A 57,125-nucleotide genomic window follows, 5' to 3' on the forward strand; every position below is an offset into this window, starting at 1 on the left:
AGCATACCGAGTACCTTGCCCTGGATGGCAACGCGGTCAGCCGGTGCGAAGATGGGTGCCATCTCGCTGTTGGAGGGCTGCAGCCGGATGAGGTTACCTTCCTTGTAGTAGCGCTTCAATGTTGCGTCGGAACCGTCCACAAGTGCCACGATGATCTCGCCCTCGCGTGCAGTGTTTGTGCGCTCCACCAGAACGTAGTCGCCACTCACAATGTGTTCGTCGCGCATGCTGTCGCCGCGGACTTCAAGCGCAAACACCTCGCGATTCCCAATGATCTCCGAGAGCGAGATGCTTTCCGCACTCTCAATGGCTTCCACGGGCTGTCCGGCGGCGATGCGACCCATCAGGGGGAGACGGTCGCTGTTCCTGCGAGCACTGCGCGGCGCCAGGACATCGATGGAGCGCGATCGGTTATGCGACCGCTGCAGCATGCCCTTGTTGTGCAGATTCGTGATGTGTTTGTGCACGGTCGCCAGCGAACTGAGGCCGAGACCTGCAGCGATTTCTTCGTAGGAAGGTGAGTAGCCCTTCCGCTGGGTAAAACCCGAGAGGAAGTCGAGGACTTCCTTTTGTCGACGCGTGATCGCCATGGGGTTGATTCTAGCGAATAAAAAGCGAACTGCAAGCAGAAAACGCCGGGAATCTAGATAGATACGGAAGCGTGTCTGCTTCCCAATGTGGAACAGTTCGCATCGCAAACCCCGTTCGGCTAGTTGTTCTTGCCTCATCTTCAGGGCATGTTTACTGGACAGCGCGGCCTAGACAGTCAGGGATCGCGCAAAGAAGAAGGTCTGTTGCGGCAGGAGATACACCTTGAAAGTCATGGTTGCTGAAGACGACTTCGCCTTATCGATGTTCCTTCAAAAGGGACTTGAGCTGGAAGGCCATGCGGTGCAATGCATCGGGGATGGCGCGACAGCACTTCAATTGATCCAAGAGGAGGATGCCCCAGACCTGCTGGTACTGGATCTGGGTCTGCCACGCTTGGATGGCGTGGACGTATTACGGGCCTTGCAGGGCAAGGTGCCGAACATGTCCATCCTGATCCTGACCGGACGTTCGCACCTGTCACTAAAGATTGAATGCCTCAATCTTGGCGCGGACGATTACGTGATCAAGCCGTTCTCGCTGTACGAGCTTTTGGCGCGCTGCAGGGCGCTTGCACGACGTCGCGTAGGCGTCGGGACCGGCGTGCTGCAATTTGCAGGCTTGCGTATGGACCGCATCCTGCGCTCGGTGACGTTCGGTCTGCAGCAGGTAGACCTGACGGCGAAGGAGTTCACGCTACTGGAATACCTGCTGCAGAAGAAGGGCCGCGCCGTGTCTCGTCGCGAGCTGCTGGAAGAGGTGTGGCATATGTCCCCGGATGCCGGGACCAACGTGGTGGACGTATATGTGAACTATCTGCGACGCAAGATGGCCGTGGCGGGGTCGACGGACATGATTGAGACCGTCCGCGGTGAAGGTTATGGCATTGGCGTGAAAAAGGAGTTGGTGAGAGATGGTATAAAGCGAGCTTCCGCACCCGTTGGCTCCACCGCGTTAGCAGGCGCAGCATGAGCGCGACGGTGGAGTACGGCAGTGCTCTGGGAGATGCAATCCACTTCTTGGCGCAGCCCCTGACCGCACTCACATTTGTGATTGATCTGGCCAGGTTGCAGCAGAACCCCGAAGCGTGGAAGGATGCGCTGGACAAGGCGGCGAATGAATGTCTTCGGGCGGGAGAAGCCTTAGATGTGATTCGTCAGGCGGCAGCCGCTGCAGAAGCTGAGAGGGAAGGATGAGTACGGCCGTATCGGTCCCGATGCAACAACGCAGCGTGGTTCTGGTAACGCCGGATGCCGATCTTCGACACAGATTAACGGCGAGACTGTCCAGTCTTCGGTGGAACGTGTTGTCTGCGGCTGGTGGCGCTGAGGCGATGGTGCATCTGGGAGGCGGAACTCCAGAGGCAATGATTGTCGACCACTGGCTCCCTGACCTGGATGCGGCAGAATTCACTGCGTATGCCGCAGCCTTATGTCCAGGCACGGACATGCTGCAGATGGATGGCAGTGCCGCATCCGCAGGAAGCAGAAGCTCGCGCAGAAACGAACTTCTGCACGCCTTACGGGAGGCTCAACAGGAGAGCCACGAGACCGCGGCGTTGCCCATCGCCGCGGTCTCTCCGACACCATTCGATGGAGCTGCCTGGCTGCACGCACCCGTGTCCATTCCTTCCGCTACGCCGGTGGGTACGGTGTCTTCGCGCTGGCTGGTTGATCCATTCATTCCTCCGGTGACGGAACGGCCTGCGGCGGTTCCGATGGAGGTCCGTATGCACCTTCCGGAGATGGTCGGTAACGCTCCGCAGATGTTGGAACTCGCCCGATTGGTTCGCATGGTGGCGCCGCACATGGCGAGTGTCCTGATCCAGGGCGAGACGGGCACTGGTAAGGAACTGGTGGCGAAGGCAGTTCATCGATTGAGCCATCGTGCGAACAAGCCTTTCGTCGTACTCAACTGCGCGGCGATACCGGAACATCTACTGGAGGCGGAATTGTTCGGTCACACGCGGGGAGCCTTTACCGGCGCCGTCACGTCACGCACCGGCCGTATCGAAGCTGCGCATGGTGGCACGCTCTTTCTGGATGAGATCGGCGAGATGCCACTGCCGCTGCAGGCGAAGATGCTGCGCTTTCTGGAGAACGGAGAAATCCAGAAGGTGGGGGACAACGATACGGTACGTGTGGATGTGCGTATCGTCGCGGCGACACATCAGCCGCTGGAGCAGAACGCCGATGACAAAGTCTTCCGTCTGGACCTCTATCATCGTCTCGCTGTCTTTCCAGTGGATGTGCCAACGTTGCGTGATCGGACGGAAGACATTCCGATGCTGACGGAATACTTCCTGCGAAAGTTTGGTGAGAGTGCTCCGCGGCGCTCGATTCTGCCAAAGGCTATCGACGCGCTGATGGATTACCAATGGCCGGGCAACGTTCGCGAGCTTGCTCACATGCTGCAACGGGCCATCATCCTCTGCGGTGAAGACGAAATACGGCCAGAGCATTTCCGCATTCGCAGCGCGTTCGCTTAGTCCTAGCTAAGAAAACAGTCGAAGGCTTGGGCCGCTCTCAGGAGCGGCTCTTTGCTTGTGGCCCGACGCGTGCCTTTGTTATCGACGTACCCAGATGAAAGGTGAGCAGGAGCGCGAGCCATGTTGGAGATGCCTACAGCGAGCGCGATCGAGCGTTATCTGTCGCTGAACACGCAGCAGATGAAGCTGACCGCAGCGAACATGGCGAATCAGAACACGGACGGCTACACACGCCGCACGGTGAGCTGGGGGAGTGGTGACACTGTCAGCGTAGGAGGAGCGGTGTCCTCCACCGGTGTGACGGCAACGATTGTCGCGCAGCGTGATCGTGTGTTGCTGCGTTCCGTGCAGACAGCCACCGAAGCGGACAGCGCCAGCAGCGCACGTGTGGCGGCACTGAATAACTTGCAGGCGCTGTTTGCGATTGGCGCGACAGGTGAAGACGCGTCGGGAATTGGTGCGGCTGTCAGCGACTTCTTCAATGCAGCCACTTCGCTATCGGCAACTCCAAACGACGGTGCGGCGCGGCAGAGTATGTTGACGGCGGCGCAGACCCTTGCGTCGGTAATGAACCAAACTGCGGCCCAAATCACATCGCAGAGTTCGGCGATGAACCAGACGATTGCGGACTCTGTCACGCAGGTGAACACACTGGCCGCAACGGTGGCTGCGCTGAATAAGCAGATCAGCGGGCTCGGCACGGGCGAGGTGTCGGATGCTTTGGTCGACCAGCGTGACCTTGCCGTAACTCACCTTGCAAAGCTGATGGATGTGAACAGCATTCGCAACGGCGATGGGAGCGTGAGTCTGGCGTTATCAAACGGCATACCTCTCGTGAACGGTTCGACCGCGCTGCCGCTAACCACTGGTACGGTGAACGACAGTACGCAGATCTTTGCTTCGTCTGCGGCCGGAGGAGCGGATGTTACTGCCGCGATTCACGGTGGCAGCATCGGTGGATCGCTGCAGGTGCGAGACAGCGATATACCCGCGGTCATGGCGCAACTGGATACTCTGGCCGGCACCCTTGCTTCTGCCGTGAATGCTCAAAATATTTTAGGTACGGATGCTGTGGGGAATACCGGGGGACCGATCTTCAGCGGATCCACGGCAGCGACACTGACGGTTGTCGCGACAGACGCAAATGCGATTGCCGCGTCGCCCGATGGCAGTAACGCGGCAGCCATTGGGGCTCTGCAGGACACTGCCTTGATGGGTGGCGGAACCTTCGCCGGTGCCTTTTCGACGATGCTGAGCGGTCTTGGAACGACTGCTGCAGATGCCACGACCGGCAGGGCTGCGGATGCGGCGGTCTTGACGCAGACAACGACGCAGATGGATGCGATCTCAGGAGTCTCTCTGGATACCGAGGCGGCGAATCTGACGCAGTTCCAGCGCTCATACGAAGCTGCGGCGAAGGTGATGTCGATTGTGAATGAACTGATGGCGCAGGCGATCAACCTGGGCACACCGACCGCGGTTTCGTAACTAAGAGGTCAGACATATGTTGAGCAGCACTGCGTCGTTACAGTCCTTGATCGCCTCCTTGAATGCCATGAATGAGAGGCAGACGAAGATCACGAATGAGATGTCATCGGGCGTACGTATGACCGCATTGAGTGATGATGCGGACGCTGCGGGGCAGGCCGTCCTGATGGCCGCAACGCTCCGAGGGAACGATTCGTTTGTTGCCACGGCAACGACTGTTGGTAACCGGATGCAGGCCGCGGATACGGCGCTGAGTTCTGTCGTGAGTCAGTTGACCTCGGCCATCACCACCGCCGTCGGCGCCCTCTCCGACGTGACCTCTGCAACCGCCAGGGCAACGGATGCGCATCAGCTTGCCGCTATCCGCGACAGCATCCTGTCATTGGCGAACAGTAGCTATGCTGGCAGCTACCTCTTCAGCGGCAGTGGCACCGCTGTGCCTTTTGCAGAAGATGCGAGTGGCGCAGTGTCCTATGTGGGTGATGCGCAGACATCTTCGGTCACTCTAAGCGGCGGTGGCAAGCTGCAGAGTTCGCTTGCGGGGGCTTCGGTCTTCATGGCCGCGAGCGCGTCGGTCTTCAGCGCTTTGAATGACGCGATTGCTGCTCTGCAACCGGGCAGTACTGCGGATGCTGCGACGGTTACGGGTAATCTGAGAGCCTCGCTCGATAATGTTTCGTTGCAGCGTGCCATGCTGGACACTGCGCAGAATCGACTCTCGAGCGAGAGCAGCTATGTGACTTCGCAGAGCACCAACCTCACGGCGGACCAGAGCACGCTCCTGTCAGCCGATACGGTTGCTCTGGCCACCGAACTTTCGGCGGTGACGACACAGAGGTCGGCGCTGCTGAGCACCATCGGCATCGTGCAGAAGGGCAGCTTGTTCGATTACCTGTAAGTCACTGGTTGCCGACTTCGATACACTCGAGCCTGTGATTGGGGCAATTCAATTTCTGTGGAACAGCACGCGTGGATCACGGCTTCGGCCGTGGCGCAGTCCCTACCTGCGCTGGCGCGTAGAGACCTATAGCGGCATGCATGCGGAGACAATCGGCGCCGGCGTGATGCTGCGTTTCCTGTGGGCGGAGAAGTGGCAGTTCCTGCGCTTCCTGCGGTGGACCGACGAGATGCGTGCGGAGAGCAAGAGTACATCGCGCAATGGATAGTGCGTCCGGGATCAGTCGGCGGCATTTTCTTGCAGCAGGCGCGACGATGGCGGGAGCAGCGATGCTCTCGGGCTGCAGCCACGGTCCACAGACCAGCACGCATCCTCTGCCGGGCATCGATGTGACGGGCAAAGCATCGTTGAGGGAACACGCGGCGAACGCAAGACTGCTGTTTGGCTTCGCGGTGAACACGGCACAGCTTCGCAGCAATCGCAGCTATCGCGCCATCGTCGAGCAGCAGGCATCGATAATCGTGCCGGAGAATGCGATGAAGTGGCGCGCCCTGCGGCCGTCTATGGATCGCTATGACTTCGAGGACGCGGACAGCTTGCTGACGTTTGCCGAGAAGAATCGCATCAAGCTGCGGGGCCACAATCTCTGCTGGCACCAGTCCCTGCCGGATTGGTTCGCCGCGAGCGCGAATGCGGCCGATGCGCACCGGTTATTGGTAGACCACATCCGCACAGTAGCGGGTCGGTACGCCGGCCGGATGCACTCGTGGGACGTGGTGAACGAGGCGATCAACACGCGCGATGGCCGTGCGGATGGTCTGCGTAACTCGCCCTGGTTGCGGCTCGTTGGGACTGACTATATCGAGATTGCCTTCCGCAGTGCTCGTGAGGCCGACCCGGCGGCCCTGCTTACCTATAACGAATATGGCCTGGAGTCTGCGTCGCCGGATGGTGCTGAGAAACGAGCTGCCACGCTTCAGATGTTGCGGCGATTGAAGCAGCGCAATGTCCCCGTCGATGCCATCGGCATCCAGTCGCACCTGCACGCGCCTTCGACTCAGGGCGCTGGCCCGGAACTGTTGCGGTTTATGGCCAGTTGCCGTGAGATGGGTCTGGAGATCTTCCTGTCAGAGATGGACGTGAGTGACCGCGATCTTTCCGCAGCTATCGACACGCGGGACAGGGTAGTCGCGGAGGATTATCGCGGCTTTCTGAACACCGCGCTACAGGAGCGAAGGGTAACCGCCGTCCTTACATGGGGAGTGGACGACGCAAGCACGTCGCTCAATGCGGAACAGCCACGGAAGGACCGCCTGGCGCAGCGGCCCCTGCTGTTTGACAGCAGGTATCAGGCAAAGCCTTCGTTTGCTTCAGTGCGAGATGCCTTCGATGCCCGGTTGGGGGCGGCGCCGGCACGGGCAGCGGCTCCTTCGACGTTTCGATTGCCCCGGCTGTAGTGCGAGCTATGGGGCAATCTCGAAAGAGATCTCGCACCATCTCGATACTCGGCAATACTGGGCACAGCCTTTGCCCCATCTTCGCCGGAAGTGGTATCCTGTCTCGTAGACCAAATCGGATTTTTGGAATCAGGAGTACCGCAAGACAGTGTTGGCAACAGCGAAAAAGAACGACATCATTGAGAAGTATCGTACGCACGATACCGATACCGGCAGCCCTGAAGTACAGATTGCGATCCTCAGCGAGCGCATCGGTCAGCTCACCGACCACTTCAAGACCCACAAGAAGGACCACGGCTCGCGCCGCGGCCTGCTTATGCTTGTCTCCAAGCGCCGCAGCCTGCTGGACTACCTGAAGAAGAATGATTCCGACCGCTACCGCGATGTCATCGGTAAGCTCGGCATTCGTAAGTAGTTTTCTTTCCAGGCATATCCATTCAGGGGCGAGGGCCGCATCGAGATGCTGCGCACGCAGACTTCCGTTACGCCGGGGCAGCAATGCCCCGGCCGCACGTCCACACGGTGGAGCGTGACGGCTTGACTGTGGCGTATCGCCTTCGGCTCTTCCGCTTCCCGGGTAATACCGGCCATGGCTCATCCCTCGACTTTCTTGGCTCGCGTCTCGCTGAATCCAGCGTTGCGCGGCCCTGCGCGCGTTTGCAGGTAAACCGCCGCGCCCACGACTTCCCATACAAAACCACAAAGAGAGAACACCCGCTATGAAGCAGGAAGTTTCCGTTGAACTTGCCGGTGGCAAGCGCATTACATTTGAGACTGGCCGCATTGCAAAGCAGGCCTCCGGCGCAGCATTTACCAGCTGCGGCGATACCGTCATCCTGGCTACGGCCGTTGGCGCACCCGAGCCCAAAGAAGGCATCGACTTTTTCCCGCTGACCGTCGAGTATCGCGAAACCACTTATGCCGGTGGCCGCATCCCCGGGGGCTTCATCAAGCGTGAAGGCCGCCCCAGCGAGAAGGAAATCCTAACCTCGCGTCAGATCGATCGCCCGATCCGTCCTCTGTTCCCCGAGACCTACCGCAACGAGACACAGGTGGTCGCGTTCGTGTATTCGGCCGACAAGGAAAACGATCCGGACGCGATTGCAATCAATGCTGCATCGTGCGCCATCGCACTGTCGGACGTTCCGTTTGAAGGCCCCATCGGCGCGGTTCGTGTTGGCCTGGTCGACGGTGAATTCATTGTGAACCCGACCTATGCTGAGCGTGCTGTCAGCAAGCTGAACATCATGGTTGCCGGTACCAAGGACGGCATCGTCATGGTCGAGTCCGGCGCGAAGGAAGTCAGCGAAGACCAGGTTGTGGACGCGATTGAGTTCGGTCATGGACAGGTCAAGCTGATCTGCGCAGCGATCATGGAGCTGGTTGGCCTCGCCGGCAAGCCTAAGCGCGCGACCAAGCCGCTGGAAGTCGACACCGCTTATGCCGAGAGCATGAAGGTACAGATCGGCGACCGTCTCATCGACGCTGTCGACACCCAGAAGTACGACAAGCTGACCAGCTACACCAAGATCAAGGAACTGAAGGACGAGCTGAAGAAGTCTCTGCCGGAAGGCAGCGACGCAGCCGCTTCCAAGAAGCTCGGCAAGTACTACGACCAACTGCGTGAAGAGATCTTCCGCATCCAGGTTCTGAAGGACCGCATTCGCCCGGATCGCCGGGCTTTCGACCAGGTTCGCCAGATCGATATCGAGGTTGGCATCCTGCCCCGTCCTCACGGATCTGCGCTCTTCCAGCGCGGTGAGACCCAGGCCATTGTGACGGCGACGCTGGGTACCGGCGACGACGCACAGCGCATGGAGTCGTACCAGGGTGAAGAGAAGCGCCGCTTCATGCTGCACTACAACTTCCCGCCGTATTCCGTTGGTGAGGTTGGACGTATGACCGGCACGGGCCGTCGTGAGATCGGTCACGGTGCGCTTGCGTATCGTGCGATCGAAGCGGTTCTGCCCGCTGAGTCGCCCTACACGCTGCGCGTGGTCTCGGACATCACGGAGTCCAACGGCTCGTCGTCGATGGCGTCGGTATGCGGAGCTTCGCTGGCACTGATGCATGCTGGTATTCCGCTGAAGGCAGCCGTTGCTGGTATCGCCATGGGCCTGGTGAAGGAAGGCGACGATTACGCCATCCTGACCGACATTGCCGGCGCGGAAGATCACTACGGCGACATGGACTTCAAGGTAGCCGGAACGCGCGAAGGCATTACCGCGCTGCAGATGGACATCAAGATCATGGGCATCACGCCGCAGATCATGCGTGAGGCACTGGCCCAGGCCAAGGCTGCTCGCCTGTTCCTGCTGGATAAGATGGACGCTGTGATCAGCGGTGCGCGTGAAGAGAAGTCACGCTACGCTCCGCAGATCAAGACGCTGCAGATCCCGACCGACAAGATCCGCGACCTGATCGGACCTGGCGGCAAGGTGATCCGTTCGATCATCGAGGCGACGCAGGTGAAAATCGATGTGGACGATACCGGCAAGGTGGATGTCTCGTCGAGCGATCCGGATGGCCTGGCACGCGCACTGCAGATGATCACGGACATCACGGCTGTTCCCGAGATCGGCAAGACGTACCTGGGCAAGGTAGTCCGCCTGGCAGAGTTCGGCGCGTTCGTCGAAATCTTCCCCGGTACGGACGGCCTGCTGCACGTCTCCGAGATCGCAGAGCACCGCGTGAAGGAAGTGAAGGACGAGCTGCGTGAGGGCGATACGGTTCTGGTCAAGGTGCTTGGCATCGAGGGCAACCGCATCAAGCTGAGCCGCAAGGCAGTTCTGAAGGAGCAGCGCGCCAAGCTTGGCCTGCCTGATCCCGAACCGCAGGCGGATGATCGCGGTGGTGATCGCCCGGAGCGTGGCGGCGACCGTGATCGTGGTCCCCGTCCTCCTCGCCCTGAACGTACGGCCCCGGCGCCGTCGGAAGAGACCATCACGCTTGAGGGCGGCGATGACTTCGAAGACGACGACGAGGATGATGAAGATGGCGACGAGGAAGGCGATGAGCCCGAGACGACGACCGAGGGTGGCGAAGCTCCGGCGGGTGGCGCACCGCGTCCCGCAGGCTCCGGCAACAAGCGTCGCCGCCGTCGTGGTGGACGCCGTGGCGGACCGGGAGCTGGTGGCCAGGCAGCCGGTGGCGCACCGACTGCGTAACGCATCATCGATCAAAGTACGAAGGGCCGCTGCTATCTGCAGCGGCCCTTCTGTTTGCGATGTCGCATCACTGGGCGCCTTTGTGGGTTTCGTTGGGCATCCACATGCGGTAGAGCGTTACACTGAGCGCGAAGATGTCTGCTTCCATGTACATCGTCGTTCAGGGGGAAGACCCCGGCTTTGACACATTTGTGAATGGCCGCGCCTTGGTGCGCAATGAGGATGCACTGGAGCGGCTGGCCATCCGCCTGGGCGTGCGACCACTGATCGACTTCTTCTCTGCCGACGCGAATTCCATGTCGCTGCTGATTGAAGAGGGTGCAGGGAATCCGGATCTTCTGGAGAAGCTGCCGCCGCCACAGTGGTTTCCCGGAGACGATGGTCTGGCAACGATCCGTCCGTTGCTGCAGGCTTTGCGAGACGACCAGTCGCAACTGGGCAGCGAAAGTGTGTACCTGCGCGAGGAGCTGGAGGAGTACGAAGTTGTGCTGCAGAAGACGGCCGATCGCGGTCTTCGCTGGCATTTAGCTGTGAGCTGGCGTTGAAGCGCTCTTCTGACCTGTAATCCTGCGCGAGACTTCGCGGTAGTGTCATCCTGAGCGTAGCGATACGGAGTCGAAGGACCCGAGTCCTTCTGGCAACGCCGTAAGTGTGGTGGGATGGGAGTTGTGGTTACCCGTTACATTTTGGGCGGCACACGCAGAATGCAGGTCCTTCGACTTCGCTGCGCTTCGCTCAGGATGACAAATGAGAACTGCGCTTCGCTCAGAATGGCAAATCTGTAAGAGAGATCAAGAACTGCGCTTCGCTCAGGATCACAGTTCTTGTTGAACGATCCCTGCGTCACAACTTCACTAAAGCTTTAGGAGTTCACCTTGATTCTTGCACCGCACGAGTTTGTCACGCTGGATACGCCCTATGGTCCGATGCGGACACACATTGTTCGTCCTGCCGCGCCGGGAAAGTATCCGGGACTGGTCTTTTATTCAGAGATTTTTCAGATCACCGAGCCCATTCGCCGCACGGCCGCGCTGTTGGCGGGGCATGGGTACATCGTCGCGATGCCCGAGGTTTATCACGAGTTTCTGCCGGCTGGGGAGGTGCTTGCGTATGACCAGGCAGGGTCCGACGTCGGCAATAAGTACAAGTACGAGAAGGAACTTGCCAGCTACGACGCGGACACGCGCGCGGTGCTGGATCACCTGAAGTCTCGTCCGGATTGCACCGGGCAGCTTGGTGCAATTGGCATCTGCCTGGGTGGTCACCTGTCGTTTCGTGCGGCCATGGAGCCGGACGTTTGTGCCACCGTCTGCTTCTATGGCACGGACATCCACAAGGGGTCGCTGGGCAAGGGGCAGAATGACGACTCGCTCGCTCGGGCGGCGGACATCAGGGGTGAGCTGTTAATGATCTGGGGTCGTCAGGATCCGCACATCCCGCTTGAAGGTCGCCGGATTGTTCTGGCTCGGTTGGATGAGTTGAATTTGCGTTTTGCCTGGCATGAGGTGAACGGAGCACATGCGTTCATGCGTGACGAGGGTGCTCGATACGATCCGGAGCTCGCGATGCACCTGTACCGAAAAACGCTGGATCTCTTCCATCGCAGTCTGGGGGCTGGCGATCGGTAAGGATGTTCAACCGTGGGTCACTCGCCAGCGTCGGACGAGGTTCTTTGCGGCGGAGGGCCACTCTGGAAAGTGGAAGTCGAAGCCGGCCTGTTCGAGGACGGCAGGGGCGACACGCCGGCTCTTGAGGATTAGCTCGGTCTCCGTCCGCACAAAGATGGCGCCGACTTCAAGCATGGCTGCGGTTGCGGGAAGGCCGAGGCGGTGGCCGGCTGCAAGCCGCAACTCTCGCATGAAGTCGCGGTTGGGCACGGGGCGGGGTGCGCACATGTTGACCGGGCCGCTGATGTTCTCGTTTTCGAGGAGGAAAAGCGTGGCGCGTACGAAGTCCTGATCGTGCATCCATGAGACGTACTGGTTGCCGTTGCCCTGCGTACCGCCCAGACCGTGACGGACGAGGCCGAGCAGGACGTCGAAGACGCCACCGGTGTCCGGGCTCATGACCATCGAAGTGCGCAGAGCGATGCGTCGCGTCGCAGGTGTTGGGGCGGCGTTGAGTTCGGCCTCCCACTGACGTCCGACGCCTACGGAGAAGGACCATGTCTCGGGAACGCCGGGCTCGGCCCCGCCCCACTCGCCGGTGAACTCGTCCTGCGGCTTGTCGATGGAGTGCCGATAGACGGTGGAGGTGGCAGCGTTGAGCCAGACCCTTGGCGGATGCTTCGCGCGGCCGATAGCTTCGCCGACGGCCCGCGTGGTCAGGGTCCGTGATTCGACGATCTGTTTGCGGTTCTCAGGGGTGTAACGGCAGTTCACACTGCGACCGCTGAGATGAATGACAGCGTCTGCGCCGTCGATTTCGCAAACCCATGTGCCAGCGGTTGTTCCATCCCATGCAGCGGTTCGCCATGGAGCCTGGGACGGCTTGCGCGAGAGTACGAGCACGTCGTCGCCGCGGGCGTGCAGCGCCTTGGCGAGCATCGTTCCAACCTGGCCCGATCCGCCTGGGATGATGATCTTCATTTACTCAAGATAACTCTTGATCCAGGGGTCTTCCGAGTGGGTGAGCTCGAGTGTGGTGCCATCGAAGACGACCTTACCCTCGTTCAGGACGAGGAACTTCGTGTTCTCATCCACACCGTTGTCCGGAATGGGCTTCGCAGTATTGCTCTCAGTGTCCCAGCGGCTTGTGGCGAGCAGAAAAGCATCCTGAAGACGGTGCGTGATCATGAGTGACGTGGTGTGTGAGACGTCACGCTGCTTGATGACCAGTTCCACGATCGTTGTGGATGTGATGGGATCGAGCCCGCCGGTGGGCGAGTCGTAGAGGATCAGGTCCGGCTTGGTGATGATAGCGCGGGCGATAGAAACGCGTCGGCGCATGCCGCCGGAGAGTTCGGAGGGGAACTTTTCGATGGCCTGGCTGAGTTCGACGAATTGCAGAGCCTCTTCGACACGTTTGTGCGATTCCTCCGCAGATACGCCTTCTTCGTTGAGGCGATAGGCGACATTGTCTTCGACGTTCATAGAGTCGAAGAGCGCGGACTCCTGGAAGACCATGCCGACGCGGCGACGCATCTTGAAGAGATCGCGTTCGGACATGGTGGTGATCTCTTCGCCGAAGACTTTGATGCTGCCGCTGTCGGGCTTCATGAGGCCGTTGATGAGCTTCATGAGGACGCTCTTTCCACCGCCGGCGGGGCCGAGGAGCACGCGCGTCTCGCCTGGGTTAACGGTGAGGCTGACGCCGTTGAGTACGGGGTCGCGCTCGAAGATGATGCTGACGTCCTTCAATTCGAGGACGGGGCCATCGTTCCGTGGCTGCTGGTCTGGCACCTGGGTCTCATCGGCCATGGCTTAGCGACCGAAGATGCCGATTGTGGCTCGGCTGATCAGGAAGTCGATGACGATGATGAAGACTGACGACACAACGACAGCCTGCGTGGTGGCCTTGCCGACACCCTGAGTGCCGCCCTTCGTGCTCATGCCGAAGTAGCAGCCGACCGAGGAGATGATGAAGCCGAAGAAAATGGGCTTCGTCATACCCTGAACGACATCGCCGTAGAGGAGAGCGCGGTAGCTGGTCCGCAGGTAGCTATGGCCGTTGAGGCCCAGCATGAAGACGCCGACCAGGCCGCCGCCGAGCATGCCGACGCCGTCCGACAGGATCGTGAGCCAGAAGAGCATGAAGACGGTCGCTGTGATGCGTGGAGTGACCAGTTTGCGAATGGGATCGACGCCCAGTGCGCGCATCGCGTCGATCTGTTCGGTCACTTTCATGGAGCCGAGTTCACTGGCCATACCCGAGGCGTTTCGGCCGGAGACCATGAGGCCTGTCAGCACAGGGCCAAGTTCCTTCACCATGGAGAGCGAGACGAGCGTGGCCGTCATACTGACCGCGCCGAATTGCTTCAGGGAAGCGACCGACTGCAGTGCCAGAACGCATCCGGTAAAGAAACCGGCGAGGATGACGATGGGCAGAGAGCCGATCCCGATGGAATCCATCTGCGTAAAGATATCGGCCAGGTAAATGGGTGGCGTGAAGAGCGAGCCGATCGCGCGAGCGCACAGGAGCGAATAGTCCTGGACCGCGATCAGCTTTTCTTTGGCGAACTCCGTTGGGGACGCAAATTTCATCAGTGGTCGGATGGCCTGTCTTGTAGCGGGAAGTCCCTGTCAAAGTATCAGATGCGCAAAGGCCCCATACCGTTTCGTACGTTTACGCGGTCTGTTCTTCGGATAGGTTCAAGAGCTCGGCGGGTGAGAAAATAGAGCGTGATGTCCAAGACCATGCAGGCAGTTGTACTCCACGGCAGGGAAGATCTTCGGTTGGAGACGGTGGCCGTGCCGCAACCCGGGCCGGGCGAACTGCTGCTGCGCGTTGGCGCGGCGCTGACCTGCGGCACGGATTTGAAGGTCTATCGGCGCGGCTATCACGCGAAGATGCTGGTACCACCGACTCTCTTCGGGCATGAGATTGCGGGAACCGTGATCTCCACGGGCGCTGATGTGGCCGGGTTCGAACCGGGGGATCGCGTGGTGGCGCTTAACTCAGCGCCATGTGGCGCATGCCTTTTCTGCCGGCGCGACCAGCCAAATCTTTGCAGCGATCTGCTCTTCAACAATGGCGCCTATGCGGAATACATTCGCATCCCCGCCCGCATCGTTGCGAAGAATACGCTCCATGTACCGAACGATGTGCCGTTTCAACACGCGGCGCTCACCGAACCGCTGGCTTGTGTGGTGCATGGGCTGGAGCAGTGCAATCCGCGTACAGGCGATACCGTTGTGGTGATTGGTGCGGGGCCCATTGGCCTTATGTTTCTTCGAACAGCGCAGATTGCTGGTTGCCGCGTGATTGCGGTGGTGAAGCGGGATGACCAGATTGTAAGCGCGAAGCGCTTTGGCGCGGATGAGGTGGTGCAGATTGCCGAGGGCGTGGACACCGTCGCCGCTGTTCGTGCACTGACGGAGGACGGTGAGGGCGCGGACATCGTCGTGGAGTGCGTTGCGACGCCTGCGACCTGGGAGCAGTCCGTGGAGATGGTGCGAAAGGGCGGCGTGGTGAATCTGTTCGGCGGACCGCCCAGCGGAACAACGGTTTCGTTCGATACCAACCGGCTGCACTACGGCGACATTATGCTGAAGGCGACGTTCCATCACACACCCGCTGCCTGTCGTCGCGCATTTGAGTTGATTACGAGCGGCCGCATGCGTGCGGAAGATTTCATCACCGCCACCACTGGACTCTCCGATGTGCCAGATGTCTTTCGGAGAATGCTGGTTCGTTCCGCGACGGGCACGTTAGATATCAAGACGGCGGTCCTGCCGGAGGTCGTGCAGTGAGCACCGCGACGGCATCGCAGCAGCGGCTTGAGGGAGCGCCGGTTGAATTTCTCGAGCCGGCAACACGGCCCACGCTAGCCGAGGCGCAGGCCTGGTGCAAGGCTCTGGCGAACTCGCACTATGAGAACTTCCACGTTGCCACGTACTTCCTACCCGCGAAGCTACGGCCGCACTTTCACGCGGTCTACGCCTACTGCCGCGTGTCGGACGATCTTGGCGACGAGGTGCCGGACCGCGCGACTGCCACGCGACTGTTGGATACGTGGGGCGCGATGCTGAACGAGTGCTACGACGCCCCGGAGCAGTCGCGGCACCCGGTCTTCGTCGCGTTGCGGCCCAGCATTGTGGAATGCGATCTGCCTCGGAAGCCATTTCTGGATCTGTTGTGTGCGTTCCAGGCCGACCAGGTGAAGACACGTTTCGCGACGCTGCAGGAAGACAACGATTATTCGCGCGACTCAGCGAATCCGGTTGGATCGCTGGTGCTTTACCTCTGTGGCTATCGTGATCCTGCGATGCACGCATTGAGTGACAAGACCTGTACGGCACTGCAACTCGCCAACTTCTGGCAGGATGTGGGCGAGGATCTACGCGAGCGTGACCGTGTTTATCTGCCGCAGGATCGGTTGGCGAAGCATGGACTGGATGACGACTTTCTGAAGCGCGGTGTTGAGAACGATGCTTATTGCGCGATGGTCCGGGAGTTATGCGCAGAGACGCGTGCGATGTTGTTGGAGGGTGCGCCGCTGATCGATCAGGTCGATCGCGAACTGGCCGCGACGCTACGCCTCTTCACCCAGGGCGGGCTTGCGATTTTGGATGCGATTGCTGCCATCGACTACAACACGTTGAGCCGTCGCATTGAAGTGAGCAAAAGCGCGAAGATGAAGCTGCTGGCTGGAGCGGCACTCAGTAAGCTGGGTGTGCATCGTGGTTCGCGAGGTCTGCGGTGACGGCTGAATTGACCGCGGCATATGCCCACTGCCGCGTCATTGCGAAGCGCGAGGCGAAGAACTTTTATTACGGCTTCATGGCGCTGCCCGCGCACAAGCGCGATGCCATGTGCGCAGTCTATGCGTTCATGCGACGTGCCGATGACATCAGCGACGACGAAAGCCTGTCACTCGATGACCGTCGCGAGCTCATGTCGAACTGGCTGGCCTCGTGGCGCGGTGAGCGTGCCGTCGACCCGCAGGATCGGCAGGTCTTCCTTGCGGTGCGCGACGTACAGGTAAGCTTCGGCGTAACGAACGATCTGCTGGAAAAGCTGGTGGCGGGTACGACGATGGACCTTGATCCCGCTGCGCCTGCGGGTGTGCGACGTATCCGCGTTGATGGCCGCACGATCGACCAGTATGAGTCTGCAGTAGCGCTGGAGCGCTACTGCTATCTGGTTGCGTCGGTGGTCGGCCTTGTGACGATCCGCATCTTCGGTTTCACCGACCCTGCCGCAGATGCATACGCGGAGCAGCTTGGCCTGGCCTTCCAGTTCACTAACATCCTGCGTGACGTAAAGGAAGATGCCGAGCGTGGTCGGATCTATCTGCCGCTGGAGTGGATGGAGCCTGCTGGCGTCACATCGGCCGATGTGTTGAAGGCAGCGGATTCCGGTGAAGCGTCGCCCGCAATGTACTCGGTACTGGCCGGGTTGGGGACGCGTGCAGAGACGTTCTACGGAGCACAGCACAAGTTAATCCCGCTGCTGGCGACCGACAGTCGCGCAGCGATGCGCGTCCTCATCAGCATTTATCACATGCTGCTGCAGGACATTCGCGCGAAGCACTATCGCGTCTTTCAGGAGCGCGTCAGCGTTTCCACGACGCGTAAACTCGCGGTCCTGGCGAAGGGCATGCTGGGCGGCCTGCTGGCGCGCGGCGGAGCGAAGCCTTGAGCATTCCTCACTTTGATGCGGTGGTCGTGGGCGCGGGACTTGCCGGCCTTGCAGCGGCATCCGCGCTAAGCGGTGCGGGCGGCAAGGTGCTGGTGCTGGAGCGCAAGCCGTTTGTGGGCGGTCGCGCTTACTCGTACGAGCATCCGTCTCTGCACGAAGAGATCGATTGCCAGCATGTGCTGCTGGGCTGTTGTACAAATCTTGTTCATCTTTGCGAGCAGGCGGGAGTTGCGGATCGCGTCCGCTGGTATGACGAACTCACGTTCCTTGAGCCGGGCCATGATGGCAAGGCCGTCCGTCGCACCACACTGAAGCCGGGTGGCATGCCTGCGCCGCTGCATACTTCGTTCGATTTCCTGCGCGCACCGATGCTCGAGCTTACCGACAAGATCGCGATCGCTCGTGGCCTGATGGATTTCATGCGCGGCTATCCGGCGGACGATACGGAGAGCTTCGCCACCTGGTTGAAGCGGACGAAGCAAACGCCGCGCGCGATCAAACACCTGTGGGAGCCTGTCATTGTCGGCGCGCTGAATGATGGCTTCGAGAACTGCTCGACGAAATATGCGGGACAAGTCTTCCACGAGTCGTTCCTGAAGTCCGCGCAAGGTGGACGTCTCGGTATTCCTGCGCTGCCCCTCTCGCAGTTCTATGGACATGTTGCGGAACATGCGGTGCGCCAGGGCGCGGAGCTGCGGCTGTCACAGTCGGTCACCGGACTGTCGCGCGCGCGCGAAGTGTGGACCATTGCTACCAGTGAAGGCGGCTTTACAGCCGACAACGTTGTGCTCGCTGTGCCATTTCAGCAGGCTGCTTCGCTGCTGCCGACGGATGCTTCGGGCGACGCGCTCAGGACTCAGATGGCGCAACTGCAGAATGCGCCGATCACCACGGTTCACCTTTGGTTTGAACGTGAGATCACCGAACTGGATCACGCGGCACTGCTCGACACGGGTATTCAGTGGATCTTTCAGAAGTCGCGCATTCGCCGAACGGCCGGGCAGGGAAGTTACTGTGAGTTGACAATCTCTGCGTCCTTCGCAGAGCTGCACCAGACTCGGGAAGAGATTCTGGCCAATGCTTTGCGCGAGCTTGCGATGTTCTTCCCGAAGGTGCGCGAGGTAAAGCTGGTGAAGAGCGGCATCCTGAAGGAGGCTCGCGCCACGTTCTCGGTCACACCCGGTTCGGATGCTCTTCGTCCTGCGCAGCGTACGGTTTGGCCTGGACTGTTCCTTGCGGGCGATTGGACCACAACGGGATGGCCTTCGACGATGGAGGGCGCGGTTCGTAGTGGCTACCTTGCTGCCGGGACTGTTGCTGGAACGAATTTCCTGAAGCCGGATCTGCCGGCTGAAGGATTAATGCGGATGATTGCTCCTTAGACCTTGAACTGGAAAGAAGCCACGTCTCAGAAGCGAGACGTGGGGCACCCGCTTTGTGCAGTCTTCTCGCTGCTCCTAACGAGTCAGAAGGAAGACACCGGCGCTGACGAAGATCGCCGCGAACCAGCGGCGGCGGTCCACGTTCTCCTTCAGGAAGAGCTTTGCCGCGATGGCCGTTGCGATGAAGGTCAGTGAGTTGGTCGCGGGGGCTACCAGGCTGAGGTCTGCGCCGGAGAGTGCGAAGAGCAGTGCGAAGAAGCTGATCGCCATGCAGGCGATGCCTGCGATGAGGAATGGCGATGTGACGACGGCCTTTATCGCGCCGAAGAGGCCGCTGTGCGCGCGGATCTCATCAAGGTCCCCGACACGCGTCATGGCCGCGGAGATGAGCGTCTCGCCGACGGTCGCGCCGAGGACCATGATGACGATGGTGATGATGGTGTCGCTGCTCAGGTGCGCGATCATGGCTGCACCCCTTCCAGTTCCGCCAAGGCAAGATGCTCGGTGCGGGAGGGTCCGTTCGCCACGAAGCCTACGCCGATCACAATGCAGGCGATGCCGGCCCAGCGCATAGGTGTGATGGACTCATGCAGCCAGAGCCTTCCGATAAGAGCGGTGACGACATTGCCGAAGGCAGTTGCAGGCTGTACGAAGGTGAGGTCGGCCCAACTCAATGCCGTCATGTAGCTGCCCATGAAGCTTATGAGCACGAGAATCCCGGCGGCGACCCACGGGTTGATCAGTGCGTGCAGCAGGAGGCCCAGGTGGGCGAACGAGACGGGACCGACCTGCTTCATGCCACGGCTCAGAAGTGCGTCGCCCAGGGACGCACCGAGCATGATGAAAATGAGCATGGCGTACTGTGAAGGCTTTAAACGATGAGACATTCTCCTTCATTGTATCGACCCGGTACCCCAGGCAGCCGCTAGGGCAGATACTGTCGTAGCCTTCCGCGGCGCCTGCTGCAAAGAAAGACGCCTCCGTCTCCGGAGGCGTCTTCGATGGGATTCTGGTGCGAACTACGCGTTCATGCTGACGGATTCCTGCGCCTTGAGGGCGTTCTCTTCCTTCTTGGCACGGGCAGCTTTGTTGCGCTGTGCGCGAAGCTTCATGAAGCTCTTTGCCTCAACGTACAGGCGGGGCACGTCGCGATTGACGATAGCCTTCCAGACAACGCGGGCAGCCGCCTTCGGACGGAAATAGTACTCGTCGTAGAACTTGTGGACCATCTCCATCACGTACTCGGTTGGCAGGCCGGGGTATTCGATGTGCGCCATCTGATGGCCGCCGCCGTCGTTCATGTTCTCGTTGGTGATGTAGCCGTTCTTCTCGGCGAAGTCATAGAACTCGGTGCCCGGGTAAGCGTGTGCGACGGAGACTTGGATGGTCTCGCAGTCGAGCTGCTTGGCGAAATTGATCGTGTTCCAGATCGACTCCTTCGTTTCGCCCGGCAGGCCGAGGATGAAGTCGGCATGGATGATGAGGCCGAGGTCGTGGCAGTCCTTGACGAACTCGCGGGCACGCTCAACGGTCGAGCCCTTCTTGATGTTCTTCAGGATCTGTGGATCGCCCGACTCGAAGCCCACGATCAACAGGCGGCAACCCGCTTCCTTCATGGCCTTCAACGTGTCGCGGTGGGTCGTGGTGCGGCTGGTGCAGGACCAGGTGATGCCCAGCGGCTTCAGCTTGGCGCAGAGCTCAATGGTGCGTTCTTTCTGGATGTTGAAGGTGTCGTCATCGAAGAAGAACTCCTTCACTTCCGGGAAGTTCTCCTTGGCCCACTTCAACTCGGCCGCCACGTCGTCCGTGGAGCGCTTGCGCCACGCGTGGCCGCTCAGCGTCTGGGGCCACAGGCAGAAGGTGCACTGCGCCGGGCAACCGCGCGTGCTGTACAGCGAGATGTACGGGTGCAGCAGGAACGGCACGTTGTAACGTGTGACGTCCATGTCGCGCTTGTAGATCTTGGTGGCCCAGGGCATTGCGTCCAGGTCTTCGACCTGCGGGCGGTCCGGGTTGTGCTGGATGACGCCGTTCGCGTCCTTGTAAGAAAGGCCGAGGATCTCACTGATCGGCTTACCCTGTGCGTATTCGACGATGGTGTAGTCGAACTCGCGGCGGCAGATGAAGTCGATGGCATCGCACTCGTTGAGAGCGCGGTCCGGGTCGGTGGTGACTGGCGGTCCGACGAAGGCGATCTTGATGGTCGGATTGGCCTTCTTGATGGCCTGTGCCAGGGCGTGGTCGCCTGACCAGCCGACCGTGGAGGTGAAGAGCACCAGGAACTCATAATCCTTCGCGATGTTGATCGTCTCTTCCGCGCTGACGTGGTGCGGCGGCGCGTCAAGCAGGCGCGAACCCTCCAGCATGCCGGCGGGGTAAGCCAGCCACACGGGGTACCAGTACGACTCAATTTCACGCGTCGCGGGCCAACGGGAGCTGGCGCCACCGTCGAAGTTTTCAAAGGAAGGCGGGTTCAGGAGCAGTGTCTTCAATACCATGGTTGTACCTCGGATTTTACCATTTTGTGACCGTGCAAAGGGCCGGTGGAACCCATGCGGGAACCTTTCGCAGAGTCGCTACGGGTGGGGAGTCACAGTGGGACTTTGCGGCAGGACGCCCGGGCTGGTCCCAAGCGGAGTGGGGACAGGAATGCCCGCAGCCGGAGCAACCGTGGGCGTAACTGTTCTGCTGCCGGGAGTCGTAAGGAGCCAGTTACCAAGACGATCGGTCTGCCGCAACAGATTCACCTGGGTCTGACGGAGCTGAAGGTCGGCGGCGAGAACGTCCAAGTATTTCTGGCGCTCCTGTAGCTGGGCGTTGAGTTGGTCTTTCGGAGTGACCTGGGCTCCCTGCGAGCCCCCTTCCTGCTGCATCTGGATCTGCAATGTCTCGAGCTGGTCCTGGGCAATTTCCCGATCGTCCCGGGCAAGTTGCGCGCGCAGATCCAGTTCCCGGGACGAGTTCAGCAGCTTCGAGCGACCCTCGCGGTAGACACCGCGTTGTTGGTCGGCCTCGGCGTACGCACGTGCCGCATCTGCCGCCGAGCCACGCGCCTTTGCCCTGTGTGCCATGTCCAGCAAGGGGAAATTGAACTGAAGTCCGAAACTGAGTGCGTTTTCACTATTCGGAAACCCGGGGGCGCCGCCATAGCGAGGATAGTAATCGAGATAAGAAGACAGCGATGTTGCGACGCGGCTGTAATTCGCGGCCAGAATGATTTGGGGCCGCAGCAGGTACCGGCTGTCACCGAACGCGACGTACTGTTTTGCACGAGCGTTCGCGAAAGCAGCTTTGATCCCATCGCTGTCGGGCAACTTGTCCATGTCGACTTCTTCGTTGGCCGGTGACCGTGTGAAGGCCGGGACGGAGTTTCGGTCAGTTACGAGTGCGGTAGCCGGCAGTCCCGTAAGCTGCGCAAGATGCTGCCGGTTCGCTGCAATGTCGTCGTCCGTCTGCAGACTTGCCAGGCGTAGCTGCGTCCCGGTTCGACGGGACTTCGGGAGCTCGACCTTTGCATCGACTCCAAGCGAGATACGGTCGGTGGTGACGGACACCAGGCGGTCGGCATAGGCAATGGATTCGTGTAAGACCGACTTGCGCTCCAGAGCGTAGTCGAGCGCCAGATAGGTGTTTGTCGTGTCTTCAACAACTTCGACCTGGTTGTTATGAAGGATAAGCTCCGCAGCCTGGACCGCCTGGTCTGCGGATCGGATGTAGTCCTTCTGCGAAAAGCTGAAGACGAGACTCTGAGCGCTGATGGAGAACACAACCGGAACATTTAAGGGCGCGCCGGTGGACTGGCCGTACCCGGTCACGACGCCAACTGTGGGGATATAGGCGTCACGCGCTTCGCTGCGCGCGGCCCGTGCCTTGTCCAGATCGGCCTGAGCCAGTCGGATTCTTGGACTGTTCTTGAGAGCTAGATTGACAGCGGACTGGAGCGAAATCTGCGCGACGCAGTGACCGCCAAAAGTGAATAGTCCTGAGAGGACCGCCGTGCGCAGGAGGGGGAAGCGGGTCATTGGCCGGCTCCCTTGCGAGCTGCGTCGTAGTTGGGTGCAAGCGCAAGAGCGGCAGCGAATTCTTTTTGAGCGCCGGCCGTGTCGCCTGTCGCCCTAAGCGCATTACCCAGCAGTACATGAGCCTGCGCAAATGCAGAGACGCCAGCCTGCTGCGTATTCAGATACGCGCGGAGTCCGTTCACGGCGTCGGCGGGGTGTTGCAAGTCGATAAGGATCTTCGCGGCATCCAGAGTGTCCGGGCCACGATGGGTATCGGCGGCGAGCGCGAGCCGGGCATTTTCCACGGCGCGGTCGTTCTGCTTGCGGCTGCGATAGAAGCCCGCCAGATCGACGTATGCCTCAGGCGTGTGTCCTGCAGCAAGTTCGGCGCGATACTCGGCTTCAGCCGTCGTATCATCCTTTGCCTTCGCGGCAATCATGGCGGCCAGGCGGTGCGATCGCGCGGGAGAGAGTGGTTGCAGGCGGGTGACGAGATCACGTGCCTTATCTGCTCCGCCGCCGACGATGCCGGGTGCCTCTGCGTAGAACTGGCCCAGATCACTCAGGGCTTCAACGCTCTTCGGATTCAGTTGGACGGCCTTCTCGAAATTCGTTCGAATCTTACTCACCATGCGCATTCCGGTGAACGTGCCGCTATGGTCGGCCTTGTTGCCGTAGACGCGGGCAAGCTCAAGGGCGTAGTCACTGTTGGAAGGCGCGAGGGACACGGCCGACTCACATGCCGAGATCGCTGCGTCGCGTGCATCGACAGAGGAATAGAGCTTGCAAAGCAGCTCCTGCGCATCGGCATTCTTGATTGGCTTCAGCGCCGCGACCGAAGCGTCAACGCGCCCAGCACGGGCATCAGCCAAGGCAGAAGCGGGTATCTGTGCCGCAGCCGAGGTCGCAGCAAGCAGAAGGGAAATGCACGTTGCTCGACAGGCACCAATCACTGCTGCACAACCCTGACCCGCAGGCCTTCCGAGAGATCGATGCTGCTGCTGGTGGAGGCCAGTGCGACGAGATCGTTCGGATTGATTCCCGAGATGATTTGAACCGCCATCAGGTTTACGGAGCCAATCTTGACGACCCTCTTTACGAGCTGATTGTGCTCGACCAGAAAGACATAGTTCTCGCCAGAGCCTGTCGTGCGCAGGGCTTCGCGCGGGAGGCTGAGGACGTGAAAGATTGATTGCGTGGTGACGCTGACGCTCACGTTGGTGTTTGGCAGGAGGTCACCCGTTGCGTCGTCGACAGCGATGAGGCATTCGCCCACGTTCCGTGTGCCATAGGTGATGACGGTCGTCGGTGTGCGTACGATGTGGCCGTGCCAGCTAAGGCCGGGCTTTGCGTCCCACTTGATCAGCACGGAGTCATTCAGCTTCAGGCGGCCGATCTCCGGCTCGTCGAAGTAGGCGCGAACCTGCATCTTCGAAAGATCGGCGACCTGCACCAGCTCTTCACCGGAGCCGACGAAGTCATACGCCTTGACCGGAAGAGAGTAGACGGTTCCGGCAAAGGGTGCCCGGACGACGCTCTGAGCAAGCGACTGTTGCGCTGCGTTCAGGCTGGCCTGACTGTCGCTCAATTGGGCGTTGACGCGCTGCTTGTCTGTGGAAGAGTAGCGGCCAGTCGAACGCTGCTGAAGGGAATCGAGGGAGCTTTGGTTGGAGGCCAGGCGCGCCTGCGCGGCGGCTACTTCATTCGCGGACGCAGCACCCTTGGCCTGTAAGGCCTGAAGCGCCGCAAGGTCCTTCTGAGACTGAGCGACCTGCAGACGGGCGCGGGTAAGATCGCCGGACATACCGATGCGCTCATCGGTCGAGCCGCCGTTCGTGATGTCGAACTGCGCGGCGCGTGCCTGGGCGATGGCAGACCTTGCGGTCTCGACACGGGCCTCCGCAGCAGCGGTGCTCATACGCAGTAGCAATGTGCCCGCGTCCACCTTCTGGCCTGCGCGCACATAGACGGCCTGAACGCTACCAGCTTCACCGGCGTGAGCCTGAAAGTTCTGGATGGGCTCAACCTTGCCATTAGTGGACAGGGCGCTCACAAGGTCGCCGTAGCCAACCTTTGCGGCCCTGATGTCGATTTCCTTACGCGTGGAGAGGCGAATCGCGATGATCAGTGCGATCACCAAAACGGCCCCGATCGCCACGCGAATGGCTATTTTTCCGCTGTTTCCGCTTGCAGTTTCGCTCATGCCCGATTCGTCATTATATGAGACTCAAAAAGTCGTTTCTCGGTTCAATAAGAATCGCTTAGGGAACATCCGGCGATTCGTGGAGACGAAGATCGCAAAGTTCCATTTCCGCGCCGCCAAACTGGGGATGCTTGTTCTCGCGCACGCGGAAGACTGCGTCCACGATGGAGCCTTGGCCGATACCCAACTCGGCAAGCCGTTCGGGCCACGGAACCGCCCGGCTCCAGCATAAGCAGCTCACCTGGGTGTCGTCACCAGCGCTCAGGCATAGCTTAAGATGGCGCTCTTTCAGGATTTTCGGCTCATCCCGAATCGTGCAGGCGCGTGCCAGGAACAACGGCTCGCGGTTGCCGTGGCCGAAAGGCTCCAGGAGGCGAAGCTTCTTCAGCAGGTCTGGTGTCAGCTCGGCCAGTGCGATCTCCGCATCGATCTCGATGCGCTGCTGCAGCATTTCGGGCGACAAACGTCCGGCTGCGTAGGCTGCCAGTCTCTCCCGTAATAGCGATACGCGATCCGACGGCATGGAGAAGCCGACGGCATGGGCGTGGCCACCAAAACGGTCAAAGATCACCGGTTGCGCCTCAGAATGTGCTGCCGTGATGGCGTCGAGCAGATGGAATCCCGGCACGGACCGGCCGGAGCCATGGGCCTGTCCATCTTCGTGCGCGATGACGAGGGCTGGACGGCCCATGCGCTCGACGACGCGGGAGGCAAGAATGCCGATGACGCCGCGATGCCAGCCCTCACCATCAAGTACGAGGCAGCCCGCGGCCGCGAGGGCGACCTCATCGCCACGAAGAGCCACCATCTGTTCTTCAAGCGCCGTGAGAACAGTGGCTTCGACGTTGCGGCGGTCTTCATTGAGTTGGTGAAGCTTCTCGGCGATCGCGCGGCCTTCTGCGGGGTCGCGCGTCAGGAACATTCGGACAACGTCGCTTGCCACGTCCATGCGGCCGGCGGCGTTGATCCGTGGAGCGATCCGGAAGGCGATCTCCGTGGCAGATGGTCCGTTCTCCTCATCGACCGAAACTCCGGCGAGGTCCATCAGTGCGCGCAGTCCGCCCTGTCTTGGATCCCGCAGCGCACGTAAACCAAGCGCAACGATGGTCCGATTCTCTCCCGTCAGCGGAACGGCATCTGCAACGGTTGCGATGGCAACCAGCTTCAACAGGGAGGGCAGCAGCTTGTCCCACAGCGCCGTGAACTCAACCGTGCGGTAGTGCGCAGGATCGGCCGGGGGTTTAGTCGCCGCGTGCAGCAGCGCGTGCGCCAGCTTGAACGCAACAGCTGCCCCGCAGAGCTCCTTAAACGGATATTCGCAGAAGGGCTGGTTCGGGTTGATCACGGCAACCGCATCGGGTATGCCGGCGATACCATCCGGCAGGTGATGGTCGGTTACGATCAGGTCCAGCCCAAGTGCCTTGCACTCGTCCGCGGCGGCGAAGGCGCGTATGCCGGTATCGACGCTGATGACCAGTCGGACGCCCTGTGCCGCAGCCTCGCCCAGCACGCCCGTCTGCATGCCGTAGCCCTCACGGATTCGGTGCGGAATATGGAAGCGAACAAGCGACGATCCGCGGCCATTGCTGTCCAGCGGAGTGATGCGGTCGATAGCTGTCTTCAGCAGAACGGTGGCGGTGGTGCCGTCGACGTCGTAGTCGCCATAGATCAGAATGGGCTCGCGCTTCGCAACTGCCTGCAACACGCGAGCAACGGCCTCCTGCATGCCAAGCAGAAGGTTGGGATCATGCAGTTCCGCCATACTTGGGACAAGGTAGCGGCGTGCATCCGCAGGAGTTTCCACGCCGCGTGTGACGAGCACCTGGGCGAACCAGAGAGGCTGCTCCAGCGCTGCGGCCAGACCGTGCGCCTCGACCGAGGGCGGCTCCGGCAGGATCCAGCGGGAGCCCATGGCAGATGCTGCAGGCATGGAATTAATCGTCGTCGCTGTCGTCAAGAACGATGCTTCCCAGGTCGGCCACGGCTTCCATCCACTGCTGGTAGCGGTCGTACCATTCGGTGGCGGTTTCATACAGGAACATGACACCGCCGTATGCGAAACCAAGCTGCAGATAACCGGTCTTGCCGACAAACTTCAGCAGGTACTGCGCGTCGTCCAGCTCCTGGCCGGCTTCGTCAGGGAAGCGATGCACACGGGTCCGCTCGATCAGCGTCTCGATGTCCTGCTTCTCAAGCACCACTTCGCTCATGGTGACAAAGGGAACGTTGGTCGCCTTGGCGTGTTCCACGAAATCTTTCCAGCCGTCGGGAGTCTCGTCCTCGAACATCACGGAGGGGACGTCCTCCGGCACATAGGCGTTCAGGCGCCGCAGGCCATTGCCCGCGATGAACGCGATCATGTCGTCTTTCACAATGAGGAGGTCGTCTGGCTGCATCGTCCTTTGATTGTCTCACCCCGAACGCCGCGTAGCATTGAATCCATGAGTGTTCCCGAGAGGCAGATTCTGGTCTGCATGAATGAGCGCGACCCCGACGCATCCCGGCCCTCGTGCCGGAACGAGGGCGCAAAGAAATTGAAGGATGAACTGAAGGATCTGGTAAAGGATGCCGGTCTGAAGGGCAGGGTCCGTGTGCTGGAAACCAGCTGCATGGACCAATGCGAACATGCTGCTGTCTGCGTCGTGTATCCCGACAATGTCTGGTACAGCTTCACCAAGGCGAAGGACGCTGAAGATATCGTGCAGCAGCACCTGGTAGGTGGTAAGCCGGTGGAGCACTTGCTGCATGACGCACCCGAAAATCTGGCGCATGCAGCGGCACGGACGGAGCGCCGGAAGTAGGGAATCGAGGAGGATGGCCGCAACATGCTATCCTCCTTCTTGCCCATGCTCTTCTCGAAAGACTACGTAGGATATCTGTCGCGCCAGGTTGTGCGCAGGCTTGTGGAAGCGAAGATGATTCGCACCGACAAGCCAGCCATTGTGGCCGAGCGTATCAACGCCGGTCTGATCGAGGAGCTGTCTCTGGAAGACCGCATCAATGACGAGGTCCGCGTCATCCTCGAAGCTTTCCAGGACGACATGCTGAAGTCCGGTGCAAGCTACCCGGAGATGTTCAAAAAAGTGAAGAACGAACTCACTCGCAAGTACAAGGCGGTGCTGTAGCCATGCGCATCTCCCGCGACAAGGTCAACAAGCTGGCCCACACGGTTGCCGATACATTGGCTGAGGTGGACGAGGCAGATTTTCTGGAAGATCGCAATACGATCCGCCAGGAAGCCCGCAAAATCCTGGAAATGCTCCTCGCCGACGAAGTGAAGATCGACGCCGCAGCCCGCGGCAAGATCACCTCGCAGCAGCGCATCATTCTGGAAGGCACGCAGGAGTGGGACATCCTGTACCGCAAGTACTACAACGACGAAGTGAAGCGGCTGGGTATCTAGGGAGGCTTCGGGCACGATTTGGAATTGCCCGAAGGTTTACGGTATACTCGGAAAGTCGCGCAAGTGATGGCCATTCAAGATGTGGCGTTATGGTGTAACTGGTTAACACGTCGCCCTCTCAAGGCGAAGAGTCCGGGTTCGAGCCCCGGTAACGCTACCAAATTCTTTCCCCCAAGAGCTTATGGAGGCCACGATTTCAGACCCCAAGGTCTTGGTCATCGGCGCTAGCGGGCAGGTCGGCGCGCAGTTTCTAGCTTTCTATCAGTCGCTTTCTCGTCCTGAATCTCCATTGCCCGCTGCACGTCATCCGGAACGCGCCGATTGGCTGCAGCTGGATTTGGCGACGCTCGATGCAAACTTGGCAGATGAAAAGCTGCGTGGAATCGACCTCCGTGCAGTCTATGTTTTCGCTGGTATGACTAATGTTGACGCCTGTGAAGATCAGCCCGAGTTGGCGTTCCAAACCAACGCGCATGGGCCAGCTTTCCTGGCGGCATACGCGAACCGTCAGAATATCCCGTTTGTTTATTTCTCGACCGAGTATGTGTTTGGTGGCAAAGCTGAGCGTCCTGGACCATATTTGGAGGGGGACGTGCCGGATCCGCAAAACGTCTACGGCGCCAGCAAATTGGCAGGAGAGACGGCTGTCCGCGAGGCCCATCCGGGTGCGCTGATCATTCGCACGACGGTGGTCTACGGAGAAGATCCCCAGGGTAAAAACTATCTGTACACCGTGCTGCGTCTTTTAGGGACGGGCTCTCAGCTACGAGTACCCCAGGATCAAATTTCTACGCCTACGTTCAATCGCGATCTCATCCGAGCGACGATTGGACTGGTCGATGCAGGCGCGTCCGGCGTCTACCACGTCTGTGGTCCCGAGCTTCTCGGGCGCCTTGAGTTTGCGAAGAGGGTGGCTGAGCGCTTCCAGCTAGACTCAACCCTTCTGCTGGGTAAGGACACGTGTGAGTTGAAGCAGCGCGCGCCGCGGCCTCTTGCGGCTGGATTAGGCACGGATAAGCTAAGGCGTGAATTTCCGAACCTTGTTCCTCGGGATCTGACAGCCTGCCTTGACGATTGTGAGCCAAGTTTGCAACCGTTCCTGCAGAGCATCCTTCCGAAGAGCTAACATCGTACGATGCAAGACTTGCGAAAGCCCCTGATTTCACTCGTGGTTCCTGTTTTCAATGAAGAAGACAGCCTGCCGCTCTTTTATCCTGCTGTGCGTCAGGTCATTGATCCGCTTGCCAACTCTTATGACTTCGAGTTTGTCTTCACAGACAATCATTCTTCTGACCGGACTCCAGTTTTGTTGAAGGAACTCGCGGGTCAAGACTCCCGCATAAGGGCTTTCCGTTTCTCAAGGAATTTTGGCTATCAGCGTTCCATTCTCACCGCCTACCTTCAGTGCAACGGGGACGCTGCTATTCAGCTTGACTGCGACCTGCAAGATCCGCCAGAGCTGATCACGCGTTTCCTTGAAGAGTGGTCCAACGGATCAGACGTCGTCTATGGCATCCGCAAGTCTCGTCTGGAGTCGGCGCGCTGGACCGCGGCGCGCAAGGTGTTCTATTGGCTAGTGGATGTCCTGTCAGAAGACCCAATTCCCCGCGACGCGGGTGATTTCCGTCTAATTAGCCGCCGCGTCATTGAAGAGCTGCGACGCATTGATGAGCCGCGTCCGTATCTGCGTGGGACGATCGCCACCATGGGTTTCAATCAGAAGGGAATTGATTATGCTCGGCAGGCCCGTGTTGTGGGCAGCTCGAAGTTCTCTTTTTACGACAACATCATGCTGGCTCTCGATGGAATGATCAATCAGTCAGTCGTTCCATTGCGTATGGCGACTTACGTCGGATTGACAGTTGCTGCACTTACCGTCCTGGCTAGCATCGGATACATCATTGCGTACTTCCTGACGGGCTTCCGCGCACCTGCAGGTTTCACGACCATCACCGTCCTGATCCTGGGATCACTCGGGATCAATGCGATGCTGCTTGGAATCATCGGTGAGTATCTTGGCCGGATGTACCTGCAGATGAAGAACCGGTCGATCAGCATCATCGAGCGGGAGTTGCACGACGATGCCGATCTCCGAAAAAGGTAAGTGACTATGCTCCGAAGCGAAACGGAGTGGGGAAGTGGGCGAATTCCGGGAAGTTGCGATCCCGGCTGGAGATGATGGGGTCATCTCCCGGCCATGTGAAGCCAAGGGAATCCCATCGTACCCCTGCGTCCAGCAGCGGATTATATTCCGCTGAGACCTGGTACACGACTGTTGCCGGTCCTTCAAGGACGTAGAAGCCGTGGGCCACTCCGGACGGAATGTACACACCATTGGCGAGCTCCGGGCGCAGAGTGAATGAGGCGGCTTGGCCGAAGGTTGGGGAGCCACGTCTGAGGTCAAAAGCGACGTCGAGAATGGCGCCCGTGAGGCAGTACACGAGTTTTGCGCCGTCTGCGGGCGCTAGCTGGAAGTGCATTCCACGAAGCACGTTCTTGTGCGAAACACTGTAGAAGCTCTCAGGGAATGAGAACTCGAGCCCTAATCCCGCGAAGACGGAGGATTGCATGGTCTTCACGAAGCTACCGCGTTCGTCTGGACGGGGTGTGAAGCGCATTTCGAAGCAGTCTGGAATAAGGCTTTCGATTAACTTCATTTCGGACTCATTTCACGCAGGTCAAGATCTGGCCTGTTCGAGAGCGCATCTAGTCTTTTATCTCGGACGGGATAAGTAAGTACCAGGACGAGGAGCAGGATAAGGACAGGGCACTTAGTCTGACCATCAAGAATACGACCGTTAACGATCACCATGCTCTGTAAGGCGAACAGAAAGCCAAAACATGCGCCCATCCAAATGAGTGGTCGGGAGTCCTTGATCTCATCTCTGTTCCGAACGACAACACAGCAGAAAATCGCAAAGACGCTGTAGAGCTGTAAGAAGGTGTACTCGAAGGATAACGGAGGAGCAAGGATCATCAGGATCACAAGAGATGCGATCTGATTGAACACTGGCATACGGTATATGCGTATAAGATATACCGCCAAGCCGATGACGCCGATAACGGGTGTGTAGATTGCAAGTATTGAATAGAACGATTGATATCGATGTTCAAGAAGAAGCTTCACGAGGGCAAAAATCGAATGATCCCAACCGATTGCGACATCTACCCGTTTGACGAAGTGATCGGTAAACCAACTCATTCCTGCCATCGTTCCTTTGACCGATTGCGAGAAGCTTCCCGATTCGAGTGAGAGGCCCAAAATAAGGGTCGCAGTAGCACTTAGTAAAGAAAGGAATATTGCCCTATAACGGCGTGCTGCAAAGAGCACGCCGAGCAGCATAAAGGGATATAGCTTCAGTGCGATAGCTACTCCCAGAAGTATCGCTGCAACTTGCAATCGCCCATCAATGTAAAGGTAAAGTGATGCTGCCAAGACTATGAATACGAAGATCTCGGCATTCAGCTGCCGCATCTCAAATGGCACGATGCCGGAAAACAATAGACTTAGGAAGACGAAAGTGGCGGCTTTCCGCTTATCGAGTCCATTCGCAATGAGGCGCTTGAGGAATAGAAGCGCAGGTATCAGCAGTAAGAGGGCAAAGACTGGAAATGCCAGCATGAGAAGGTGACGTGTATGCGGAAGGAACAGACGGTAAAAGAGTGATACCGGAGCAGGATAGGGAAACGGATCGCCGTATTTGGGGGAAAAGAAGTCAGCTCGATGAAACGCCGTGAAACGCTCATTGAAAGCGATGAGATCCCCGAATCGATCACCACTTGGGTTAAGCGAACTGGCGCCTTCGATGTAGAAGGGCCAACTATAAGGATGGGGCAGACCGCTGAGATGATTCACAAGTGCGTACAGTAACGTGAGGGTCGTAATACCGACCGTCACGAAGAGACTAGTGAGAAGCGGAGTCGGCCATTGCGTTCGGCTGAGTCCGCTGCGCTGATAGAGCGAGGCATTTTGCATTAGGCTGGGGAGTCCAAGGTAGCTGTTGATGGCGAGTTTAGCAGACCGCTTCAAGGACCGAGGCCTACCGTATACTGTGGGATGTGATTGCCCAAGCGAAAACCTTCTATATCGAGACCTTTGGTTGCCAGATGAATGCCCATGACTCGGAGAAAGTCATTGGAACGCTGGAGCATGAGGGCTACGTCCGCGTCCAGGACGAGGAGGATGCCGGGCTCATCCTGTACAACACCTGCTCCATCCGCGATAAGGCGGAGCAGAAGGTCTTCCATCGGCTGAACGAGTACAAGCGCATGCAGGGCGAGGGCAAGCAGTTTGCCGTCCTTGGCTGTGTCGCGCAGCAGGAAGGCGAGAAGATCTTTGAGAAGGCGCCGTTTGTGTCGCTGGTTTCGGGTTCTGCTTCCTATCGCAACCTTCCGGAGATGCTGGTCCGCCTGGAAGCGGGTGAGAAGCGCATCACGGGCCTGGACGACCGCCGCACGCAGGACGCGACCTTCGACACAGAGTTCACCACTCGCAGCAACCCTCACCGCGGCTACATCACCATCATTGAAGGCTGCGATAAGTTCTGCAGCTACTGCGTGGTGCCGTACACGCGCGGCAAGGAGCGCTCGCGCGCTTCGGACAGCATCATGGCCGAAGCGCAGCGTATGGCCAGCCTCGGCTACACCGACATTCAGTTGCTGGGACAGAACGTGAACAGCTACCGCGACCCGCTGGGACAGCGGACGTTCGCGCAGGTGCTGGAGGCGATTGGAGCACTGCAGGGTGTCCGCCGCGTCCGGTTCACCACGTCGCACCCGCGTGACTTTACGCCGGACATCATTGAAGTCATCGATCGCATGCCGACGGTTTGCGACCACGTGCATCTGCCGGTTCAATCCGGATCTTCCACGGTCCTGAAGGCCATGCAGCGCGAGTACACGCGCGAGTGGTACCTGGAGCGCATCGCCTGGATCAAGGCGGCGAAGCGCGACATCAGCATGACCACCGACATTATTGTGGGCTTCCCGGGCGAGACGGAAGAGGACTTCGAGCAGACGATGAGCCTGCTGGACGAAGTCGGTTACGACGCCGTCTATGCCTTCCAGTATTCGCAGCGGCCGAACACGCCCGCCGTCGGCATGCCCGACACCGTGCCGGATGATGTGAAAGCTGCACGACTGCAGCGCCTGATGGACGCGCAGCGCGAGCGGCAACGCATTTCCTACGAGCGCCACCTGGGCCAGGTGATGGATGTGATGGTTGAGGGCTACAACTCGCAGCGAGGCCAGATCACTGGCCGGTCTTCGCAGAACAAGACCGTCAACTTCACGACCTCTCAGCCAATCCTGCCTGCGCTGGGCAGCTATCAACAGGTCAGGATTACGCGCAGCTTCCCCAACAGCCTGGTGGGTGAAGCGGTTTTGGCGGGCTGACGATGACACGCCCTGCCCAACACGCGAAGGGAACCGCATCCCCCGAGGGAACCGGCGACGAGGTCGAGGTGCGCATTCGCGGCCTGATGATGGATCCCGTCACGAACATGCCCATGATCGTTCTGAAGGAGATGGCGGGAGAGGCAGTCCTGCCTATCTGGGTCGGCATCTTCGAGGCCAACGCGATTGCGCTTGAGATCGAGAAATCCGCTACACCCAGGCCCATGACCCATGATCTGCTGCGGAATACGCTTCGCGCCTTTGACGCAATCGTCTCGCGCGTGGTGATCAGTGACCTGAAGGACGATACGTTCTTCGCGGTGATCTGGTTGGATCGTGCCGGGGATGTGATGACGATGGATGCCCGACCCTCGGACGCGCTCGCGCTCGCCATGCGTGCTGACTGCCCGATTTTTGTCAGTCGCGCCGTGCTCGATACGGCGCGGATGAATCAGAAGGGCCGCGACGTCAACTCCGATGAGCTTCGCCGCTGGCTCGAGGGCCTGGGCGACGACGACATGGGCCGCTACAAGATGTAGTCAGGTCGTCACCTGACCCCAAACCTCTGTACCTGCAGGTTTCCTTCAACCGGCGCTATCATGAGCGTTGGGTCACCAAGACCCAGGGATGGGAAGCACCATGAAGGACGAGATCGCATTGGCCGCGGCCAATTTCTACCACCAGGCCATGAGCAGTCCGCGTGCGCTTGCCGCCACGCTGGATCACACGCTTTTGAAGGCGGACGCGACGCGTGCCCAGGTCCTGCACATCTGTTCAGAAGCTGCGGAGTATCGCTTCGCATGTGCCATGGTGAATCCTTTCTGGGTGTCGACGGCGGTTGCTGCACTGGCGGGGACTGATGTTCCGGTGGGTGTAGTCATTGGGTTCCCGCTGGGCGCTTCGCTGAACGAGTCGAAGGTGGACGAGGCAAAGCGTGTCATCGCCCTGGGCGCCCATGACGTGGACATGGTCATGAACATCGGTGCACTCAAGGGCGGCGAATACGACACGGTCGCGGAAGACATTCGTGGTGTCGTCGAGGTGGCGCATGGCCGCGGCGCTATCGTGAAGGTGATCCTAGAAACCGCCCTGCTGAACTTCGAAGAAAAGCTGCGTGCCAGCGAGATCGCCGTCACCGCGGGCGCTGACTTCATCAAGACGAGCACTGGCTTCTCCACCGGCGGCGCGACTGTGGACGATATTGCACAGATGCGTGGCGTCGCGGGTTCCCGATGCGGTGTGAAGGCTTCCGGCGGAATCCGATCCCTGGCAGATGCTCAGGCAATGCTGCGCGCGGGAGCGACACGGATCGGTGCCAGTGCCAGCGTCCGGATCGTCCAGGAACTGACCGGAGATGCCGATACTTCCAAGGCCGCATCAGGCTATTAAGCCACCAGACGAACGATATCTGCTACAAAGGCAGGCATGGACGCGATCGAGGAAAAGCCAAAGCGGAACGTGAAGCCACTGCGTGTGGCGTCGCGGTCCCGCGCCTCTGAGGCTTCCGAGGTGCGCCTCGGTCCGGGCGATGATGCCGCCGTCCTGTCCGACCAGTTCGAGGGTGACTATCGGCCAAGCCCCAACGCACAGCCGACCGTGCCGAGCGTTGAGATTCCGGGGCGCGAACTTGCAGCCAGCGGCGAAATGAACATTCCGCCCACGGAACCATCGCATCCTGAGAACCGTATCCGCGTCTCCAGTGAGCACGTCGACTTCCTGCTGAGACTGGCTGAGGCGCTGAACAATACGCTTGACCTGCAGACCTTGATGTTGCGTGTGGCGGAACTGGTACGCGCCGTCGTCGACTATCGTATCTTTGCCATTCTGCTGATCAACGACCGTACCCAGGAGCTGTGGATGCGCTTCCAGGTGGGCCACGCACCGGAGATCGAGCGCATGCGCGTGAAACTCGGCCGTGGTGTGGTCGGCCAGGCCGCGCAATTGCGGACCTCCATTCTGGTGGACGATGTACGACACCTGCCGCATTACATCAGCGCAAACCCGGCTGTGAGAAGCGAACTGGCGGTGCCGCTGATCGTCAAGAACCGGGTCATCGGCGTTATCGATCTTGAAAGTGAGCAGCTTGCTGCCTTCACCCAGGACCAGCGGCGCCTGCTGGAGTTGGTCGCGTCGCGCATGGCGGTGGCTATCGAGAATGCGAGGCTCTACACACGACTCTCGCGTCAGGCGCAGACGTTGACTGTGCTGAGTGAGATCAGCCGCGAGTTCACGGCAATTCTCGATCTGGACACGTTGCTTCAGCGTATTGGAGTGCTGCTGAAGCGTGTTGTCGATTTTCAGATGTTCACCGTGCTGTTGTGGAGTGAGAGCCGGCAGCAGTTTGTGCATCGTCTTTCCACTCGCTTTGGCGAGCGTGTGAACCGCGATCGCAATGCCGTGATGGGACAGGGCATCTTCGGCATCGCAGCGGAGCAAAAGGAGCCGATTCTTGTCGGTGATGTTCGCAAGGATGCGCGCTATCTAGGCGATAACACGGCACCCGGAGAGCGTGGGGCGGACACGCGCGAAGTGCGATCGATGCTGGCCGTGCCGCTGATGTACAAGGAGAGAGTCGTCGGCGTGATGGCGCTGGAACACACCCGCGTCAATTACTACAACGAAGACCATCAGCGAACGCTGACGACCCTTGCTGGACAGATCGCCATTGCAATCTCGAACGCGCGGCTCTATGAACGCATCTTCGAGGAAGAGCAGCGCATGGAGCGTGACCTGCAGATGGCGCGTGAAGTCCAGATGCGTCTGCTTCCGCCGCCGCCGAAGCCACTGCCGCACGCGGAGTTTGCTGCACGCTTTCTGCCGGCGCGCTCGATCGGTGGTGATGTCTACGACTTCATCCAGTACGGCGATAACTGCGTCGCCATTGCGGTAGGCGATGTCAGTGGAAAGGCAGCACCCGCTGCGCTCTATGCCGCCCTCGTCAGCGGCATCCTGCGTTCACTGGCGGCACAGCACCTGCCGCCCGCGGCGATGCTGGCTGCGCTGAATGATCAGTTGCAGGAGCGCAAGCTCGATTCGCAGTATGTGACCATGCTCTTCGCCGTATGGAACGACGACGCAGGCACGTTGAGCCTTGCCAACGCCGGTTCGGTACAGCCCATGCTTGTCTCCTGTGAGGGCGACCGAATGCGTGCGCGCGTCATTGAGGCGGAGGGCTTTCCACTGGGGCTGTTCCCCAACGCCGAGTATGAGGAGTTCACTATCTCCACGCGACCGGGCGATCTACTTGTCTTTTTCTCGGACGGCATCGTCGATGCCGAGAACAAGAATGAAGAGATGTTCGGGACGGAGCGCCTGAGTGAGGTGCTGGAGACGCTGACACAGCCCGATGCCGAGGCCGCTGTTGAGGCTGTGCTGGACGCTGTCGCGAAGTTCCAGGATGGCAAAGACCACTTCGACGATGAGACGTTGGTGGTTCTGCGCGTTCTTTGATCCATCCTTCGCTCTAGAATGGATGCATGTCTTCGAACTCCACAACACAGACCGTGCAGCCTGCGCGCACGGTGCGCGGCAGCGTTCGTCTGCCGGGTGATAAGAGCATCTCGCACCGCTACGCCATGCTCGCCGGCCTTGCCAAGGGAACTTCCCGTCTTGCGAATTTCTCCACCGGCGCCGACCCGCACAGCTCGCTCGCATGCATGGAGGCGCTCGGCGCCACGGTCGTGAAGCGTGACGACGGCGTCATTGAAGTCACCGGTGTCGCTGGCACATTCCAGCAGCCGACACGTGACCTGGATTGCGGCAACAGCGGATCTACCATGCGCATGCTTGCCGGCCTCGTCGCGTCGCATCCCGGGACATACACGTTTGTTGGCGATGCTTCGCTGACGAAGCGGCCGATGCAGCGCATCAAGGGACCGCTTGAGCAGATGGGCGCACGTATTGAGTTGACCGACGGTCACGCTCCCATGACTGTGCATGGCGGCCCGTTGAAGGCCATCGACTTCAGCACACCCATTGCATCCGCGCAGGTGAAGACTGCGGTCCTGTTTGCGGGTCTCGGCGCTGACGGTACGACCACGCTGCAGGAGGCGGTGCGCACGCGCGACCACTCTGAGCACGCCTTGCGTGCCTTTGGCGCGGAACTCGAGCGCGGCCGCGATAGCATCTCCATTCGTGGTGGGCAGGCATTGACGGCCATTGAAGCTACGGTACCGGGAGATCTTTCGTCAGCCGCCTTCTTCCTGTGTGCTGCGCTCCTGTTCCCGGACTCGCAACTGGTGCTCGATGACGTGGGCATGAACCCCTCGCGATCCACCTTGTTGGACGTGCTTACCGGCATGGGTCTGAAGATCACGGTGTTGAACCTTGAAGAAAAGCACGGCGAGATGATCGGCACGCTGCAGGTAAACGGTGCTGAGGTCCTCAAGGGTGCGGAGATCACCGGTACGCTCCCGGCTCTGATCATTGATGAACTGCCGGTGATTGCTGCCATCGCTCCGTATACGCGCGACGGTGTGACCATTCGCGATGCGAAGGAACTGCGCGTGAAGGAATCCGACCGGATCGCGCTGGTCGTGCAGAATCTGCGTGCCATGGGCGCTGAGGTCGAAGAGTTCGAGGACGGCATGCACGTTCCCGGTGGTCAGACGCTACGCGGTGGCGTGGTCGATTCCGCCGATGACCATCGCATTGCCATGGCTTTTGCCGTGGCAGCGCTGCGAGCCGAGGGTGAGACAGTGATCCACGGTGCCGAAGCCGCGGCAATTTCCTTCCCGGAGTTCTTCACGCTGCTGAACGAGATCGCCGGGCGTTAAGAAAGGTCCCATGGACACGCAGCGGCCTATCGAAATCTTCATACCGGAAGTGGAGGCGTTTGGCGGCGCCGAACGCAGCGACCTCGCACTTTCACGATGGCTCTATCAGCAAGGCATTGAGAACCGGGTGCTGACTTACGAGGATCGTGTTGGTCTGGCGAGATATGTCCAGCACCCTCTTGAGGTCATTCAATTGAGGCCCGAGCGTGGTGTGCGTGCCAAGGTTGCGGCGCTCAAAGCGCATTTCGCAGGGCAAAAACAGCAGTCGCGGTTGATTGTCTCTGGCTATCAACCCGCGCTGCACGCCACCCTTGCCGGCGCACGTGGCTTTCAATGCCTCATGCATGACACAGCTGCTCTGCTGGGAGACGCAGGTCATCGGTCGCTGAAGGGAAAGCTGCGGCTGGGGATCTCAAACGTCATTATTGGCGTCGGTCTTCGGTCAGGCGGCGCGACGGTCGTCACCAGTGAATTCCTGCAGGGTGAGTGTCGCAGTGACTTCTGGATCAAGGCAAAGATCGCGCGTATGGGAGGGCTGCCTGCAAATTCTGGCTTCCGCGAACGTCCGTTCGACGGCTCATTGAACTTGCTGTCTGTTTGCCGGATTGAAGCGAACAAGCGCATCGACTGGATGCTTGAAGCACTCGCAGTCCTGGAGAAGGAAGCGAGGCCTCTCTCCGCTAAGGCCGACTGGCGCCTGGACGTGGCGGGCAAAGGATCGTTGATTGAGTCACTGCAAAAACAAGCGCAGCAACTGGGCATCGCAGATCGTGTGCGCTTCCTGGGATTTGTCTCTGATGAAGATCTGCAGTCGTTGATGCACGAAGCGCATTTGTTCCTGATGCCGGCCGTGCAGGGCTTTGGTATACCTGCGGTTGAGGCGCTTCAGACGGGAATCCCGGTTTTGCTGCATCGCGAGAGTGGTGTGAGTGACATCCTGCGCGCTACGCCGTGGGCGACCGTCTTTGAAGGTGGACCGGAGGCGATGGTGCCTGCGTTGCGAGTGGCCATCGATAATCTCATCGAAGGCAAGCACATCGGAACGCCACTGCCACCTATCTCCACAGAAGACGAGTGGGCCGCCAAGGTGGCAGGGTTTTGCGGTTGGTGCTGACTACCCCGCAGCGAGCGCCAGCCTGTTCGCTGCAATCAAGTCGTCACGAAGGTGCTTATAGAGTTCCTCGCGCGTTGGTTCGTCGCGTGCGCGAAGGATGGCGGATGGATGGAAGGTCGCCATCACCTGCTCGGCGAAGGGCGTAGACAAAATCTTTCCGCGATCTCGCATGAGAGAGAAGGTTCCGCCCAGCAGAGATTTCGATGCAGACGCTCCGAGGCAGAGAACGATCTTCGGCTTCAACGCATCCAGTTCCGCCAGCAGCCAGGGTTTGCATGCGACGATCTCGCTCATCCGCGGATTCTGGTGCAGGCGCAGCTTGCCGCGCTGCACAAATTTGAAGTGCTTCACGGCATTGGTCATGTAGACATCGGCGTCGTGGATGCCGGCCTCTGCGAGCGCGCGGCGCAGTACACCGCCCGCCGGTCCCACGAAGGGTTCCCCCTGCTTGTCTTCCTGGTCGCCCGGCTGTTCACCCACCAAAACCAGCGATGCATGCAGGCTCCCACGACCTGGCACCACCTGTGTCGCGTGGCAGTACAGGTCGCAACCTTTGCACGAAGGGAGCGCAGCATTGATCGCTTTGAGCGTGTGTGAGGCAGGGACGAAGGGCGCGGCACTTGGCCTGCCGCTCTGCAGCGCCACCATGCCTTCCACACGTTTCGCTGCGGTCGCCATGAGATTGGGAAGCAGGTCGACCTCTGGCAGGTTGCCCCAGTAACGCACCGGCATGTGGCTGCGCATCGCGTCAGGATTCAGCCGCGCCGGATTGAAGATGTTGGCGTAATAACTTTTCCAGAGCTCTTCCAGTTCGTCTACCGCAGGCGCTTGGTCGCGCGTCACGGCGGGGCCGTACTGCAACTGCTTCGTTGCAGGCTCCCAGGATACGGATCCGTCAGGCGTCAGGATTGACCAGCGCATGACCGCAAAGCGTTCGGCGAAGAACGGTGCCGCGAGTTCGAGGATGCGATGCTGCGGTTCGTACCAGGCGATGAAGTGTTCTTCACCGTCCTGCTGCACGTTGCGGAAGCGGACGAAGGCGTGCATCTTGTGCTCATCGCGACGCACCTGCTGCTCCAGGCGCAGCAATTCGTTCACATCGCGATCCACCTCGACCTTCAGCAGATCGCGGTTGGATTGCAAGCGCCACAGCAGACGGTAGAGCAGGTTCCAACGTTGCGCGTCTCGATGATAGGAGGCGATCTGAGCCTTCTGCAGGAAGGCCTTCGGAACATGCGGTGCCTTGGCTTCGGTGCTGATCTCAAGAGGCAAAGAAGCGCTCTGGAAGAGATCGCTGGATGAGGGGACCGTCGCATCCTCGAAGTCGACATCATCGGGCGCCAAGCCCTGGGAGAGCGCTGCACGCGCAACGTCTCGCCACGCGTTGAAGTCTGGTTCGACGCGGACACGCCTCGTTGTCGAGGCGATCACAGAGCGCCCCAGAGAGCACTACGGCCTGCTTCTTCGAACAAGCCCATCTGTTGTGCAGCAGGCTTTGTCACCACCGCTGGCGGCGCTACGAGTCCCGCAGCATCGGGAGGTGCAGGGAAATGGTCGGCGGCAATGAGATAGTTCGTCGCATCCTTCAGACGAACATGAAGTTTGCGAAGATCTTCGATGCCCAGGCGATGGTAGCGGCGAATGCTAAGGATGCGATCAACGTTGCGATAGCCAAGTCCGGGGACGCGCAGCAGCGTCTCGCGCGGTGCAGCGTTGACGTCAACGGGGAAAAACTCCGGATGACGGCGCGCCCAGCCGAGCTTCGGATCGATGGCCAGATCAAGCTCGGGCTCTTTCTCTGTGGTGATCTCATCCGCAGCGAAGCCATAGTGCCGCATCAGCCAATCGGCCTGATACAGGCGATGCTCGCGGATCATGGGCGATGCCTTCAGCGGCAGCCGCGTGTCCGCCTCGGGGTAGGGCGAAAAGCCCGTGTAGTAAACCCGGCGCAGCTTATAGCTGTTGTAGAGGCCGCTCGCGCGCGTGATGATCTCACGATCGGTCGAAGGCGTGGCACCGATCACCATTTGCGTACTCTGACCGGCGGGGGCAAACTTCGGCGCCGACTGGAAGCGTGTGCGGTCCTCGTCGGCCTCCTGCTTACGCTCATGGATCTGAGTCATCGTGGTCTCGATAACGGCCGATTTCTTTTCCGGTGCGAGCTGAACAAGATCCTGCTGGGTCGGCAGTTCGATGTTCGCAGAGAGACGGTCCGCGTAGAGACCCGCCTCGTCAAGCAAGCGCTGCGCACAGCCAGGGATAGCCTTGATGTGGATATATCCGCCGAAGTGATGCACGGTTCGCAGGGTCTTTGCGACTGCAATCAGCTGCTCCATCGTGTAATCCGGTGACTGGATGATGCCGGATGACAGGAACAGTCCTTCGATGTAGTTGCGTTTGTAGAAGTCGAGCGTGAGCGTGACAATCTCGTCTGGCGTGAATCGTGCGCGGCGTATGTCGCTGCTGACGCGATTGACGCAAAAGACGCAGTCGTAAGTACAGAAGTTGGTGAGCAGCAGTTTCAGCAGACTGACGCAGCGGCCGTCCGGTGTGTAGCTGTGACAGATACCGTTGCCGTCGGAGTGGCCGACGCCCTGACCGTTGCCTGCCCGCTTCGCGCCCGAGGACGCGCAGGAGGCATCGTACTTCGCCGCATCGGCAAGGATCTCGAGCTTCTGCTGTACGGTCATCGACACATACCTATCCTAGCGAATAGGAAGCGAAGACTTTTGACGGAGTTGCGTGACGTGAAGCGGGTTGGAGTTGGTGTTTACGCCACGCATCCGGGTCTGCCTGCTAAACGTCGGTCCAAACAGCAAGGCGGATACGAGAGATTCGCATCCGCTTTGCTTTCTCCAAGCTTCGAATTTGTGACGGACGGACTACGCCTTGTCCTCCGGGAACAGCCGGATATCCGCGACATTACGGTACTTCTCTGCATAGTCCATCCCGTAGCCGATGACGAAGCGATTCGGAATGCTGAAGCACACATAGTCGGCTTCGATGGGCACCAGACGACGCTCCGGCTTATCGAGGCATGTGGCGATCTTGAGCGAGGCAGGCTTGTGCTGGAGCATCAGTTTGCGCAGGTAGCTGAGTGTTAGTCCCGTGTCCAGAATGTCTTCGACGACGATGACATGCTTGCCTTCAATGGGTACGTCGAGATCCTTGATGAGCTTGACCGCGCCACTGCTGGTCTTGCCCTTGCCGTAGCTGGAGACCGCGACGAAGTCGAAGGTGTTATCGACCTCAATGGCTCGCGCAAGGTCTGCAAGGAAGATGGCCGCACCCTTGAGTACGCCCACCAGGACGATGCTCTCGCCTTTGTAGTCCTCGCTGATCTGCTTGCCGATGGCGAGGACACGTTCGCGTATCTGCTCAACGGAGAAGAGAACTTCGCAGGTGGACGCGGGGACGAAGGGCAGCGTGGGAGTCGGCATGCTCCTTAGCCTATCGCGGACGGTGCCTGCTGCAAAACGACCGGTATACTGGAAGGACGCAATGTTTCCGTATCTGCACCTCGGCTCGCTCTCGCTCGGTACCTTCGGCATCCTGATGTGGCTGGCGGCGGTGACCTCGGCTTACGTTCTGCATCGCGCGTTTGTACGGGCAGGTGTCTCGGCGGACGCAATCGTCGTCGTCTCGACGGTCATGATCGCAGGCGTCGTCGGCGCCAAGCTGTGGCACGAATTGCAGCACCCCATGCAGCTTCGTCTGGCAATGCAGGAAGTGGTTTTGCCCGGCTGGTCGAAGCCGCTTGAGGTCGCCACGCGTTTCTTCCACTGGTTTCAGGCTGGGTTCGCGTGGTTCGGAGGCTTGCTCTTCGGCATCGGCGCACTCATGTGGCAGGGACGCACGCACAAGATCGGTGCGGTTCGCATGCTGGATCTTGCTGCCCCTGCTGCCGCTATCGGTTATGGCGTGGGACGCATCGGCTGCCTGACCTCGGGAGACGGAGATTATGGCCTCGCGACAACGTTGCCGTGGGGCATTCACATTCACGACGACGCGCTCGATCCGCCGCAGCCCAACCCTCCAGGCCTGCTGGTGCAACCAACGCCTATCTACGAGCTGCTGTTTTCCCTGGCACTCGGCTGGTACCTTTGGGTGCGTGGTCGCAAGGGAGATCTACCCATCGGTCAACTCACGGGTGAGTACCTGGTGCTGAGTGGTGTTGGTCGTTTCCTGGTCGAACTGGTGCGCCGCAACGAACGTCTCTACCTGGGTATGAGCAATGCGCAGGTGGCTTCGCTGGGCACCGTCCTGGTAGGTGCGCTCATCATCGCCATCTCACGCAGCCGCCGGGAACACCCCGCTGTGGTCGAGCAGACTGCCTAAAGCTTTCGCAGAAAAGCCTTTGCCTCTTCAAACTCCGGAAAGAGCTTCTCCTCGGCCTGAAACTCGCGCGAGTGGATGCAGCGGCGACCGGTGCGGGCCCGTACTACCGGGTGCTTCAGGTGCAGCATCTCGTGGTACATCAGGTACTCGATGGCGAAGCGTGGAACGTGTGCCGCGTCAAAGACACGGCTGACCACTATCGTGTTGTGCGCGGCGTCGTAGTGCCCCAGCATCCGGCGGGCGTGGTGGCCGCTCCAGGTGAGAATCGGCCGCCCAAGCAGACCGTGGAAGAAGCGGCGATTGACCGCTTCAAAGACCTCATCCAGATCGTAGAAGTGGCCGATGGCGGTGTGAATCTGCTTCCGGCCGCGCGTCTGGCGAGTCTGCTCCGCCTGCCGGCTGACCGCTTCGGACGAGGTGTAGCGGCGGTAACGATCGGAGTGTGAGGCGGCGATCGGTTTGCGATAGAGCTTCGCAATCAGGATGTGAGCGATAGCCTCCAGAACGGACTGCGGAGCGGACTGCAGCAGGTCAGACAGGCTTACCAGCAGTTTTCCTTCACGCAGACGGATGGTCGTGTTGAGCGAGACGAAACGCCGGAAGCGGATGTCGAATGGCGGCATGGGCGCGCGCGGCCGCAGGTCGCGATAGGCAATTTCAAAGGTTCGCTGCAGTTCCGGGGAGCTCACTGCCCATAGTTTACGGCCCGCACTACTCGTTGGGAATCAGGCCGACTCCACCTGGGTTCGCAGTCTTGCTGGGAGGATGCGCCTTAAAGTAAGCGACCTGCGCGGGCAACATCTCCGTCGCCTGTGCCTTCACATCCGCGACTGCCTCCAGCGCCAGTCTGCGGACGATGTTGTAACTGTCATCGTCGGGCGGCTGTTTCAGTACGCTTTCCCAACGCATGGTAGCGTCGATCAGCTTCGGCAACGGCTTGCGCAGGTCGCGATGTGCACCGTCGTACTCTTCCAGGTTGTCTTCGAATTCATCGACCAGTCCCGCGATCTCATCCATGCTTTCGCGAAGATCATCGCGTCGGCCCTGCGCGCGTTTGTCCCCAAGGATGGCCTGAATACGCTTGATGCGTGTCTCGATAATCCCCTGGTAGACGGCGACGCGAGCCGCCGGATCGGCCGCAGCGTCGCGCACATCCTCTTCTTCCTTCTCAGACAGGGCGGTGGAATGCCGCTGCGCAGCAGCGTGGGACAGGCAGAGGCAAACCGAAAGAATGAGGCAGGGAAGGCGGCGCACGGTTGTTTTACCTGACGGCTATTTCGCGAAGACCGCGCTTAAAAGAGCAGTCTGTGCCTGGTCCAAGCGCTTCAGAGCGTTTTGCACCATGGGTTTCATGTCTCCAGAGGCGCTGCGCACCAGGTCCGTCAGCCGGCGATTGGTCGTGTGCAACAGCATCTCCGTCTTCTTCAGTCCCTTGCTGTCGCGTTGCAGACCGCTTTCCAGCTGCGCGGTGCAGGCCTCAAACTGGTGCAGAGTGATTTCCGCTTTCTCTTCCTCGCCTTCGGTAATCTCTTTGGTCACGAGCAGGCTTATCTTGTCGGCCAGGTCTGCGTACATCTGCACCTGCTCGCGCGGGGACGCCTGCTGCGCGCGCAATTGCAGCGACGCGATCATCGCAGAGTCGACCAGACCGACGTTGTCCGCGGCTCGCGCAGTCATGGGCAGCGCCATCATGGCGCCACAGCACGCGGCGGTGCGCAGATGCGCGGGAAGGTTATGGGGTAGACGAAGAAGCCGATGCGACAGAACAGGAACCTGCATTGCACACCTCCCCGGAACGGGGATCTGGAACCGTGGCTTACATGGTTTGGCGGTGTAACTTTACCTCGCCCGATCAAGAATCTGCAGCCGTTGTTTCGCCTGCCACTCTTGGTCAGGAAGGCTACCACCAGACTGTTGCAAAAACAAGTGGTATTGCTCCTGGGCTGCTTTGGTGTGGTGCAGGGCGTCGTGCGCCGACGCAGCAAGGAAGACGTACGCCGCCTGGGAGGGCAGCACCGCGTTGCGCGTCGCCAAAGCTGCCAGTACGGTTTCGTAGTCCTTGTTTGAGGACGCGGCAAATGCCAGCTCGCCAGCTGCCTGGGCCATTGCCTCCCGGTTTGGGAAGCGGTCAGGATGAGCGAGCGCCCTCTGCAGCAGGGGCTCAGCTTCTGGCGAACGCCTCAGCCGGATCAGTGCGTCCGACGCTCCGGAAAGAAGTGTGACATCGTCTGGATCTGACTTCAGCAGACTTTCGTACAGGGTATAAGCTTTGTCTGGCTCGCCGGCCGTAGTGAACGCTCGAGCCAGCAACTGCGCGATGGCTGCGTTGCCAGGTTCCGCGGAGTGCAGCTGTGTCAGGGATGGCAGCGCCGCTTCTGTCTGCCCGTTCAGCAACTGCTCGGAGGCCAGTTCCGCAAGCAGCACGTGGTTCTGAGGATGACTCTGGAGCGCGGCCTTCAGCACTGTCTCGGCTACGACAGGCTGCTTGCGTCGGCTGAGAACACGTGCGTAACCCACGGCGACATCAATATCTGCAGGATTGAGTTCCGATGCGTGTGCGTAGGCTTTTTCAGTCGCAGCGTCGTTGTGTTGCGACTCCGCGAGCTCTGCCGCCATCGCGGCGTCATCCGGTGTTTCAGGGGAGAGCTTCAGCGCTTCCACCAGGTCGGGAATAGCCTGCGCGGGGTCGCTGAAGTGAATCTGTGCGAGGGCGCGGTATGCCCGGGCTTGTAGTTCCTTGTCCGCCCCGGGAATCTGGGTCGCTGCCGTCAGCTGCTCTTCCGCATCCTTCACATTGCCGGTGCGGGCAAGCAGCAGTCCCAATGAGACGCGGGCAGGAACATCCTCCGGTTTCAGGCTGACGGCATTGCGATATGCCGCTGCTGCCTCTTTGTCGTTGTTCAGGGCGTCCTGCGCAAACGCCAGATCGTAGAAAACGCGCTCATTTTTTTGCGTCGGCTTTGCGAGTGGTCTCAGCAGTGCGACAGCGTCTGCATACTTGCCCGCACCGATACTCTCTTCCGCGGCCTGCACTGCGGCACTCTCAGCAGTCGGCGCTACTGGCTGTTTACTGTCGGGCACGGGCGAGGTTGTGCCCGGCGGCATCTGTATCTGGGCGTGTGCCGTTGCGGCGACGATGAACGCGAGAGCGAGACTTAGCTTCACAGTGCTCACTCGAGTACCGGAGCAAGCCACTGGCCGGTGTACGAGCCCGGGACCTTTGCGATCTCTTCCGGCGTACCCACGGCGACGACCTGCCCACCCGCTGCGCCACCCTCGGGTCCCATGTCGATGACCCAGTCGGCGCACTTGATGATGTCCATGTTGTGCTCGATGACGAGGAGGGAACCGCCGCCTTCGATGAGTTTGCGGAAGGCCTGCAGCAGCGTTGCGACGTCGGCGAAGTGCAGGCCGGTCGTGGGTTCATCAAGGATGTAAAGGACACGGCTGGCGGCCTTCTTGGTCTCGCCGCCGCGCGTGCCGGTGCGGATGTTCGCGAGGTGCGACGCCAGCTTGACGCGCTGCGCTTCGCCGCCGCTGAGTGTCGTTGCGGACTGGCCGAGGCGCACGTAGCCAAGACCGACTTCGTCGAGCACCTGCAGGCGCTCGACGATCTTCGGGTTGCCGGCGAAGTAGTGGACGGCATCCTTCACCGTCATGTTCAGGACGTCGTGGATGTTCTTGTTCTTGTACTTCACATCGAGGATGCCGGGCTTGTAGCGCGAGCCGCCGCACTCCTCGCAGGGCAGTTCGATGTCGGCGAGGAACTGCATCTCGACCGTGACGGTGCCGTCGCCTTCGCAGGTATCGCAGCGGCCGCCGGGTACGTTGAAGCTGAAGCTGCCGCCCGTGTAGTTCTTGCGGCGCGAGTCCGGTTGCGCTGCGAAGAGCTCGCGGATGGCGTCGAAAGCCTTGATGTACGTGACGGGATTCGAGCGTGGTGTGCGGCCGATAGGGGACTGGTCGACGAGCACGACTTCGCGCAGGAAGTGTGTGCCGGTCAGTTCGCGATAGAGCTGCGTGACATCGCCGCTGGCGCCTTCGACTCCGAGTGCATGCTGCAGCGCGCGATGGAGTACCTGGTGCACGATGGTGCTCTTGCCACTGCCGCTGACGCCGGTGACGACGGTTAACATGCCTAACGGAATCTCAAGGTCGACGCCACGCAGGTTGTGAATGCGCGCGCCCTTCAGCTTCAGGAGCTCGCGGGTTGGTTCGCGCCGTTCCTGCGGCACGGGGATGCGTGTGCGACCCGAGAGGTACTTGCCGGTGATGGACTTGGGATCGTTCTTGACCTGTTCCACTGTGCCGATGGCAAGCAATTCGCCGCCGAGTTCACCGGCGCCGGGACCGAGATCAACCAGGCGATCCGCCGCGAGGATCACGTCTGGATCATGCTCGACGACGAGCACGGTGTTCCCGAGATCACGCAACTCATGCATGATCTTGATCAGCTTTGCGGTGTCGCGGGAGTGCAGGCCGATGGATGGCTCGTCGAGGACATAGAGCGCGCCGACGAGTCGTGAGCCCAGTGACGAGGCGAGCTGGATACGCTGTGATTCGCCGCCACTGAGTGTGGAGGAGAGGCGGTCGAGTGTGAGGTACTCCAGGCCAACCTGTTCGAGGAAGCCGATGCGCTGGCGTACCTCTTCGAGGATCTTGCCGGCGATCTCTGTCTGCGCGGGTGAGAGCTCCAGACCTTCAAAGAAGATGCGTGCGCCGGTGATGGTGAGCGCAGCGGCCTCGCAGATGTTCTTGTCGTTCAGCAGCACGGCGCGGGCTTCCGCGCGTAGACGCTGGCCGCGGCAGTCCGGGCACGGGGCGTAGCCGCGGTACTTCGAGAGGAAGACGCGGACGTGCAGTTTGTACTTCTTCGAGTCGAGCGAACGGAAGAAGCCGCGGATGCCGATGAAGCCACTGCCTCCGTCCCAGATGGCGTTCTGCTGTGCGGGCGTCAGGTCGTACCAAGCGGTCTTCGTGGGGATGCTGCTCGCAGTAGCGAAGCGCTTCATCATGCCGTGGAACTCGCGGTACTTGGGCTTGGTCCATGGATCGATGGCGCCGTCGTCCAGCGACTTTCCCTTGTCCGGGATGATGAGGTCTGGATCGAAGTCGATGGTGTTGCCGAAGCCCTGGCAGCGCGGGCAGGCGCCAAAGGGATTGTTGAAGCTGAAGAGGCGCGGCTCCGGATCGCGGTAGGCGCGGTGGCAGTTGGTGCACTCGAAGGCGGAGGAGAAGCGGATGCGCTGCGGCTCGGAGCCGTCGCGAGGCGCGGTAAGGAAGACGATCTCGCCGCTTTCGCGATAACCGGTTTCGATGGCGTCGACGATGCGTGCGCGTACTTCCGCACTGACGGCGAGGCGGTCGGCAAGGACGTAGATCGGTTCGGAGAAGTTCAGCTCCAGCAGCGATTCCGGCGTGGAGAACTCAACGATGTTGCCGTTCTGGAAGAGGCGGTTGTAGCCACGACGCCGAAGTTCCACCAGGCGCTCGCGCATCGGGTCCGAAGGGTCGCTGACGGGCGCGGCTTCGACTGCCTTGACTTTCCTTGTGGAGAGCTTCTTCGGCTTGGCCGCAGGCTTCGCGGGTGCTTCTTCCACGGGCAGGGCGAAGTCCTGCATGGGCTCCAGCACGATGGGCCGGCGCTCGATAGGGAAGAGCGCGAAGAGGCGTGTGTCATCGCCGAGTGCGAGGATGCTGGCGGCGATCTCATCGACGGTGTCGCGCTTGACGATGCCGCCGCAGTGCAGGCAGGTGACGGTACCGCAGCGTGCGTACAGCAGCCGCATGTAGTCGTAAATTTCGGTGGCTGTGGCGACAGTGGAGCGCGGATTGCGCGTCTGGTTCTTCTGCTTGATCGCGATGGCCGGCGCAAGGCCGTCCATGTGATCGACGTCCGGCTTCTCGATGCGCTCGAGGAACTGCCGCGCGTAGGCGGAGAGCGATTCGACGTAACGACGTTGGCCCTCCGCGTAGACGGTATCGAAGGCGAGCGAAGACTTGCCGGAACCCGATACACCGCTGACGACAGTCAGCATGTTGTGCGGGATATCGACGTCGATGCCCTTGAGGTTATGGGTGCGCGCACCGCGGATGACGATGTTCTCGTTGGGCGAAACAGTCTTCAGTGCCGCCTTGCTGCTTTGCAACGGAACGTCACTCGGCACCATCACTGCTGCTTTTTCACGCGCCAAGAACATCTCCGTTCGCATCGCCCGTCGATGCGCTTTCCGCAGTCTCGGATGGCCAGATCATCTCGACCAGCAACAAGACTGCGCCGACACTGATCGCTGAGTCTGCCACGTTGAAGTCCGGCCAGTGATAGGTGCCGATATGCACCTCAAGAAAATCGATCACGTAGTGAAGCACGGCTCGGTCGTAAAGATTTCCAATCGCACCGCCGAGGACCAGAGCAAAGCCGACCGATGCCGCCGACCAGTGTTTGCCATAACGCACCAGCATGAACAGCACCGCCAACGCGGCGACCACAGAGAAGATGATCAGTCCAACGCGGACGGCAAGAGGTGAAGCCGACTCCGCAAACATGGAGAAGGCTGCGCCCGTGTTGAGCACATGGGTGATACGGAAGACATGCGGGATGATAACTTTACCGCTGCCCATGGTGATGTGCTTCGCCACCATAATCTTCGAGAGACGATCGAGGATCACCACGACCACGGCGATCAGCAGCAGCCATGGCCGTGCATCGGAACGGGGCTTCGCTTCGGTATGCAAGTGGCTCATGCAGACACCTCATCTGCTGACTCGTAACCGATCTTCTCCAATGCATCCGCGCAACGCGCACACACGGTTGGATAGCGACCCTCAGCCCCGACATCATCCGTATAGCGCCAGCAACGATCGCAACGCGTTCCTTCGGCCTTTGCGAACTCCACCTGGGTATCGGCTGAGCCGAATTCCGGATCGAGTGCAGCCAGTTCGACCTGTGACACACCAAAGAGTTCCGGCAACTGGCGCTCGTGCTTCGAGAGTACCGTTGCGAGTTCACTCTTCGGTGCTGTGACGACGATCCTTGCTTCGAGCGCCTTGCCGATGGTCTTGGCAGCGCGCGCCGCTTCGAGGACCTTCAGGGCGGACTCGCGGACGGTGCGGATCTGAAGGATGTCAGAGAGCAGTTCCGCCGAGGACGCTGATGTGCCGAAGTCTTCCGCGGAGGGGAAGTGCGCGATGTGGACGCTTGCTTCACGGCCTTCAACGGGTGGCATGTAGCTCCAGATCTCGTCGGCAGTGAAGGAGAGGATCGGCGCGATGAGACGGACGAGGGCTTCCGTGATCTTCCACACGGCAGTCTGCGCGCTCAGGCGACGCGTGTCCTTGGGCGCCAGTGTGTAGAGGCGGTCCTTGAGTACGTCGAGATAGAAGGCGCTGAGTTCAGAGTTGCAGAACTCGTTGAGCGCGTGGAAGACACGGTGGAACTCGAAGGCGTCGTAGCTTGCGCGGACCTTGGTGACCAGTTCGGAGGTGCGCGCCAGCATGTACTGGTCGAGCGCTTCCATCTGGTCCCACGGCTGCTCATCTTCGGCAGGAACGAAGCCGTCGAGGTTTGCGAGCAGGAAGCGGAAGGTGTTGCGCAGCTTGCGGTAGATCTCTTCGGCGAGGCGCTTCATCAGCGGTACGGAGGCGATGACGTCCTCGCGGAAGTCGACCGATGCGACCCACAGGCGGACGATGTCGCCGCCAAGTTCGTCCATGACCTTGACGGGATCGACGCCATTGCCCAGCGACTTGGAGAAGGCGCGGCGCTGCTCGTCCAGCGTCCAGCCGGAGGTTGCGACGTACTTGTACGGCGCCTGGTCGCGGATGCCCACGCTCGACAGCAAGGACGAGTGGAACCAGCCGCGATGCTGATCGCCGCCCTCGGTGTACATGTCGGCAGGGAACTGCAGTTCCGGCTCGGCTTCGAGGACTGCATGCCAGCTTGCGCCTGACTCAAACCAGACGTCGAGGATGTCCATCTCCTTGCGGAACTCGGTGCCGCCGCACTTGGCGCAGGCGGTGCCTGCGGGCAGCAGGTCTTCTGCGGAATGCCGGTACCAGGCGTCTGCGCTTTCCGATTCGAAGCGCTTTACGACGCTGGCGTTGATGGCCGGATCGTTCATCGGCTCATGGCACTTCTGGCAGAGGAAGACGGCGATGGGCACGCCCCAGATGCGCTGGCGGCTAATGCACCAGTCAGGCCGTGTCGCGATCATGTTGCTGATGCGCTCCTGGCCCCACGAGGGATCCCATGTGACCTTGGCGATTTCGGCGAGCGCACGTTCGCGGAAGGTGGTGCCGTCGAGCGGCGTCTCCATGCCGATGAACCACTGCTCGGTGGCGCGATAGATGACGGGACGATGGCAGCGCCAGCAATGCGGGTAGCTGTGGTGCACATCGCCCTGCGCCATGAGCGCGCCGCGGGACTTCAGCAGCTCGATGATGGGCGCGTTGGCCTTGTGCACGTTCAGGCTGTCGTACTCGGGCAGGCCGTTGCGCAGGCGGCCGGCTTCGTCGACGTCGCAGACCTGCGAGAGGGCGTACTTCTTGCCGGTGGCAAAGTCATCCGGGCCGTGTGCGGGTGCGGTGTGGACGCCGCCGGTGCCTTGCTCAGTGGTGACGTACTCGGCCATGACGCCGAGGATTTCGCGTGGCAGGAAGGGGTGTGCGAAGGTGGTGCGCTCGAGCTTCTCACCGTGGAAGCGTGCAAGCACTTCAACCGCCGGGAGGTTCGCGGTGGTCTTCAGTGATTCGAGCAGCTCAGACGCGACGAGGTAGACGTTGCCTTTGCCGTAGGTCCCGTTGTCTTCCGCGATCTGCACGGCCACGTACTCGAATTCCGGATGGAAGGCGATGGCGAGCGATGCCGGCAGGGTCCACGGCGTCGTCGTCCAGATAAGGCCAAAGACGGGCAGGCCGGCAAGCGACGGATCAATGTGCGCAGCGTCGCTGGTGAGGGCATAGCGCACGTAGACCGAGGGCGAGGTGTGCATCTCGTACTCGACTTCCGCCTCGGCGAGCGCTGTCTTGTCGTGCATGCACCAGTAGACCGGCCGCAGGCCCTTGTAGACGAAACCCTTTTCGAAGAATGCGTAGAACGTCTCGAGGATGCGGGCTTCGTAGCCGAAGCTCATGGTGAGATACGGATTGTCCCAGCGGCCCAGTACGCCCATGCGAACGAACTGCGAGCGCTGCAAATCGACGTACTTCTGCGCGTAGTCGCGGCACTGCTGGCGGACAGTAAGGGCGTCCATCTCAAGCTTTTTACGGCCGAGCTGCTCGTCGACCTTGATCTCGATCGGCAGACCATGGCAGTCCCAGCCCGGAACGTACGGCGCGTCGAACCCGGCCATCGTCTTCGACTTTACGACGAAGTCCTTGATGCACTTGTTCAGCGCATGGCCAAGGTGGATAGCTCCGTTGGCATACGGCGGGCCGTCATGAAGAATGAACTTCTCTTTACCCGCGCGTGACGCGCGAATCTGTCCGTACAGATCGGCTTCCGTCCATGCCTGCAGGCGTGCCGGTTCGTTGCCGGGCAGGTTTGCCTTCATGGGAAACGCCGTCTTTGGCAGATTCAGCGTGTCCTTCAACTGCTTCGGCTTGTTCGCCTCGTCCATCCAGTCCCTCATGCTTCGTGGCAGCTATGTGCTGCGAAGTCCTCGCAGCCAGCGCCCAAACCCTTATTGTAGCGGCGCGCGGTGACTACGGAACCATTGCTTGTACCTGCGCGGTGGCTCCCTTTAAGATTGCCCGTTACTTCCAGCCGGGTTCATGCGTCAAACGACAAAGGTGGGCGGACCAGTTCAAAGGGCAAAACGTCTCACCGGTTGTTTTGTACAATGTTGACGGACGCCAGAACGCCGTACAGCAGCTTGTGTACTTAGACCCGTTTCACCGGGCGGATCATGAAATCCGGAGACACGGCGACAAAGATTGTTCCCGCGCGACACAACGCACGTGAGAACCAACGAGATTGAGGCGATGGCGACAATCACTGAAGAACCATCCACGAAATCAAGGACTGCGGACGGTCCGCACCTGGGGCAGCCCGAAGAACTGCAGTCCAACGGACCCTTTGCGTCCCTGGTGCAGAACTTCCGCGACGCCTTCTTTCCAGAGAAGCTGCCGCCGCTGGTGCTCGAATCCAAGCCCATCGCGGTTGTCAATCCGATGGACGTCAAGCGTGACCCCAAGTCGACGGCGGTTGCGATCGGCGTGCATGCGCTGATCTTCCTGCTGATCTTCTGGATTAGCACACGCGTCATCAAGGTCGTCACGGCCTCCAAGCCAGTTATCAAGGAAATTACCTTCGACACGCCGGCACCTCAGCCGCCCGTCAAAGTGCCTGCTCTGAAGGCTATGGGCGGTGGCGGCGGTGCGCATGATATTGCTCCCGTAACGCAGGGACGCTTGCCGAAGATCTCACCGACGCCAATCGTTCCACCTTCGAATCCTCCGAAGATTGAACCGAAGCTGACAGTTGATCCTGCGATCAACATCCAGACCAACATCAAGATGACGAACAACAACATGCCGAATCTGGGCATGCCAAACGCGCCAAACGTCGGGATGAACTCGCTCGGCAACGGCAGCGGCGGCGGCCTGGGCAGCGGTCGAGGCAACGGCCTTGGTCCGGGCAGCGGTGGTGGAACCGGCGGGGGGACTTATCAGGTTGGCGGCGATGTCTCGGCACCGCGACTGATCTACTCCACGGATCCGGAGTTCAGCGAAGAGGCTCGCAAGGCCAAGTTCCAGGGTGAAGTGCTGGTACACCTTGTCGTCGATGCGACCGGTCGACCGACCCAGATCCGCGTGGTTCGGCCCGTCGGCATGGGGCTGGACGAAAAGGCTCGGGAGGCGGTTGCACAGTGGAAGTTTGCTCCGGCCAAAAAAGGCGGCGTAAGCGTTCCAGTGGAGTTGAACGTCGCCGTGAACTTCCAGATTTTCTAGCTGGTCCCGTAGTGCAGACAGGAAAGCCCGGCGTGCAGCCGGGCTTTCCTGTGTTTGCTGTGGAACTACAGCGTCGAGATGCTGTGCCGCTTGAGTCCTGCGTGCAGCAACTGCTCTGCAGTGATGCCCTTGATGTGAATGCCGGTGCCAGCAGGTTGCGTGACGTCGGGAACCTGCTTCTGCGTCAGGACACCTGCTTCGAGCAGCGCGGTGTTCGCTTCGTCTGCAGACTCGTAGGCGAATTCGTAGAACTCTGCCGCAGACGTCGCGCTGCCGACCCGCACGCGAACCGTCTGGCCCTGCTGGAACATGCTCAGGGTCAGATCACCCAGCATAGTCTGCGCCGGTGCGTTGAGTTCGTTGACGTCCGCAATGCTGATGTCGCTGGGTTGCGTCAGGCCAGATCGCGAATGCTCTGCCGCTTCCACCCGCCGTGCGCCTGATTGAATGTCCTGATCGTTTGTCATACGGTCTCTGATGGCCTCGTCGAGCGGCGAGTTGTGGTGCCGTCCAAAGTGCTACCGCAGACTCGGGACAGATATCTCATCGAAAGTCATATTCTCCGCGGTCGATCCGCTGCGTTCCTTCCAATCCAGGAACATGCGACCGTAGCTGTCGGTGAAACACCACTCGCGGGGAATATTCAGGCGCTCCAGGGCCCGATCGATCCACTCCGGCTGGCCCTCCAGCTCTGCAAAGTCGCCAATGGGCGTCTCGTCCAGCACCAGAGCGCCTTCGCCGTCATGGAATTCTGTCCGGAACTTTTCGTAGCGGAAGACCGGTGTGTAGCCAAGCTCTACAAACACGGCTCCCATCGCGGCGCCGTCGCCGACGACCGTCTCCGTTTCGAGGCGTTCCTTGTAGAACGAACTGTCGTCGTTATGGGCTGGCGGGCGTTTGTGGGTCAACACCCACTGTCCACCGTATTCGCGCAGGCGCAGCACCTGACGTTCGCTCAGAAGGCGACGCTCCGGTGTGTCGAACAGCGCGTTGCGCTCCATGGTGCGCGGCGTTTGCAGAGCAAAGCCGGCGGCAAGCGCCCGTGCGCGGAATTCGCGCGGATCAGGTACGCAGAACTTAAGCTCAATCTCCGCGTGCGACATGTGCCGAGTATAGGCGCATGCACCCGCACCGCATGAGGGAAAGAAGTACTATAGTGCGGTGAATTCTGCCATGACACAACGTGCTGCACAGGGGACGGTTCATCTCTCCGCGGACAGGCCTGCGGATGTGAAAGAAGCCGCAGTCACGCTGTCGAAGGGCGGCCTTGTCGCCATGCCCACGGAGACGGTCTACGGCCTGGCGGCAAACGCACTGGATGCCGCGGCGGTCGAGAGCATCTTTATCGCCAAGCAGCGGCCGCATTGGGATCCGCTGATTGTTCATGTGAGTGACGTGACGATGCTGGAACGTGTCGTGCGCCAGGTGCCTGAGGCTGCACTTCCGCTCATCAATGCGTTCTGGCCCGGCCCTCTAACGCTGCTGCTGCCTCGACACCTTGACCTGCCAGAGGCCGTGACCGCCGGCCGCGACCTAGTCGGGGTTCGCATGCCGTCTCATCCAGTCGCGCTCTCCCTGATCCGCGAGGCGAACCTTCCGCTAGCGGCGCCGAGCGCCAATCTTTTCGGGCATATCAGCCCGACGACCGTGGCGCATGTCCTTGCAGATCTGAATGGCCGCATCGATGCTGTGCTGGATGCGGGCCCTTGCCATATCGGTCTTGAATCCACCGTGCTGGATCCCACCGCATCGCCCATGGTGCTCTACCGTCAGGGTGGTGTCAGCCCCGCGCAGATTGAAGCCGTGGTCAAGCGGAAGATTACTGTGTACCGGCGCACGGAAGACGTGACAAAGGCTGCTGCCCGGCCTGAGAGCCTGCCTTCACCTGGGGTTGGCATTCGCCACTATGCCCCGCGCGCGCGGCTGATGCTGGTGCACACACAGGGTGACCTTGACGACCTGCTGCACCATGTCACACCGGAGCGGACAGGCGTCCTGCTGCCGCTCGGCTGGACCGCGCCCGGATGGACGGGCAAGGAGTTTCAGTGGGAGTGCTGGAATGATCCTGCAGCCCTTGCGCGCACGCTCTACACCGGCCTGCGAGCACTGGATGCCATGCGCGTTAACACTATTGTCTGCCCGTTGCCGCCCGCCAGTGACGAACCGCTGGTGGAAGC

The 57,125-nt window shown here is 60.3% G+C and carries 55 protein-coding genes and 1 tRNA gene (1 of these 56 running past the window's edge); 30 read left to right on the top strand and 26 right to left on the bottom strand.

The annotated features are described in order from the left end of the window. On the bottom strand, positions 1 to 590 hold a 590-nt coding region (gene lexA / locus BLW03_RS00005; RefSeq protein WP_074651765.1), incomplete at its 3' end, for a transcriptional repressor LexA. Between the two features lie 232 nt (positions 591 to 822). Here lexA and BLW03_RS00010 point away from each other — a divergent pair. From BLW03_RS00010 to BLW03_RS00060, 11 genes are all read left to right on the top strand, one after another. Continuing rightward, the gene (locus tag BLW03_RS00010; protein WP_244502175.1) at positions 823 to 1,560 is read left to right on the top strand and encodes a response regulator transcription factor; all 738 of its coding nucleotides are present in this window, start codon (positions 823 to 825) and stop codon (positions 1,558 to 1,560) included. Then, positions 1,557 to 1,784, top strand: a complete 228-nt coding sequence (locus tag BLW03_RS00015; protein ID WP_074651768.1) for a hypothetical protein — start codon at positions 1,557 to 1,559, stop codon at positions 1,782 to 1,784. Before BLW03_RS00010 ends, BLW03_RS00015 begins: the two co-directional genes overlap by 4 nt. After that, the gene (locus BLW03_RS00020; RefSeq protein WP_074651770.1) at positions 1,781 to 3,076 is read left to right on the top strand and encodes a sigma-54-dependent transcriptional regulator; all 1,296 of its coding nucleotides are present in this window, start codon (positions 1,781 to 1,783) and stop codon (positions 3,074 to 3,076) included. Before BLW03_RS00015 ends, BLW03_RS00020 begins: the two co-directional genes overlap by 4 nt. Before the next feature lie 120 nt (positions 3,077 to 3,196). Next, positions 3,197 to 4,564 (top strand): flagellar hook-associated protein FlgK, encoded by a 1,368-nt coding sequence (gene flgK / locus BLW03_RS00025; RefSeq protein WP_083350205.1) that lies wholly within the window; start codon positions 3,197 to 3,199, stop codon positions 4,562 to 4,564. A gap of 16 nt (positions 4,565 to 4,580) precedes the next feature. After that, on the top strand, positions 4,581 to 5,462 hold the full coding sequence (locus tag BLW03_RS00030; protein WP_074651772.1) for a flagellin N-terminal helical domain-containing protein: 882 nt from the start codon (positions 4,581 to 4,583) through the stop codon (positions 5,460 to 5,462). Positions 5,463 to 5,496: 34 nt separating this feature from the next. Then, positions 5,497 to 5,730 carry a hypothetical protein gene (locus tag BLW03_RS00035; protein WP_139285035.1) on the top strand — a complete coding sequence of 78 codons (234 nt, stop codon included), beginning with the start codon at positions 5,497 to 5,499 and terminating at the stop codon, positions 5,728 to 5,730. A gap of 46 nt (positions 5,731 to 5,776) precedes the next feature. After that, positions 5,777 to 6,919 carry an endo-1,4-beta-xylanase gene (locus BLW03_RS00040; protein WP_074651773.1) on the top strand — a complete coding sequence of 381 codons (1,143 nt, stop codon included), beginning with the start codon at positions 5,777 to 5,779 and terminating at the stop codon, positions 6,917 to 6,919. 148 nt (positions 6,920 to 7,067) lie between these two features. After that, entirely contained in the window at positions 7,068 to 7,334 is a 267-nt protein-coding gene (rpsO, locus tag BLW03_RS00045; protein ID WP_074651774.1) for a 30S ribosomal protein S15, read from the top strand. A gap of 304 nt (positions 7,335 to 7,638) precedes the next feature. After that, positions 7,639 to 10,086 carry a polyribonucleotide nucleotidyltransferase gene (gene pnp, locus BLW03_RS00050; protein ID WP_074651775.1) on the top strand — a complete coding sequence of 816 codons (2,448 nt, stop codon included), beginning with the start codon at positions 7,639 to 7,641 and terminating at the stop codon, positions 10,084 to 10,086. Positions 10,087 to 10,220: 134 nt separating this feature from the next. Beyond that, positions 10,221 to 10,631: a hypothetical protein gene (locus BLW03_RS00055; RefSeq protein WP_074651776.1), complete on the top strand. Its 411-nt coding sequence runs from the start codon at positions 10,221 to 10,223 to the stop codon at positions 10,629 to 10,631. A gap of 330 nt (positions 10,632 to 10,961) precedes the next feature. Beyond that, positions 10,962 to 11,714, top strand: a complete 753-nt coding sequence (locus tag BLW03_RS00060; protein WP_074651777.1) for a dienelactone hydrolase family protein — start codon at positions 10,962 to 10,964, stop codon at positions 11,712 to 11,714. Positions 11,715 to 11,720: 6 nt separating this feature from the next. Here BLW03_RS00060 and BLW03_RS00065 read toward each other — a convergent pair whose 3' ends face one another. The 3 genes from BLW03_RS00065 to BLW03_RS00075 are packed head-to-tail and all read right to left on the bottom strand — an operon-like array spanning position 11,721 to position 14,288. Next, the gene (locus tag BLW03_RS00065) at positions 11,721 to 12,674 is read right to left on the bottom strand and encodes a TIGR01777 family oxidoreductase (RefSeq protein WP_074651778.1); all 954 of its coding nucleotides are present in this window, start codon (positions 12,672 to 12,674) and stop codon (positions 11,721 to 11,723) included. Continuing rightward, complete coding sequence (locus BLW03_RS00070) at positions 12,675 to 13,505, bottom strand: ABC transporter ATP-binding protein (protein ID WP_074651779.1); 831 nt, start codon at positions 13,503 to 13,505, stop codon at positions 12,675 to 12,677. Positions 13,506 to 13,508: 3 nt separating this feature from the next. Beyond that, positions 13,509 to 14,288 (bottom strand): MlaE family ABC transporter permease, encoded by a 780-nt coding sequence (locus BLW03_RS00075; protein ID WP_074651780.1) that lies wholly within the window; start codon positions 14,286 to 14,288, stop codon positions 13,509 to 13,511. Between the two features lie 141 nt (positions 14,289 to 14,429). On the opposite strand from BLW03_RS00075, the gene BLW03_RS00080 reads away from it, so the two are divergent. From BLW03_RS00080 to hpnE, 4 genes are read left to right on the top strand one after another with little or no spacing between them, the layout of a single operon-like run. After that, complete coding sequence (locus tag BLW03_RS00080) at positions 14,430 to 15,497, top strand: zinc-dependent alcohol dehydrogenase (protein WP_074651781.1); 1,068 nt, start codon at positions 14,430 to 14,432, stop codon at positions 15,495 to 15,497. Then, on the top strand, positions 15,494 to 16,450 hold the full coding sequence (gene hpnC / locus BLW03_RS00085) for a squalene synthase HpnC (RefSeq protein WP_074651782.1): 957 nt from the start codon (positions 15,494 to 15,496) through the stop codon (positions 16,448 to 16,450). The genes BLW03_RS00080 and hpnC overlap by 4 nt, the downstream gene beginning before the upstream one ends. Then, positions 16,447 to 17,388 carry a phytoene/squalene synthase family protein gene (locus BLW03_RS00090; protein WP_074651783.1) on the top strand — a complete coding sequence of 314 codons (942 nt, stop codon included), beginning with the start codon at positions 16,447 to 16,449 and terminating at the stop codon, positions 17,386 to 17,388. Before hpnC ends, BLW03_RS00090 begins: the two co-directional genes overlap by 4 nt. Beyond that, positions 17,385 to 18,770, top strand: coding sequence for a hydroxysqualene dehydroxylase HpnE (gene hpnE, locus BLW03_RS00095; protein ID WP_074651784.1), 1,386 nt, complete (start codon positions 17,385 to 17,387; stop codon positions 18,768 to 18,770). The genes BLW03_RS00090 and hpnE overlap by 4 nt, the downstream gene beginning before the upstream one ends. Before the next feature lie 75 nt (positions 18,771 to 18,845). Here hpnE and BLW03_RS00100 read toward each other — a convergent pair whose 3' ends face one another. The 8 genes from BLW03_RS00100 to BLW03_RS00135 all read right to left on the bottom strand — a co-directional run bounded on the left by BLW03_RS00100 (position 18,846) and on the right by BLW03_RS00135 (position 27,370). Continuing rightward, positions 18,846 to 19,235 carry an EamA family transporter gene (locus BLW03_RS00100; protein WP_074651785.1) on the bottom strand — a complete coding sequence of 130 codons (390 nt, stop codon included), beginning with the start codon at positions 19,233 to 19,235 and terminating at the stop codon, positions 18,846 to 18,848. Next, positions 19,232 to 19,657, bottom strand: a complete 426-nt coding sequence (locus BLW03_RS00105) for an EamA family transporter (RefSeq protein ID WP_074651786.1) — start codon at positions 19,655 to 19,657, stop codon at positions 19,232 to 19,234. The genes BLW03_RS00100 and BLW03_RS00105 overlap by 4 nt, the downstream gene beginning before the upstream one ends. A 132-nt stretch (positions 19,658 to 19,789) precedes the next feature. Next, complete coding sequence (gene hpnJ / locus BLW03_RS00110) at positions 19,790 to 21,268, bottom strand: hopanoid biosynthesis associated radical SAM protein HpnJ (protein WP_074651787.1); 1,479 nt, start codon at positions 21,266 to 21,268, stop codon at positions 19,790 to 19,792. Between the two features lie 78 nt (positions 21,269 to 21,346). Beyond that, entirely contained in the window at positions 21,347 to 22,792 is a 1,446-nt protein-coding gene (locus tag BLW03_RS00115; RefSeq protein WP_074651788.1) for a TolC family protein, read from the bottom strand. Next, positions 22,789 to 23,643, bottom strand: a complete 855-nt coding sequence (locus tag BLW03_RS00120) for a tetratricopeptide repeat protein (protein WP_139285036.1) — start codon at positions 23,641 to 23,643, stop codon at positions 22,789 to 22,791. The genes BLW03_RS00115 and BLW03_RS00120 overlap by 4 nt, the downstream gene beginning before the upstream one ends. A gap of 77 nt (positions 23,644 to 23,720) precedes the next feature. After that, entirely contained in the window at positions 23,721 to 24,974 is a 1,254-nt protein-coding gene (locus BLW03_RS00125) for an efflux RND transporter periplasmic adaptor subunit (protein ID WP_074651790.1), read from the bottom strand. Between the two features lie 58 nt (positions 24,975 to 25,032). After that, positions 25,033 to 26,904, bottom strand: coding sequence for a single-stranded-DNA-specific exonuclease RecJ (gene recJ / locus BLW03_RS00130; RefSeq protein WP_074651791.1), 1,872 nt, complete (start codon positions 26,902 to 26,904; stop codon positions 25,033 to 25,035). A 4-nt stretch (positions 26,905 to 26,908) separates the two neighbouring features. Then, positions 26,909 to 27,370: a hypothetical protein gene (locus tag BLW03_RS00135; protein WP_074651792.1), complete on the bottom strand. Its 462-nt coding sequence runs from the start codon at positions 27,368 to 27,370 to the stop codon at positions 26,909 to 26,911. Between the two features lie 45 nt (positions 27,371 to 27,415). On the opposite strand from BLW03_RS00135, the gene BLW03_RS00140 reads away from it, so the two are divergent. The 6 genes from BLW03_RS00140 (at position 27,416) to BLW03_RS00165 (ending at position 30,481) form a co-directional block, all read left to right on the top strand. After that, positions 27,416 to 27,775, top strand: coding sequence for a (2Fe-2S) ferredoxin domain-containing protein (locus BLW03_RS00140; RefSeq protein WP_074651793.1), 360 nt, complete (start codon positions 27,416 to 27,418; stop codon positions 27,773 to 27,775). Positions 27,776 to 27,799: 24 nt separating this feature from the next. Then, complete coding sequence (locus BLW03_RS21100) at positions 27,800 to 28,099, top strand: DUF507 family protein (RefSeq protein ID WP_014785739.1); 300 nt, start codon at positions 27,800 to 27,802, stop codon at positions 28,097 to 28,099. A gap of 2 nt (positions 28,100 to 28,101) precedes the next feature. Beyond that, positions 28,102 to 28,377 (top strand): DUF507 family protein, encoded by a 276-nt coding sequence (locus tag BLW03_RS21105; RefSeq protein WP_074651794.1) that lies wholly within the window; start codon positions 28,102 to 28,104, stop codon positions 28,375 to 28,377. A gap of 83 nt (positions 28,378 to 28,460) precedes the next feature. Further along, positions 28,461 to 28,537, top strand: a tRNA-Glu gene (locus BLW03_RS00155). 21 nt (positions 28,538 to 28,558) lie between these two features. Continuing rightward, positions 28,559 to 29,503, top strand: a complete 945-nt coding sequence (locus tag BLW03_RS00160) for an SDR family oxidoreductase (RefSeq protein ID WP_074651795.1) — start codon at positions 28,559 to 28,561, stop codon at positions 29,501 to 29,503. Positions 29,504 to 29,521: 18 nt separating this feature from the next. Next, positions 29,522 to 30,481, top strand: coding sequence for a glycosyltransferase family 2 protein (locus tag BLW03_RS00165; RefSeq protein WP_212733097.1), 960 nt, complete (start codon positions 29,522 to 29,524; stop codon positions 30,479 to 30,481). A 4-nt stretch (positions 30,482 to 30,485) separates the two neighbouring features. Here the strand turns inward: BLW03_RS00165 and BLW03_RS00170 are convergent, their stop codons facing one another. Further along, positions 30,486 to 31,034, bottom strand: a complete 549-nt coding sequence (locus BLW03_RS00170) for a dTDP-4-dehydrorhamnose 3,5-epimerase family protein (protein ID WP_074651797.1) — start codon at positions 31,032 to 31,034, stop codon at positions 30,486 to 30,488. After that, complete coding sequence (locus BLW03_RS00175) at positions 31,031 to 32,353, bottom strand: glycosyltransferase 87 family protein (RefSeq protein ID WP_212733098.1); 1,323 nt, start codon at positions 32,351 to 32,353, stop codon at positions 31,031 to 31,033. The genes BLW03_RS00170 and BLW03_RS00175 overlap by 4 nt, the downstream gene beginning before the upstream one ends. A gap of 83 nt (positions 32,354 to 32,436) precedes the next feature. Between BLW03_RS00175 and miaB the strand changes: the two genes are divergently transcribed. The 6 genes from miaB to BLW03_RS00205 all read left to right on the top strand — a co-directional run bounded on the left by miaB (position 32,437) and on the right by BLW03_RS00205 (position 39,660). Next, positions 32,437 to 33,771, top strand: a complete 1,335-nt coding sequence (gene miaB / locus BLW03_RS00180; protein ID WP_074651799.1) for a tRNA (N6-isopentenyl adenosine(37)-C2)-methylthiotransferase MiaB — start codon at positions 32,437 to 32,439, stop codon at positions 33,769 to 33,771. Positions 33,772 to 33,773: 2 nt separating this feature from the next. Then, positions 33,774 to 34,310, top strand: coding sequence for a bifunctional nuclease family protein (locus BLW03_RS00185; protein WP_074651800.1), 537 nt, complete (start codon positions 33,774 to 33,776; stop codon positions 34,308 to 34,310). 100 nt (positions 34,311 to 34,410) lie between these two features. Then, on the top strand, positions 34,411 to 35,160 hold the full coding sequence (gene deoC, locus BLW03_RS00190) for a deoxyribose-phosphate aldolase (RefSeq protein ID WP_212733099.1): 750 nt from the start codon (positions 34,411 to 34,413) through the stop codon (positions 35,158 to 35,160). 36 nt (positions 35,161 to 35,196) lie between these two features. After that, positions 35,197 to 37,221, top strand: a complete 2,025-nt coding sequence (locus BLW03_RS00195; RefSeq protein WP_074651801.1) for a SpoIIE family protein phosphatase — start codon at positions 35,197 to 35,199, stop codon at positions 37,219 to 37,221. A gap of 26 nt (positions 37,222 to 37,247) precedes the next feature. Further along, complete coding sequence (gene aroA / locus BLW03_RS00200) at positions 37,248 to 38,546, top strand: 3-phosphoshikimate 1-carboxyvinyltransferase (protein WP_074651802.1); 1,299 nt, start codon at positions 37,248 to 37,250, stop codon at positions 38,544 to 38,546. A gap of 10 nt (positions 38,547 to 38,556) precedes the next feature. Beyond that, positions 38,557 to 39,660 (top strand): glycosyltransferase family 4 protein, encoded by a 1,104-nt coding sequence (locus BLW03_RS00205; RefSeq protein ID WP_074651803.1) that lies wholly within the window; start codon positions 38,557 to 38,559, stop codon positions 39,658 to 39,660. Here BLW03_RS00205 and BLW03_RS00210 read toward each other — a convergent pair whose 3' ends face one another. From BLW03_RS00210 to hpt, 3 genes are all read right to left on the bottom strand, one after another. After that, positions 39,661 to 41,091 (bottom strand): UdgX family uracil-DNA binding protein, encoded by a 1,431-nt coding sequence (locus BLW03_RS00210; protein WP_074651804.1) that lies wholly within the window; start codon positions 41,089 to 41,091, stop codon positions 39,661 to 39,663. Then, positions 41,088 to 42,350 carry a putative DNA modification/repair radical SAM protein gene (locus BLW03_RS00215; protein WP_074651805.1) on the bottom strand — a complete coding sequence of 421 codons (1,263 nt, stop codon included), beginning with the start codon at positions 42,348 to 42,350 and terminating at the stop codon, positions 41,088 to 41,090. Before BLW03_RS00215 ends, BLW03_RS00210 begins: the two co-directional genes overlap by 4 nt. A gap of 192 nt (positions 42,351 to 42,542) precedes the next feature. Then, positions 42,543 to 43,100 carry a hypoxanthine phosphoribosyltransferase gene (gene hpt / locus BLW03_RS00220; RefSeq protein ID WP_074651806.1) on the bottom strand — a complete coding sequence of 186 codons (558 nt, stop codon included), beginning with the start codon at positions 43,098 to 43,100 and terminating at the stop codon, positions 42,543 to 42,545. Positions 43,101 to 43,161: 61 nt separating this feature from the next. Between hpt and BLW03_RS00225 the strand changes: the two genes are divergently transcribed. After that, positions 43,162 to 43,998: a prolipoprotein diacylglyceryl transferase gene (locus tag BLW03_RS00225; protein WP_074651807.1), complete on the top strand. Its 837-nt coding sequence runs from the start codon at positions 43,162 to 43,164 to the stop codon at positions 43,996 to 43,998. Here BLW03_RS00225 and BLW03_RS00230 read toward each other — a convergent pair. The 7 genes from BLW03_RS00230 to ileS all read right to left on the bottom strand — a co-directional run bounded on the left by BLW03_RS00230 (position 43,995) and on the right by ileS (position 53,615). Further along, positions 43,995 to 44,621: a M48 family metalloprotease gene (locus BLW03_RS00230; protein ID WP_244502177.1), complete on the bottom strand. Its 627-nt coding sequence runs from the start codon at positions 44,619 to 44,621 to the stop codon at positions 43,995 to 43,997. The genes BLW03_RS00225 and BLW03_RS00230 overlap by 4 nt on opposite strands. 88 nt (positions 44,622 to 44,709) lie before the next feature. Then, a complete protein-coding gene (locus BLW03_RS00235; RefSeq protein WP_074651808.1) occupies positions 44,710 to 45,252 on the bottom strand; it encodes a hypothetical protein in 543 nt (180 codons plus the stop codon). 18 nt (positions 45,253 to 45,270) lie between these two features. Further along, a complete protein-coding gene (locus BLW03_RS00240) occupies positions 45,271 to 45,777 on the bottom strand; it encodes a hypothetical protein (RefSeq protein ID WP_139285038.1) in 507 nt (168 codons plus the stop codon). A 60-nt stretch (positions 45,778 to 45,837) separates the two neighbouring features. Further along, positions 45,838 to 47,163 carry a tetratricopeptide repeat protein gene (locus BLW03_RS00245; protein WP_139285039.1) on the bottom strand — a complete coding sequence of 442 codons (1,326 nt, stop codon included), beginning with the start codon at positions 47,161 to 47,163 and terminating at the stop codon, positions 45,838 to 45,840. 5 nt (positions 47,164 to 47,168) lie between these two features. After that, the gene (uvrA, locus tag BLW03_RS00250) at positions 47,169 to 50,168 is read right to left on the bottom strand and encodes an excinuclease ABC subunit UvrA (protein ID WP_074655668.1); all 3,000 of its coding nucleotides are present in this window, start codon (positions 50,166 to 50,168) and stop codon (positions 47,169 to 47,171) included. A gap of 13 nt (positions 50,169 to 50,181) precedes the next feature. Continuing rightward, entirely contained in the window at positions 50,182 to 50,742 is a 561-nt protein-coding gene (gene lspA, locus BLW03_RS00255) for a signal peptidase II (RefSeq protein ID WP_074651811.1), read from the bottom strand. Then, positions 50,739 to 53,615, bottom strand: a complete 2,877-nt coding sequence (gene ileS, locus BLW03_RS00260) for an isoleucine--tRNA ligase (protein WP_074651812.1) — start codon at positions 53,613 to 53,615, stop codon at positions 50,739 to 50,741. The genes lspA and ileS overlap by 4 nt, the downstream gene beginning before the upstream one ends. A gap of 364 nt (positions 53,616 to 53,979) precedes the next feature. On the opposite strand from ileS, the gene BLW03_RS00265 reads away from it, so the two are divergent. Further along, positions 53,980 to 54,948, top strand: a complete 969-nt coding sequence (locus BLW03_RS00265; protein ID WP_074655669.1) for an energy transducer TonB — start codon at positions 53,980 to 53,982, stop codon at positions 54,946 to 54,948. 65 nt (positions 54,949 to 55,013) lie between these two features. On the opposite strand, the gene BLW03_RS00270 is transcribed toward BLW03_RS00265, so the two are convergent. Together BLW03_RS00270 and BLW03_RS00275 are read right to left on the bottom strand one after the other, a co-directional pair. Next, on the bottom strand, positions 55,014 to 55,415 hold the full coding sequence (locus tag BLW03_RS00270; protein WP_074651813.1) for a hypothetical protein: 402 nt from the start codon (positions 55,413 to 55,415) through the stop codon (positions 55,014 to 55,016). A 51-nt stretch (positions 55,416 to 55,466) separates the two neighbouring features. Beyond that, positions 55,467 to 56,051, bottom strand: a complete 585-nt coding sequence (locus tag BLW03_RS00275) for a class IV adenylate cyclase (RefSeq protein WP_074651814.1) — start codon at positions 56,049 to 56,051, stop codon at positions 55,467 to 55,469. A gap of 70 nt (positions 56,052 to 56,121) precedes the next feature. On the opposite strand from BLW03_RS00275, the gene BLW03_RS00280 reads away from it, so the two are divergent. After that, positions 56,122 to 57,125 carry the 5' portion of an L-threonylcarbamoyladenylate synthase gene (locus BLW03_RS00280; RefSeq protein ID WP_074651815.1) on the top strand. 40 nt of this gene lie beyond the right edge of the window, so only the first 1,004 of its 1,044 coding nucleotides appear in the window; its start codon is at positions 56,122 to 56,124; its stop codon lies beyond the right edge, outside the window.

Source organism: Terriglobus roseus (genome assembly GCF_900105625.1).
Classification (GTDB): Bacteria; Acidobacteriota; Terriglobia; order Terriglobales; family Acidobacteriaceae; genus Terriglobus; species Terriglobus roseus_B.

Coding starts and splice junctions, on each gene's coding strand:
- BLW03_RS00010 (WP_244502175.1), top strand. CDS start 823: ATGGTTGCTGAAGACGACTTCGCCTTATCGATGTTCCTTCAAAAGGGA.
- BLW03_RS00015 (WP_074651768.1), top strand. CDS start 1,557: ATGAGCGCGACGGTGGAGTACGGCAGTGCTCTGGGAGATGCAATCCAC.
- BLW03_RS00020 (WP_074651770.1), top strand. CDS start 1,781: ATGAGTACGGCCGTATCGGTCCCGATGCAACAACGCAGCGTGGTTCTG.
- flgK (WP_083350205.1), top strand. CDS start 3,197: ATGTTGGAGATGCCTACAGCGAGCGCGATCGAGCGTTATCTGTCGCTG.
- BLW03_RS00030 (WP_074651772.1), top strand. CDS start 4,581: ATGTTGAGCAGCACTGCGTCGTTACAGTCCTTGATCGCCTCCTTGAAT.
- BLW03_RS00040 (WP_074651773.1), top strand. CDS start 5,777: ATGGCGGGAGCAGCGATGCTCTCGGGCTGCAGCCACGGTCCACAGACC.
- pnp (WP_074651775.1), top strand. CDS start 7,639: ATGAAGCAGGAAGTTTCCGTTGAACTTGCCGGTGGCAAGCGCATTACA.
- BLW03_RS00055 (WP_074651776.1), top strand. CDS start 10,221: ATGTCTGCTTCCATGTACATCGTCGTTCAGGGGGAAGACCCCGGCTTT.
- BLW03_RS00065 (WP_074651778.1), bottom strand. CDS start 12,674: ATGAAGATCATCATCCCAGGCGGATCGGGCCAGGTTGGAACGATGCTC.
- BLW03_RS00070 (WP_074651779.1), bottom strand. CDS start 13,505: ATGGCCGATGAGACCCAGGTGCCAGACCAGCAGCCACGGAACGATGGC.
- BLW03_RS00075 (WP_074651780.1), bottom strand. CDS start 14,288: ATGAAATTTGCGTCCCCAACGGAGTTCGCCAAAGAAAAGCTGATCGCG.
- BLW03_RS00080 (WP_074651781.1), top strand. CDS start 14,430: ATGTCCAAGACCATGCAGGCAGTTGTACTCCACGGCAGGGAAGATCTT.
- BLW03_RS00100 (WP_074651785.1), bottom strand. CDS start 19,235: ATGATCGCGCACCTGAGCAGCGACACCATCATCACCATCGTCATCATG.
- BLW03_RS00105 (WP_074651786.1), bottom strand. CDS start 19,657: ATGTCTCATCGTTTAAAGCCTTCACAGTACGCCATGCTCATTTTCATC.
- hpnJ (WP_074651787.1), bottom strand. CDS start 21,268: ATGGTATTGAAGACACTGCTCCTGAACCCGCCTTCCTTTGAAAACTTC.
- BLW03_RS00115 (WP_074651788.1), bottom strand. CDS start 22,792: ATGACCCGCTTCCCCCTCCTGCGCACGGCGGTCCTCTCAGGACTATTC.
- BLW03_RS00125 (WP_074651790.1), bottom strand. CDS start 24,974: ATGAGCGAAACTGCAAGCGGAAACAGCGGAAAAATAGCCATTCGCGTG.
- recJ (WP_074651791.1), bottom strand. CDS start 26,904: ATGCCTGCAGCATCTGCCATGGGCTCCCGCTGGATCCTGCCGGAGCCG.
- BLW03_RS00135 (WP_074651792.1), bottom strand. CDS start 27,370: ATGCAGCCAGACGACCTCCTCATTGTGAAAGACGACATGATCGCGTTC.
- BLW03_RS00140 (WP_074651793.1), top strand. CDS start 27,416: ATGAGTGTTCCCGAGAGGCAGATTCTGGTCTGCATGAATGAGCGCGAC.
- BLW03_RS21100 (WP_014785739.1), top strand. CDS start 27,800: ATGCTATCCTCCTTCTTGCCCATGCTCTTCTCGAAAGACTACGTAGGA.
- BLW03_RS21105 (WP_074651794.1), top strand. CDS start 28,102: ATGCGCATCTCCCGCGACAAGGTCAACAAGCTGGCCCACACGGTTGCC.
- BLW03_RS00160 (WP_074651795.1), top strand. CDS start 28,559: ATGGAGGCCACGATTTCAGACCCCAAGGTCTTGGTCATCGGCGCTAGC.
- BLW03_RS00170 (WP_074651797.1), bottom strand. CDS start 31,034: ATGAAGTTAATCGAAAGCCTTATTCCAGACTGCTTCGAAATGCGCTTC.
- BLW03_RS00175 (WP_212733098.1), bottom strand. CDS start 32,353: ATGCAAAATGCCTCGCTCTATCAGCGCAGCGGACTCAGCCGAACGCAA.
- BLW03_RS00185 (WP_074651800.1), top strand. CDS start 33,774: ATGACACGCCCTGCCCAACACGCGAAGGGAACCGCATCCCCCGAGGGA.
- deoC (WP_212733099.1), top strand. CDS start 34,411: ATGAAGGACGAGATCGCATTGGCCGCGGCCAATTTCTACCACCAGGCC.
- BLW03_RS00195 (WP_074651801.1), top strand. CDS start 35,197: ATGGACGCGATCGAGGAAAAGCCAAAGCGGAACGTGAAGCCACTGCGT.
- aroA (WP_074651802.1), top strand. CDS start 37,248: ATGTCTTCGAACTCCACAACACAGACCGTGCAGCCTGCGCGCACGGTG.
- BLW03_RS00205 (WP_074651803.1), top strand. CDS start 38,557: ATGGACACGCAGCGGCCTATCGAAATCTTCATACCGGAAGTGGAGGCG.
- BLW03_RS00215 (WP_074651805.1), bottom strand. CDS start 42,350: ATGACCGTACAGCAGAAGCTCGAGATCCTTGCCGATGCGGCGAAGTAC.
- hpt (WP_074651806.1), bottom strand. CDS start 43,100: ATGCCGACTCCCACGCTGCCCTTCGTCCCCGCGTCCACCTGCGAAGTT.
- BLW03_RS00225 (WP_074651807.1), top strand. CDS start 43,162: ATGTTTCCGTATCTGCACCTCGGCTCGCTCTCGCTCGGTACCTTCGGC.
- BLW03_RS00230 (WP_244502177.1), bottom strand. CDS start 44,621: ATGCCGCCATTCGACATCCGCTTCCGGCGTTTCGTCTCGCTCAACACG.
- BLW03_RS00240 (WP_139285038.1), bottom strand. CDS start 45,777: ATGCAGGTTCCTGTTCTGTCGCATCGGCTTCTTCGTCTACCCCATAAC.
- uvrA (WP_074655668.1), bottom strand. CDS start 50,168: ATGGTGCCGAGTGACGTTCCGTTGCAAAGCAGCAAGGCGGCACTGAAG.
- lspA (WP_074651811.1), bottom strand. CDS start 50,742: ATGAGCCACTTGCATACCGAAGCGAAGCCCCGTTCCGATGCACGGCCA.
- ileS (WP_074651812.1), bottom strand. CDS start 53,615: ATGGACGAGGCGAACAAGCCGAAGCAGTTGAAGGACACGCTGAATCTG.
- BLW03_RS00265 (WP_074655669.1), top strand. CDS start 53,980: ATGGCGACAATCACTGAAGAACCATCCACGAAATCAAGGACTGCGGAC.
- BLW03_RS00270 (WP_074651813.1), bottom strand. CDS start 55,415: ATGACAAACGATCAGGACATTCAATCAGGCGCACGGCGGGTGGAAGCG.
- BLW03_RS00275 (WP_074651814.1), bottom strand. CDS start 56,051: ATGTCGCACGCGGAGATTGAGCTTAAGTTCTGCGTACCTGATCCGCGC.